Origin of the sequence: Bacillus cereus group sp. BfR-BA-01524 (assembly GCF_022662595.1) — a bacterium.
GTDB lineage: Bacteria > Bacillota > Bacilli > Bacillales > Bacillaceae_G > Bacillus_A > Bacillus_A thuringiensis_S.
In genome coordinates, this window is the sequence record NZ_JAKUDW010000006.1 from 1 (window position 1) to 57,671 (window position 57,671).

Sequence of the window (57,671 nt, forward strand, 5' to 3'; positions counted from 1 at the left end):
TAGAAGAGAAACAAAAAGCAGAAAAATCGGTAAAAGCGAACGGAAATGAAAATAAAGAGGGAGAAAAAACGGTATCTCAAGAAAAGGGTTCTCAAACTAATCCTTCTTGGAAGCCAATTGGTACAGAGCAAGGAGCAAAGCCTGAAATGAAATTTAAAGAAGGAACAGTAGATTGGAGTGAGATGAAAAAAGCAATTTCTTATGCTGTTGATGTTCCAGAGAGCCAATTGATTTTCGATTTTATTGGGAATAATGGTAATAATAAAGCCTACGGTAATGTACGAGATAAGCAAAATAATAAAAAATATAAGGTTAATATTGATTGGGTAGAAAATCAGGGGTGGAAACCAGCATCTGTTCAAGTGGTAAAATAAATAATAGAAATGTAATTATGTGTTTAAAAGTTTACTCTTGTAAAAACTCAAAAAAGAGTCCGTATCAATTAGGGCTTTTTTTTATGAAAATTCTATTGCTTTTTTCGCCGAGATACGTGTAATAATTAGGTTATAGCAATACCATTTTTTATTAAGCTTTGTTTTTTATTGATATTTGTAACATAAACATCCGTTTTTATTACGTTTTATATTTGAAGATATGAAATATATTAACGGTTTAACTAGCAGTAACAAAATACTGTCTCAAAAATGATTTATCAAAATATAAATTTTCACCCTTTTTGTTACGTTGATTGTTTATTAATTAGTATTTCCTATGTTATTCCTATTTTTTAGGTGATGCGTAAATAAATCTTATATCGGAATTCTAATCAGCATTCTATATAATTTCAGTTATATATTTTAACAAAATAGGCGCTCTTTTGGTGGGTCCCTTTTTTCATGATTATTTTTTTAACTATTATTGTACCAGTCATATCCTAAATTTATAATATTTGCTGTTAGATACGGACAAGCATCTTCTTCTAGCGGCTATAGACTAATCGCAACAACAGAATCCCATTTATTTAGTACCTTTTTATTGAATATGAATGAAAAATTTTAAAATGTGTTTTATAAAACATACAATAAACTCAAAAAAAACAGCGATATTATACACATGTGCTGATATCACTGCTTTTTTATATGGATATTTGATGGTCAATTTTACAAATTATAAAAAATTACAAGCTCATTTTTACATTTTCGTAACAATATTTTTGTAAGATTATCTTTCTTTTCCCTCTGTTTGATTGGCTTGGAACTCCATTTTTAACGCAATACTATCCCCTTGAAACACGTTTTGATCCGTTCCGCTATCTTCAAATATAAACTTCATCCAAAACCAATCCATTTTCCCAGATTTTAATCCACCTGTTTCAGCCCACTTGGAATGAAATACTTTCTTGGAAGCAATCTCTGGACTTTGTGATTTTAGTTCTGCAAGAGTTGTTTCGTATACAGGGCTTTTTGCTGGATCCCAATCCAAAAGAAATTGTATTTTAATGTGTTCACCAAAATCTTCTGTATTATTATTTTGTTTTAAATCGTTAACAGTATAATCTATTTTCATCATGATGTCTTTAATATCTAGTGTACCACTATTTGTTAAGTTGAATTTCTTTAATATTTTGTCCCCAGGTTTCAAATTTCCTAAGTTAAGTGAAGTAGTTGGTTGCATAGCTAAATCTAATGTACCTGCAGCAAATGTGTTATTTGTTACAACTTGATCGCTAAAATATGCATATGTACCCCCACCAATTAAAGATAAACCAAGAGCGGCTGAAACCACTCCAACACCTAACTTCTTTTTCAATGACATTTTTTATTCCTCCCATATCATTTTTACAATTTTTCTCCCTAATCAACTAAAACGGTCCCCTTAATACAGGTATAGCATTAATTGTAAGAATTTTGTATTGAAATAAGAATATTACTTATTGAGAAAATTATGTTACTATCTATCTTCTATAAATTTAACGCACCAAGTAAAGAAAATTTGGTTCATAATTTTCTTTTTATATAGTAGTTAAAGGGGGACCGCCACATCGCTATCAAGGTAAGAAAATACAACATCAATTATAGTAGAGGTTATTTCTTTTTTTAGGCTACATGTAGGGAATTTAAAGTTTTGCATATGAAATAAACCTAACGGGTTTATATTTTTGAAGTATGTTGATACAGGTATGATTCTGAAAGATCTTGCAGATGCTACCCTTCGATAAAGTGATAATACTGCACAAAATCTTATTCTTAAACAATTAGGTGGACCTAATGAATTCCAAAAATCAATGAGAGAAATAGGAGATACCGTTAAAAATACTGAACGTTTTGAACCAGAGTTAAACGAAGTGTATTCAGGAGACACCCATGATACTAGTACCCAAAAGACATTAGCTGCTAGTCTTCAGGTTTTTACGCTAGGAGATGTGCTTTCATCTGAGAAACGGGATTTATTAATAGATTGGATGAAAAGGAATACTACGGGAGACAACTTAATTCGTGCTGGAGTTCCAGGAGGGTGGGAAGTATCTGATAAGACTTGTTCGGAATCTTATGGAACCCGAAATGATATCACAATTGTTTGGTCACCAAATAATTGTGATACTTTCTAAACATGATAAAGTGGATGCTAAATACGATGATAAGCTTATTGCAGAAGCAACAAAGATAGTGTTAGAAGCTTTAAAAGTGACAAATAAATAATAATAGTAATTAGTTATTAATATTTTCCCGTTTATCCGTCACAATACTGTGATGGTCTTTTTGTGTATTTTAAAAAGAATCTACTTAAGTAAAGAAAAAAGATAGAAACAATCCCTATTGAAATTATTAATTAAGTAACAACAAATATACGCTTTATTGGATACTTATTGCATTTAAGGGGGGAGGTAAGATATCATCTTTTTTACATAAGTAAAATATTAAATAACAAATGGACTTTAGAAATTGCGCCTAAATTAAAGGAGAGTATGTTATGAATACAATCATGATTGTAGAAGATGATATGAAAATTGCTGAATTATTGGGAACTCATATTAAAAAATATGGATACCAAAGTGTTATTATAGCGGATTTCGAAAATGTCTTAGATATATTTCAAGAGGTAAAACCAGATGTAGTGCTATTAGATGTAAATTTACCTAATTTTGATGGTTATTATTGGTGTCGTCAAATACGAGCTATTTCTACTTGTCCAATTATATTTTTGTCTGCAAGGAGTGGAGAGATGGATCAAGTTATGGCTTTAGAAAATGGTGGCGATGATTACATTACAAAACCTTTTTATTATGAGGTTGTAATGTCTAAAATCCGTAGTCAACTCAGAAGAGCATACGGTGAATATGCTCCTAAAGTAAAAGAACGAATAGTTGAGCAATCGGGATTATTCCTGTTCCCAGAAAGAATGGAACTTCAATTAAATGATAAGACAACTTTACTTACTAGAAAAGAAACAACTTTATTAGAAATATTAATAACAAAGTCTCCGCTCCTTGTAAAACGTGAAGTGATTTTAGAACAACTATGGGATAGTTCATATATAGACGAAAATACATTGAGTGTAAATATAGGTAGAATTAGAAGGAAATTGCAAGATTTAGGTATTGAAAATGCACTGGAGACAGTTCGTGGTGCTGGATATCGTTTACATGCTACTTGGGAGAAGGAAGGAAAGGAATAATGAGATTATTTTTACAAGAACATATTCCACTCATTTGCTATACATTTGCCCAATTGCTTATCATTCTTTTTATATATTGGTTCGATGGTTATCCACATATTTTGACAGCATTATATTCTGTATTTTTGGGTATTTTTTTATTAATGGGTTATTTAATATATCGTTATTATAGTCATCGTTCATTCTACAAGCGTCTATCAACACCAATGGAAGCTTTAAATGAATCAATAAAAGATAGTGATTTGACGCCCTTATCAATGGCCTTAGAAACATTACTACAAACTCAATATCAATATTATCAAAACCAATTAAAAAAATGGGAACGAAAACAACAAGAACAAATGACTTTTATGAATCAATGGGTTCATCAAATGAAAACACCTCTTTCTGTTATTGAGTTAATTACACAAGATGCAGATGACTCTCGATTTGACAGTATTAATGAAGAAACGGAAAGAATCAAAAAAGGATTAGAAATGGTCTTATATGTTGCTCGTTTAGAAACATTTGAACAGGATTTTCATGTGGACAGATTGCAGTTATTAGGAATGATTGATTCTGCTATTCATGAAAATAAACGTCTATTTATACGTAGTTATGTGTATCCAGAGGTAAAAGTAGATCCGAATCTTATTGTAGAAACAGATAAGAAATGGTTTCGATTTATACTCAATCAAGTACTGTCAAATGCAATTAAATATTCATCCAGTAAGAAAGAAAAAGTAATAGTATCGGCATGTTCAAAAGGGCGAGCAATTATTTTGGAAGTAAAAGATTATGGGGTTGGTATTCCTGCTGCTGATTTACCACGTGTTTTCAATCCATTTTATACTGGAGAAAATGGTAGGAAATTTAAAGAGTCTACGGGAATGGGATTATATCTTGTTAAAGAAGTATGTGAAAAATTAAATCATGAGATTGAGCTAGAATCTGAGGTGGGTAAGGGAACAAAAGTTAGAATCATATTCCCGTATGCATCTCGTTAACCGATGAAAGGTATACTTTTCATCGGTTTTTCTTTTGAATCTTACAAACTTGTTAGATAAATGTTAGGGAAATCGATATGAGGCATACTATATATAGGTTACACTTCATGTATCGAAAAGAGAAATGGAAGGTGAAATACTTGTGGAGATACTACATGTTTCAGATTTAGGGAAGGTTTATCCTGGGAAAATTTCTTATACAGCATTATCCCATATTGATTTAAAAATAAACAAAGGTGAATTTGTAGGAATTATGGGACCATCTGGGAGTGGTAAAACAACGCTATTAAATATGGTGTCTACTATAGATGCTCCAACATCAGGAGAAGTATTAATTCATGGAGAAAATCCATATCTGTTATCTCCAAATCAGCTGTCTTTATTTCGAAGACGAGAATTAGGGTTTGTTTTTCAATCATTTAATCTCCTTAATACATTGACAGTGAAAGAAAATATTGTTCTTCCACTTACGCTTGATGGTGTCAGTCCTAGAGAAATGGAGGGTAAAGTAGAAGCTATTGCTAAAAAACTAGGGATAACTGAAATATTAGATAAACGTACGTATGAAATTTCTGGTGGGCAGGCACAAAGAACTGCAATCGCACGTGCTACTATTCATAATCCGAAATTATTACTTGCGGATGAGCCTACAGGAAATCTGGATTCAAAATCTGCTAGTGATGTGATGGAATTATTGACAAAGCTTAATAAAGAAAATAGCACAACGATGATGTTAGTGACACATGATGCAATGGCTGCAAGTTATTGTGATCGAATTGTGTTTATCAAAGATGGACAGTTATACAATGAGATTTATTGTGGAGATAATCGCAAAGTATTCTATCAAAAAATTCTAGAGGTTTTAGCATTATTAGGAGGAAATGCAAATGACTTTTCGACAGTTCGCATTTAATAACGTTATTCGTAGTAAAAGAACATATTTGGCTCATTTTTTAAGTAGTACGTTTGCTATTATGATTTTCTTTACTTATGCATTACTTGCATTTCATCCTAATTTACAAGGCGATCTTGCTGCCAGCAGTGTAACAATAAATACATTCGCAAAGTCAGGATTACAGATATCGCAGGGGTTAATATTTTTCTTCTCATTCTTTTTTATCCTATATTCTGTAAGTGCATTTTTAAAAACAAGAAAAAAAGATTTTGGAATTCTAATGCTACATGGGATGTCACGTTCACAATTGAACAAATTAGTATTTATTGAAAATATAATAATTGGTATCGCTTCGATTTTAACAGGAATTACAATTGGAATGGCGTTCTCTAAGTTTATCTTAATTATGAGCAACCATCTGTTAATGATTGATAAAGGACTCCCATTTTACATGCCCTTTAAAGCAATTGGAATAACATTTGGAGCTTTCTTCTTATTATTTTTATTTATTTCACTTTTCACTTCTCGACTAGTAAATGTAGAGCAATTAGTAGAATTAATAAAAGCAGAAGAAAAGCCAAAACCTGAACCCAAAGCATCCCTTTGGCTATCTTTGTTCGCACTAATTTGTATGGGATTAGGATATACGGCTGTTTTCCATAGTGTTAACGCAATTCATTACAAGGATGTGAAATATGTATTATTCATGATGGCGACAGGGGTGAGCTTTGTTGTACTTGGAACGTACTTCTTATTTACACAGCTTAGTGTGTATGTATTACGTGCATTAAAGAAAAGGGAAAATATTTTCTTTAAGAAAACAAACATACTCACCATTTCAGATTTAGTGTATCAATTAAAAGATAATGCAAAAATGTTTTTTATGGTTACTATTATATCTGCCGTTGCCTTCACAGCAGTGGGGACTTGTATGGGATTAGGTAACTCATCTATGGCTGAATCGAATAGTCCCTTTGCATTTTCTTATAAGTCTTATAATAATAATCCTTTAGAAAAAGAGCATCTAAAAAAAATAGAAAGCGAACTCAATAATGGTAGGTTTAAATTCAAGCAAGTAGCTTATTCAACAAAACAAAGTCGAGATACTCTCTATGATAATAATATATTATCAACCGTTATAAAATTAAGTGATTATAATAAGTTAGCTAAGGCATTTGGTTTTGAAAAAGAAAGCTTAAAAAATGAAAATGATAGTCTTGTCATACCTTCAAGAAAAGTTGCTAATACAAAATCGAATCAAAATAACTTTCAATTGTTGTATAGAGATATGAAAAAAGATATGCATGTAAATAAAATACTTACTCCGAAAGAATTACAAGATACAATGGTAACGATAATTATTGTACCAGACGCTGTATATAATCAAATGATAGCAGATCCAGAGAATCACTATTTTGAAACCACTATCAATGGTTTTATTGTGAAAGATTGGGAGAAAACAAAAAAAGTTGCGGAAAATCTTTTAGCTGCTTTTCAGAAAGATAATACAAGTAAAATTGAGGATATAGTAGACAACGGAAAATATACATTTTCGACTTTAATTCTTAAATGGATAGTGATGAAGCAAAGTTTTGGACTTGCATCTATCATGAGTGTATTAATAGGCATTGTTTTCTTTACGTTTGCTGCAAGCTTTTTATATTTCCGATTATACACAGACTTAGAACGAAATCAGCAGCAATATAAAATGATAGCAAAAGTTGGTTTAAGTAAACTCGAATTAAAGAAAATTGTGTCACGTCAACTTGTATTACTATTCTTTTTACCCATTGTAATAGCAATTACACATAGTGTCGTTGCTTTTATGGCCTTGCAAAAGTTGGCTGATTTCTCAATCTTGGGTAGTTCCGTTATAGTATTGGTTTGTTTCTTAGTTTTACAAATTATATACTTTTACTTTGTTCGTGCTCAATATTTGAAGAAAATGTATAAAACAATCATTTAATGCAATTCAAAACAATAAAAATAAGGAGAATATAGAATGAAAAAAAGAATTGGGTTATTAATAGTAGCTGGTATTTCGATTACCGTGTTAGGAGCATGTTCATTATTTGGTACAAAAGACTCTCCAGCAAATGGAATTTCAATAGAAGTAGGAGCGATAAACGAACAAACAAGAAGCTCTATAATTGACTCATACAAAGATATAACAAGCTCACAAGACCTATATCAATTAAAAGAAGGGACGATAGATAATAACAAACTCGACATAAAGCTACCGACTAATTTGGGGGATTCTATGGATACTGCTACTAGTAATTTACTATTTATTAGTAGAACAACTGCTGAAAAAATGAATAAAAAGGGACTTATACGTGAAAGGGATAATAACGAGGGGCTCCTATCTTCAGACTCTCTTGATTCGTTACCAAAAATAGAAAAAGATGAAACTATCATATTTGCAAATAAAGAATATAAAGACTTGAAAGAACTAACATTTGATAAGAAAAAAATGAATGTTCAATATAAAGGGGATGCATGGCTATCTCCATATCGTGGTGGATCCAACGAAATCCTATTAATTGTAGATGATACATTATTTAAAGAAATAAATGGGAAAGAAAAAACTAGACAGATTCTATCTTTTAATAAATCTTTTGGGAATCTTAATTTAGTCAATCAAGGGAAAGCACCAGAATTAAGTAAGGAAATAGATAAATTGAATACGGCTTTAGGTACTGAGGAAAAAAGAACTGTCAATTTTGTGAATATTAAAGAAAAGTAAAAAATTCCGTCTATATGGTTAGAAATCGCCCACCATCAAGTTAAGAAAAATAAATACACCAAAACGAAAAAACTCACTTCTTATCCGAAAAAAGATGAAAAGTGAGCTTTTTTGCTTAGCATAGTAATGTTCAAAAATATTGATGGCATTACATGTCTATCAAGCTAAGAGTGGATTTTCTATGAAATTTCATTTTTCGTTGCTGTATCCCTATTAACGTTTCTGCTCCGTTACTATACAAACTCAAATTTCTTTCTCATTTTAAAGTGGAACAAATTTATTATTTAAATTGTCTATTAAATGTAATCCTATGATGCTCAAAAGCTAGGATAAAATTAGAGGTCGATTCTTTTTACATTCTATTCATGCTGATTATGTTAACATGAACCATTGTTCTAGACTGGTTATTAAACAAAGTAATATCTAATATTTAGGGTATATAACAAAAGATGATGAACAGCAAACAATATTCTTACTTTAAGGGCAGCATTATTATAAAAAATAGAGAGGAAATAGTTAGATCGAGAGTTAATCTAAGTTATTCTCATTTTAGCCAAGAAGACTCCTTCCTCAAGAAGCGTGAAGGGCCACAGCCCAGTGAGTAGGTGGGAAATGAATTGGCTTCGAACAAGGGATGGCAGTAAGCCATCTTAATTGTTCGACATACAGAAAGTGTTACGCCACTACCTAACGAATGTATGTTCGGTATATAATAGTCATATACCGAAATGGAGGTGAATCAAATAATGATTAATAAAGCCTATAAGTTTCGTATCTATCCAAATCAAGCACAAGCAATTCTAATCAACAAAACGATTGGGTGTTCTCGCTTTGTATTCAATCATTTCCTATCCTTATGGGATCACGCATACACAGAGACAGGAAAAGGCTTGACCTATGGTACATGCTCTGCCAAACTACCTGCCATGAAGAAAGAGTTTGTTTGGCTAAAAGAAGTGGATAGTATTGCGATTCAGTCGTCTGTTCGCAACCTTGCGGATGTCTATATGCGCTTTTTCAAAAAACAAAACAGCGCACCGCGCTTTAAATCTAAGAAGAACAACGTACAATCTTATACCACAAAACAAACAAATGAAAACATTGCCGTTGTAGGGAACAAAATAAAGTTGCCGAAACTAGGCCTTGTTCGATTTGCCAAAAGTCGTGAAGTAGAGGGGCGTATTGTAAATGCTACAGTTAGACGGAACCCTTCTGGTAGATATTTTGTGTCACTATTAGTTGAAACAGAAGTACAAGAACTTCCGAAAATCCATTCTTACATTGGAATAGATGTAGGACTAAAAGATTTCGCTATTTTGTCAGATGGAACGCACTATGAAAATCCGAAGTTTTTCCGATCATTAGAAGATAAGTTGGCGAAAGCACAGCGTGTTCTTTCTAGAAGAATGAAAGAATCTTCTTGCTGGAATAAACAACGAGTAAAGGTATCTAGAATTCATGAATACATATCAAATGCTAGAAAAGATTACTTGGACAAAATTTCAACTGAAATCATCAAAAACCACGATGTTATCGGTATAGAGGATTTGCAAGTATCGAATATGTTAAAGAATCATAAGTTAGCAAAAGCAATTAGTGAGGTATCTTGGTCGCAATTTCGATCCAAGTTAGAATACAAAGCAAAATGGTATGGCAAACAAGTCATTGTCGTATCGAAAACATTTGCTTCCAGCCAATTATGTTCTTGTTGTGGATATCAAAATAAAGACGTTAAAAATCTAAACCTACGTGAATGGGACTGTCTTTCTTGTCGTACACACCATGATAGGGATATTAACGCAAGTATCAATCTAAAGAATGAAGCGATAAGGCTTCTAACCGCAAGGGCTGCGGGGTTAGCCTAATCAATTAGAGTTCGATAGAACTCTTTACTTAGGAATCCCTCACTTCTAAACGAAGTGAAAGTGGGGGTAGTTCAAAATCTATACATTAGGGGAAACTTACTGTTTCTGGTTAGCACACTTTTAAAATATAAGTATATTTCTGAAGGTGACCTCTATAATTTTAAGTGAATCAACAAGAGAATTGAAAGGCAGGAGAAAGTAGCATGTCAGAAAATTATCGTTCTCGAGAGGATCGACGACGAGTTAAAAAGAAAAAACAGCCAGCTGCTAAAAAACAAAAACCAAAAGGCAAAACATCATTTTTTCGTAAGTTTTTAATTAGTTGTTTATTACTTGGTATTGTGGGGTTAGTCGCAGGAGTTGCTACTTTTTTCGTTATGATCAAAGATGCGCCAAAACTTGAGAAAACAAAGCTTGTTAATCCGTTATCCTCAAAAATTTATGATAAAGATGGGAAATTAATATATGAATATGGGAAAGAAAAACGAACGAATATTATGTATGGTCAAATTCCTAAATTAGTAGAAAATGCGTTTTTAGCGACAGAAGATGCACGTTTTTACGAGCACAGTGGCGTAGACTTTAAAGGTACTGCACGTGCAGTTTTAGTCAGCCTAAAAGGGGATTACGGCTCTCAAGGTGGAAGTACGATTACGCAGCAAGTTATTAAAAATTATTTCTTATCGATGGAAAAAACGTCAAAGAGAAAGGCGCAAGAAATATATTTAGCGTATAAGCTGGAACAACAGTATTCGAAACATGAAATTTTAGAAATGTATTTAAATAAAGTTTACTTAGGAAATCGTTCATACGGAATCGCAACAGCAGTACAAAATTATTATGGTAAGGAATTAAAAGATTTAACACTACCAGAAGTTGCGATGCTTGCCGGCTTAATGAAAGCGCCTAATAACTATGATCCAACGAAAGAACAAAATATTCAAAAGGCAACAGAAAGAAGAAATGTTGTACTTAAATTAATGAATCGACATGGTTATATTACAAAAAAAGAAATGGAAGAAGCATCAAAAGTTCCAGTAACAGAAGGACTTAAGAAAGCAACTGAACAAAAAGAAATGCCATATCCTGCGTTTATGGACGCCGTTGTGAAAGAAGTTGAAAAAGAATTGCCCGATGCTAATATTGGATCTGAAGGTTTAGAAATTTATACAACATTAGACCAAAAGGCACAGGATTTTGCGGACAAGCTTTTAAATAAAGATATTATTAATTATCCAAATGAGAAATTCCAAGGGGCATTCACATTTATGGATACGAAAACAGGAGAGGTCCGTGCAATTGGTAGCGGACGTGGTGAAAATAAAGCTGTTTTTAAAGGACATAATATTGCAATTGAATTAAATCGCTCAGCAGGTTCAACGATGAAACCAATTTTTGATTACGCTCCTGCAATTGAATATTTAAAATGGGCTACTTACCATCAAATTGATGACTCTCCATTTAAGTATTCAACAGGACAAGAAGTTAGAAATGCAGATAGAAAGCATTTAGGACCAATTACAATGCGTGATGCATTGAAGACGTCCCGAAATATCCCGGCAATAAAAACTGCAAAAGAAGTAGGAATTAATAAATCAAAGAGTTTCTCTGAAAAGCTAGGTATTACATTTAATGTTGCACCGACCGAATCAACAGCGATTGGTACAAATGAAGCGTCCCCAATTGAAATTGCAGGTGCTTATGCGGCATTTGGTAATGAGGGTAAGTATACGAAGCCGTATTTTGTTAAGAAAGTTGTTTATCCAGATGGAAAGTCAAAAAGCTTTGAACAAAAAACTAAACGGGTTATGAAAGATTCTACAGCATATATGATTACTGATATGCTTCGTACTTTTATTTCATCCGGTTTGGGTACAACAGCTAATATAGGTTATTTAGATATAGCGGGTAAAACAGGTACAACAAACTATTCTTTAGAACAAATAGCACAATATAATTTACCAGAAAGTGCAACCCGTGATAGTTGGTTTGCTGGTTATACACCACAATATACGATGGCTGTATGGACCGGATATACAAAGGATAGTAAAGATGATTATATTAGTAGTAAAAATACGAAAATTGCTCAATTGATTTTTAAAGAAATGATGAGTAAGTTTGCTACAGATAAGTCGCGATTTAAAATGCCGAACAGTGTAGTTCAAGAAGGTAGCGAATTACGTATTAAAGGTGAGAAGCGTGATTCTTCTCCAAATACAATAATAGCAAATACGACTGAACAGCCGAGTGAAAATAAGCAAAAAGAAAAGCAAAAGAAACCTGAAGAATTAAAGAAACCAGAAGAGCAAAAGCAAAGTGAGCTAACTAATGGAAGTGATCGTGGAAATAAAACGCCAGTAACTAATGGAAGTGACCGTGGAAATACAGTACCACCAACCAATGGAAGTGACCGTGGAAATACAGTACCACCAACCAATGGAAGTGACCGTGGAAATACAGTGCCACCAACCAATGGAAGTGACCGTGGAAATACAGCGCCAGCAACTAATGGGAGTGACCGTGGAAATAAAACGCCAGCAACTAATGGGAGTGACCAAGGAAATAAAACGCCACCAACCAATGGGGATGGTCATGGAACGCTAACGCCACCAAGTAATGATAGGAATACAGAAGAGACTCCAGCCAATAATGGATAATAAGTAATAGGAAGAAATTTTTAGTTCTGTTGCAAATTTTTAAAAAAGCATAAACAGGTGGTTAATGAAGAATAATGTTCAGGAAGTAGCTGGTAATTGCTGAAGTTCATTGTACGTTGAAAAGGCAAAGCCTCTTTGTATAGTGATTCCAAATTTGTAAATCTTATTTAAAATAAGAATTATTATAGAAAAGGAGTGTCTGATGAGAAAGTTTTTAAGAGTAATTCTAATCTTATTGGTGATATTTGTAGGAATTATGTTGGGAAGCATAATTGTAAATAAAACATATCATACAGAGTTTAAGTCTTTAAATGAAACGGATCAAAACATGTTAAAAGAACTATCTACTATTTATAAGAGTTTCGAAGAATCGAATGATAAACTTTGGAATAAAGATTATCATTTCGAAAAAAAGCCATTAGTACTGATACATAGTAATAAAGATGGGGGATTCTTTAGACAAGAAGCTTATGCAGTTAATGTAAAAGGTGTAGAAAATAGTATTTTTGCAAAAGAAATAAAAGTCCCAAATTCTTTGCATTTACCTAAAGTCTATCGCTTAACTCGTTTTGATTTTAGATCTGTTTCTACCTGGATGCCTTGGAACTTTGGGACAATAAATATTAACGATATGGATGTATTTTATTTTAAATATTATCCTAAAATGTTTGTTAATCCAGATTTATATTTTGATTTTTCGTCTTTCTTATTACATGAGGCTTTTCATGCTTATAAACAAAAAGATTGGACATATGATTCAAATGGTGGAGAGTATATTCACGAATATCCGATAAATAAAGAAAATTATGCATTAATGGGATTAGAATTTAAGTTATTAGATAAAGCAATGGTTGATACGAACCCAGAAAATATTAATCAAGCATTATATGACTGGACAGTTGTACGTAATTATCGCTATAAAAAATGGCCACAATTGATTGGAGAAACAAAAACGGAAGCAATAGAAGGTTCAGCACGATACTTAGAGTATCGTTATAGTAAGTTAACTGGTGGGAAACTTATGGTACTTGCAAAGAAAGAGAAGCCATATCATGTTACTTTTATGGAGGCGTTCAACTTTATTGCTAATGGACAGGCAGAATCTCCAAGGTTTTTAGAGCGGAATATGAGATATGAGACTGGCTCAGCTCTTGAATTAAGCATGGACAAAGCCAATATTCCATGGAAAGAAGCTATTGAAGATAGTGCAACCAAACAAGGGAAGACACCCTATCAAGTATTAAATGCGTACTTTAATATAAATAATACGTCTACAATTGAAAATAAGATTAAAGAAATTAAAGAAAACAATGACTATGACACGCTTTTAGAACAAGGAGAAAAATTGGTGAAAATAAGTAACGAGTAAAGAAAAAAATGAAAAAAATCTCCTTTAAAAGGGCTAATTGAAGGGGATTCTTTTTTATTATAGGCTATATACACTACTAAAAACTCGGTTTTAATAATTAATTTTGAAACTTAACGTACAAGTAACAAATTAATTTGCGTCCCAATGTTGTCGAAATGTACAATTTTCTTTTTTATATGATGACTCCATGCCAATTAAGCTAACATTTAAAATTTCACGTATCGCATTAATTTATAAAAAACACAACAGAATAAAAATTAGTATACATTTAAATCTTATATTGAATTAATCCACTAAACGGATAATGTATTGTTTGTTTTGGATAGACTTCTTGCGAAATATGTACCAAGGCAGTTTTTCAATTCTAATGTGGTAAGATATATATATTAACAATAAAAGGGGATGGGTAAAATGAGGGATTTACAAGAAGAAAACTATGAACAACTAAAAAGAGAAAAAAAGAACATTACTCTGGTTTTAAAAAGTGGAGTTAGAATACCAGGACAAATTATTGGATTAGACCGTTTTACTGTTCTAATGATTGTTAATGGAAAACAACAATTAATTTATAAACAAGCTATATCCACAATTGCTATGTAAAAAATAATATCCTTAGCTTTAAGAAAAGCGAATCTATATCTAGGAGGCGTTTAATTGAACTTAACTCAAGAAAAAAAACTAAAATTAATGATGCATACTATTACTTTAGTATCTTTCATGATTCTTACTTTTTTAGGCATTACAATTTTCTTTGTCCCATTCATTTTTTATTTTATATTCAAATCTAAAGAACTTCGTATAGTAGCTATTGAAACAGGTATTTATCAGCTATTCACATGGATTATTGTATTGATCTGGAATACTTTTATAATAAGGATTTTAATGTTTTCTATGTTCCATTTCGATATGAATGAGAGTAGTTTGTCAATGATATTGTGGACAGCACCATTATATATAATCATAGTTATTTTATTAGTTTTTGGGCCTTTTAAAGGGATTATATATGTATTGCAAGGGAAAGAGTTTCATTATCCAATTATATCCAAATGGGCTGGCAAGTAAAAATAAATAAAGAAGAATCCAGCTAATTATCAATCCGTTTTTATTTTATTTGAATTGTATATTTACGGAATATAAATATATACTTTGCGCTTAAAATTTCCACTTCAATCTAAAGTGTTGTAATTTTCTGTTTTATTGTGAATTTATATAAAAAGATTTGCAAAGGAACTTACTATAAAGAGCATGTATAACAAGTTTCTTCCTATTATATAGAAGATGTTAGATGATATGAATTAAAACAGAGATACAATTAGCTCAAGAAGATAAAATGTAAGGTATGAAGTATAAGGATGTAGCTGAGAAATATGATGTAAGTGTTAATACTATAAAATCATAGAAGAACAGATACCAATAAGACAGAAAAGGTGTACACAGAAAAGAAGACAGGTGCACCCATTGGGAATAAAATGCGTGGGCAATTTGGATAATAAGAACCAAAATGAGGAAACAAGAATGTCGCGGACCATGACGCTCCCACAGAATAGAATGATTAAATTGAATAATTTAAGAAGCGTAGAAATTAAACCTTTCTACGCTTCTTCTAATTGATAAGAAATCTAATGTTTTTCTAAATTTTTTATATAAGATTTTACAGCTTGCAATAAGAATTCTTCCTGTCCCATACCAGCACCGGCTGCCAACTGAACTACTTTTTGCTTGAATTGATGATCCACATGAAAAGTTAATGGCTCTACATTACTTTTAAAGTAAATTCCTTCTACATGTGGAAGGATCGTGCCGGATTTCATATGAGAATGTAAGTATTTAATTTCCTCTTGAAACTGCAATGGATCTACTTGTAATACAAAAGGTTTAATTTCTAATCTGATAGTATCTGATGAATTACTTAATCGCATATTTGTGACACCTAGCTCTTTATAAAATAAATTTATTAGATTATAAGTGATAGAATTAAATAGCTGAGGTTTTTTAAATGAAAAAGATAAATACCCTCGTTTTGTAATTACCGCTTTTTTATTGAAAGGTTCAAAGAAGTAATCATGTTCCTTATAAGTGGATAGAGGGAAAATTTCTTCGTCCTCTGTAAGAATCTTGCCGTCTCCGCCATTAATCTCTATTACCCTAGCGGTTTTTCCGGTATGTAGATGCTTTAATAATTGATATAAATATATATCTTCATCTTGAATCTTAGTAATAAATGTTTTTCGCTCTTTTGTTTTAGTTTTTTCATAATCAAGCATAAAAATCTCTAGATCTTCCTCATCAATAATATATACTTGTTTTCCTCGTTTTTCTACCATTGTTGCGGGTAATTTTCCAGATTTAATGTACGTAAAGATAGTAGATGGTGCAACATTAAGAATTTCAGCTACTTCTTTCGTGCTAAGGCCTTTAACCTCATTTTTATTTTTTAAACGTTCAATATCCTCCAAATAGAAAATCTTACTACCGAATTGCTTCCAATTATCTTTATATACACATTCTATTAATCCATCTTTTTCTTTTTTTAAAATTGTTTGTACCGTTACTCCTAATAAGTCGGCTGCTTCTTTTGTCGTTACAGTAGGTTTTGTAATGAACAATAAATCTTGTGTCATGAAAGGACACCTCCATAACTATCGTTTACTAATATTTTAGGTATGTATATATCATATCAGAATCTGATTTATATTTAAAATAAGAAATAGATTTTATTAAATATCTTATTCATTTTTATAGTTTGAAAATATTTTTAATCCATTTTATATATTAATGAATTTTTATAGCTGTTTTTATTATAAAATCACTATGAAAGTTAAGAAGTTAACTAGTAAATAATATGTATTTACTAATAAATTATAAAAAAATATAAGTATAAGTAAATAGAGAAGAATATAGCGTTCTTACAGAAATAAAATGAATTATCATTTGTATAATTAATAGAAGTAAAATAAAATAATAATTATAGGTAATAAAGATAATTATATTTATAATCTTCAATAGGAGAGGTTAATTCGAAATATGAATAATAAATATATAAAAGAAAATTTATCAATTATAAACAATCAAAATGAGTATATAGATACATATGTAGAGAATATAAGAGATATCGTTCCATTTCTGCATAACAATAGTTATGTAGATAAGGTGGAAGAGAAGATGGAGGTTGCAGAAAAAGAGGGGAAGAATAAATATACGTATTTAAGTGATATAGAAGTCATTTATCATTTCGTACATTTACAAAAAGATATGGATGAGAAGAAGAATAGAAAAGAGGATACAAAAAAGAGTTATATCTCAGAAATCGTATCATTTTGTCAGTGCATGGTGCAGCGTGCAGAAGAATTTGAATTGAATGGGGAAGAGGTACAGAAAAAGGAATCTTTATTGAAAACATTGCAACCTTGGCATATTCGTAAATACAATTCTTGGTTGAAACGGGTAGAGAACGGTAGGAATGGTGACACATATGCAGTCGCAACACTTGCAAAGAAAACAGTGCTCATTCGTTCTTTTCTAAAACATCTTCATGTATTTTCTTATATTGAAAAACCTCTTCATGAAGAACTGCAGCGCGCAAATGTAAATGAACAAGATCGGCCAAATCGGGATCTATCCTATGATGAGGTTATGAAAATTTTAGGGTTTTATAAAGAAAGAGGACATTTAGTAAACTATACAATTTTACTTGCCCTGGCAAGTACTGGTGCAAGAATTCAAGAATTGTGCAACGCGAGAGTGAAGGATTTACATTATGACGGAAAGTACTGGTTAAAAGTTACTGGAAAAGGGGATAAAGTGCGTGAACTTTTCATTTCGGAACATTTATACCAGTGTATTTGTGAAATGAGGCGGAGAAGAGGATGCCAAACCGTATTGGAAAAAGGGGATGAGAGTCCGTTATTTATAAATCAAAGAGGAAATACTTATAACTCTAAAACACTATCTAATCAAGTAACAGATATGGTAAAAAAGACAAACTTAGAGTTTCTACTGTATCGTGAAAATCCAGTAACAGCGCATACATTTCGTCATGCTTTTGCCATTATGGCAGTAGAACAGGGAAATGCAGATTTATATCATTTAATGCAAACACTTGGTCATGAAAATATACAAACCACTAAAATATATTTAGAAAAGCATATGAAGCGTAAAAATAATGTTGGATCTTCTTTCGCTGATATGTTGGTTTAAAATTTATAACGCAAATAACCCCATTTAATTATATATTTTTTATATAATTAAATGGGGTTTCTATTTATTCATTCATTGTTAAGACAACCTCTTATAATTGAAATACGAAAAAATTTCTAAAATATATAAGTTGATCTACAGTGAAAAACAAATTAAAAATACTTAGAGTCAATTAGGTTTCACTTTTTAATCTTATTCTCTCCAAATTTGATGGACAAGATTTCTTTATAAATATAACTAGATACCACGTTAATTCTGAATTTTAGGTTTATCATAATAACTTAAATTAATTGGATTTAAAAAAAGACAGTGTAAGTTTACACTGTCTCTTAATTTTTGATGGGGAAAATTCAAAGTTAATCTTTTTTTGTTAACGCCAAGATAGGCATTAGCAATAACTTAATATTTTAATGTGTATCAAAAATGGTTTTATAAGATCGTTACTACCTATATACTTTATTCTTAACAATCGCTTTTGTAATTACATTCTTCTACAGGCTTGGTTGCGTGTCTTTCATCATCTGTACACCATGATTGTGATTGGAAAGCTAAAAATACAGCTTCCCATTTATCAGTGTCTTTATAATGGAAAAGTACCCACCGTCTTGCCAAATACCATCATCCACTCTGAATTTTTCTACATTTCCTTGGTTCATATGAACAACATGAATTCCAGGTGATCTCTTCACCGTAAGTATACATATCGACTTTGGGATTATTTGCAGATGTTTTCATGTAATTTAAAAATTTGTCTTGTAAGTCGTTATCTTCTCCAGGCGCAGTTACTGGAAGAGGGACTAATTTACAGCCATCAAGTAAATTGCCACGAATATAATCTAGTGCAATTTCTCTGTTGTTACGAGTGATTTTTGTGAAACCATAATTTAAGTTAGGTAGATTTGTAATTTGTTCGGAATGGAAATTTTCACCTTCATAATATAATAAATCGGATGGGCGTTTTTTTGATTTTACATTAATAATAATTTCGTATTCACGGTTATTATTATCTGAGACATTAACTGTAAAATGGGGTGTCCTATCATTATTATCAGGAGGGGTATACCCTACAACTTTCCCTTTTAAAACTCCATAGTTTTTTAACGGCAATTCTATTAGCTCCTAAAAATTTGTTTAATCAGAATGTACTATTATCCGTATCTTATTTTTTATCCTAAAAATACTTTAGTAAAAATGTGAAATAGTATTTTTTATTAAGAATTTATAATGAAAAATTTATGAATAAAATATTCAAATATCAGCTCATAATATATATGGATTGAAAATATGTACATATAACTAATGTAAAAGTAGTAATTAAAATAATATTTGTAATTCTATCAAGGGGTCTATTATTACGGCGTGTAAGGAATTAAATAAAGAAATTATTATTTGAAAATATAATGTTTGTAAAAGTGTTAATGAAATAAGTTATGTTTTTTATCTGTGGAGAACGGTAGATGGAAGGAAATATAAAAGGAAAATACTTTTAAAGAGGCAATTTTGACCAAATAAAAAAATTGTAAAAGGGTTAAGAAATAAATGCATGGCCCTAATTTTTATAATCATAAAGGAAATTTATAATCTAGTTTATATATTAATCGATAAAAACTTGAGTAACGTTTCCTTATAATCAGGAGGTTCTGTGTTATGGTACAAGAATTATATACTTATCGTGCAGGAAAAAAGGTTTTACTTCAAAAACGAGAAAATCAATTTGTAATTAGAACAAGTCCTGATAATTTAAAGGAAGTACATAAAAAATCAGAGGTTGAACAAGTATCTCCAGCATCTTTTCGTATTACAACAGATGAAAGTAACCTTGAGGATTTGATGAATGCTGCACGAGAAATAGCGCCTGCACATCATGCATATTATCGTATGGAAACAAACGATGAATTTCTTATTACAGATCGTATATTTGTAAAGTTTCGTAAAATATATTCTGAAGAAGAGGTTATTCTTTTCACTACACGTTATAAATTAGTATTACTACAGAAATATGATGATTATAATTATCTGTTTCAACTTACTAATGCTACTGGTATGAATCCAATCAAATTAATTGTTAAACTTATGGAAGAAGAAGTAAATGTAGAAGCAGCAGATCATGATTTAAATCATCGGATGCATACATATGATTTGGAAATACCGCATGATGAATCGTATTCTAAGCAATGGCATTTACATACGCACTTTCGAAATGCAGAATATGATTTGCGTTCTGCCACAAGATGTGAAGATGCTTGGAAATTGCTTGGTCATTTTGGCAGTGAAGAAGTTGTTATAGGTTTTTCAGATGATGGATGTAAAGTAGACCATCCAGATTTTAATTCAACTAACAAATTTGCTAGCTATGGATACTTTAAAAATGAACGACTATTTGTAAATACGGATAGTGACTTTCAAAAACAACAAATGTATATAACTTGTAAAAATCATGGTACTTCTTGCGCTGGAGTAATTGCAGCAGAAGTTGATGCACAGTTTACAGTAGGTGCAGCACCAGGTTGTAGGCTTTTACCTGTAAAATGGGAATCAAACGAAGAAGGATTATTTATAACTGATTCAAAATTAATGACTGTTTTAAACTATATTGCTGATAAGGTAGATGTTTTTTCAAATTCATGGGGAAGGAGTCCTGAAAGAACATGGCCTATTCAAGTCTTGGAGAAAATCACTGAATTAACAAAAACTGGTGGAAGAAGACGTAAAGGCATTGTTTTTTTGTGGGCAGCAGGGAATGAGAATTGTCCAATTGAGCATAATGCATTGGTTGATGTACCGTATACTGATGGATGGGAAAATGGTTCATGGGTAGGTGTAATAAAAGCTAAAAATTTTCATCACTCTTTAGTTAGTATTCCTGGTGTTATGTTTGTAGGAGCACTCAGTAGTCTAGCGCAAAGAAGTCATTATTCAAATTATGGTTTTGGACTTTCAATAACTGCACCTAGTAGCAATCTGCACGAATATTTTCGAATGCCTGTTAAAGGAGTACCAATTACGACAACAACTGGTTCTATCCCAGTCTTACATGGGAATTGTATACCAGAAAATGTAACAAGTCGTTTTGGTGGTACTTCCAGTGCAACTCCCTTAGTAGCGGGGATTGCGGCTTTAACTATTTCAGCGAATCCACATTTATCAGCTTTAGAAGTGATTTCTATTTTAAAAAGCACAGCATCTAAAAATTTGAACTTTGAGGGTTATTCAAAGACACCACCAAGTTCATTTGATATGGATACATCGTGGGACATTTCACCAATTCAACCATTTGATAAAGGTACATTTATTAATATTGGAAGCAGTGATGGGACATGGAGTCCATGGTTTGGACATGGTAGAGTGGACGCATTTGATGCAGTGAAAGAAGCTTTGAAACGTAATTAATGTGCATAAGATAATCCTTTTATTAAGTAGTTGAATTCGCAGTGAAAGAGGCAATAAAAAGATTTGATGCTGTAAGTTAAAAGAAGATAATTTTAATTAATTAGGGGAAAGTAGATCAATTACATAGAGCGAATGATTTGCAAATTCACCTTTCGTGTGTAATAGATGATTTACATGTAAAAGCCATTGACATTTGATTATGTTTGGAAATTTAATAAGAAAATAAGTTTTAATAATCTAAAGCTTTTTAAGGTAAAATGATAAAAAATAGTAAAATAAGTAACCGGTTCCTTAACGTATAAGGAGCCGGACATATAATATCTAAACTTATAATTTTACAATATGGTTATCCTATCATAATTAAGTTAGGGTCTGAAAATATTCTTTAAATGAAAACTCTAATTTCTTTACAGTTCAAATGGTAGAACTGGGAATATTAAAATACTCAATTGATCTACTAACCTGTTTTGGATAATTTAAAATTTGTGAATGCTTGTATAAAGAAATACGGTTGCTTCATACTAATTTTGAGTGACTTTAATTTATTAAATCCTGTTCAAGGAGGAAAGTACATGGACAAGAAACAGCTTCATAGTGGAGGTTTTGTACCAAAATATCAGCTTGAAAAATTAGCGGAAAAGGGGAATGAAGAAGCAAAGAAAACACTTTTACAAATGCAGCAAATTGAAGATAAAAACAAATGCCATAAAAAGTGAAAATATTGAGGATACACCTGCTTTAACACATTTTTAAACTAAACGAGGGGTTATAGGATAGCTAGATTTTATACAGGAATTGTTTCATCAGGGAGGGGAGCCCCCAGTTAGTGATGTAAACGTAAAAATTTTATAAAAAGATATTGAAACTTCATAATTAATTAGAAATCATTGGGCAAACATAACTAGGGGAATTTTGCAGAAAAAGCTTTTTTGGATTTTAGTTAGAAATTATAACTATAAATTAATATATTAGAATTTTCATTTAATGTAGATATGAAAAACGGTTATTACAGTGAAGAATACCTACTAGTTTACTTATTTTTAATAAGATAATATTTTTTTATCGATAAATTTTTGTATCTACTTTGGAGATTAAATAAATTATTTAGTTTGATTAGATTCAAACTTTTCTCTCTCTTTAATAAAGTATTAGAAATGCACGGAAATTAGTAATGTTCACGGTGGATTATTGGTAAGTTTTAATTTAAGTCTTAAGGATTTTTGGGAAGTTAAACTGACATACATTTAATTTTTAAACTAAGAGAATTTCTTTTGAAGATTATCGTTTTCTAGATTTTTAGAGCAATCTAAAAATAAGTTACATATTTAGTGAGATACGTGTAGAGAATAAATTTTGATTGTGTAAAAACAATCAAAATTTATTACATGAGGTGAAGATATGAGTCAAAATAATTCAAATGAAGTAAAGAAAAACGAGGTAGGATTAATTCCTTTTGATGTGTTGGAGGTTGTTAGTGAAGTTCGTGAAATACCTGAAGGTGTAAAACTAATAAATGCTCCGGCAGCATGGGAAAAAAGTGAAAAAGGAAAAGATGTTGTGGTTGCAGTTCTAGATACAGGCTGTCAAATTGACCATGTAGATTTAAAGGACCGCATTATTGGAGGAAGAAATTTTACTACTGATAACAATAGTGATCCAAATAATTATACTGATATGAATGGTCATGGAACACATGTAGCAGGAACGATTGCTGCTACAGAAAATAATAAAGGTGTTTTAGGAGTTGCCCCACAAGCTAAGCTACTTATTGTTAAAGTGCTAGGCGGTCCAAATGGATCGGGTGCTTATGAATGGATAATAAATGGGATTAATTACGCAGTAAACTGGAGAGGCCCTAATGGAGAAAAAGTAAGAGTTATTTCTATGTCATTATCAGGACCAGAGGATAATCCAGAACTACATCAGGCTGTGAAAAATGCAGTCAATAATGATGTATTAGTTGTTTGTGCAGCTGGTAATGGTGGGGATAATAACCAAAATACTGATGAGTTAAGTTACCCAGGAGCATATCAGGAGGTTGTAGAAGTCGGTGCTGTTGATTTAAATAAAAAAATAGCTGTTTTCAGTGAATCAAATAAAAATGTAGATTTAGTTGGACCTGGAGTAGGGATTTTATCAACTTACAAAGGTGGAGGCTATGCAACTTTAAGTGGAACTTCAATGGCAACTCCGCATATTTCAGGTGGTGCAGCATTAATTATTAAACATTGTGAAAGTAATAAGGAATTTGATAGAACGTTATCAGAGGATGAAATTTATGCACAATTGATTAAACGAACAACAGCTCTTGTTGATTCTAAGCGTTTAGTAGGTAATGGATTGTTAGATTTAGCAAAAGAATAAAACAGAAGGTATTGGCTTGCTTGATTTAATAGGTGTGTACATTAAAAAATTCTAAAAGTTAAGTTTGAAGTTTTATAAAAAAGTGGGTGTCAGGTACATCTGAAAATATCGTGTATTACAAATGCGATAAATATATATAGGTTTTATATAGGGATGAAAAATCGTTGCATCATAATGTTAAATTCAAATAATGTAAAATCAAAAAGCAGTTCTTTTTGATAGAGAAATTCCCAGAAACCCAAATGAGTTTTGGTTTGATAATCAAGGAAGAAGGTTTAAACCACTTGAAAGTTACCAAGTTCCTTTGAATACGGTTAGTCAACTGACTGGTTTAGAGTTTAATGATTTATTATATAAAACCAATCCTCTTTTCTTTCGTCCAAATAGTTTAACTGAAAGTGCAGAAATCAATACACCTGAGTATCATTTAATTCAAGGTGTAGGTGATTTAATTTTGGATCGCGATTTAAGTTGACCAATATATAAAAATTGAAGGTCGTAAAGGATATTGGAGTAATGTTTAAAAAAATCAACAAGGTCCAAATTTAATAAAGCATCATTCGAACACAAAAAAACAAAGGTGTAAGTAGCAGTTAGGAGGATAAATTATGATTGAAAGTTTAATTTTGGTTGAAGGACAGAACATCAGTACAGAAGCATTAAGAAGTATGTCTTTAGGAAATGCTAAACAATTGGTAATTGGAGTTACAACATCAGCTAAGGGAGTAATCCTTCAGGTTAATGCAACGTCTTCTTCTTATTTAGGGAGTGCACTCCTTGAAATTTCGCAAGTTCCAGGTGTTACGAACGTTTTAACATTGAAACTTGAGAATACCCAATGAGTTTGAAATTTATGTAATTTTGCTGGTTGGATTAGTTATAACAGAGTTTTCTGCAAATCTGGTAGTTTTTTTCTTAAGAAATTGAATACAAACTCTTCAAATATAGAAATTGTATTTTTTACCGAATGTAATTTTTGTTTAAAGACTTACAATATGTAGGTAAATAAAAAATACTAAGGAGAATTTTTTATGTCTAGACAATTGATTATAATAGCTAAATCAAATGTAAATTTAAGTCACTTAGGAACCTCCTCTTCTGACAGTCAGGAAAAAGATGATTTTATAGGTTTATTAGCTACTCAGGATATTCAAATTCAGCCACTTTTCGAGAAGGAGCAAATACAACCAATTAAAACAGTATCTCTTGAAAGTGATATAGAACCTCCTGATTTTTCTAAGTACTATAAAGTGATTGCTCCTGATGAGAAATTGGAAGAACTTGTAGCGCAATTTCGCAATTCAAGTGTAGTTGAAGATGCTTACATTAAACCTGCTCCGGAACTTGCAAAATTAGCTGTAGAACCTAAAACGGATGTTACAATCCAAGCTACTCCAGACTTGAGTTTTAGACAAGGTTATCTAAATGCAGCTCCAGCCGGAATTGATGCGCGACATGCTTGGAATTTCCCTGGAGGAAAAGGTAATGGAATAAATATAGTAGATATTGAAGGTGCGTGGAGATTTTCCCATGAAGATTTACGAGAAAATCAAGGTGGAGTTATTGCAGGAACACCATCTTCTGATTTAGGTTGGAGGAATCACGGCACTGCTGTAATAGGTGAAATTAGTGGTGATGAAAATGGCGTAGGTGTGACCGGAATTAGTCCAAACGCAAAAATACATGCAATTTCGGTTTTTGGGCAAAATCAAACTTCTTCAAATGCAATTTTACAAGCTGCTAATGCTCTCGGTGCTGGAGATATTATTCTTATTGAACTACATGCACCTGGACCACGGTTTAATTTTCAAGATAGACCTGATCAAAAAGGATACATTGCTATGGAGTGGTGGAAAGACGATTTTGAAGCAATTCGCTTTGCTACTGCTAAAGGAATTATTGTAGTAGGGGCTGCGGGCAATGGAGCTGAAGATTTAGATGATCCAATTTATGAAAACAGATTTAACCGTAGTCAAAGGGATTCGGGTGCTATCTTAGTAGGAGCTGGAGCGCCTCCACCAGGTACTCATGGTAGCGATCATGGCCCTGATCGATCTAGACTTCCCTTCTCAAATTATGGGTCTATCGTTGATACACAAGCCTGGGGAAGAGAAGTAACGACTACTGGATACAGTGATTTACAAAGTGGAGTAAATGAGGATTCATGGTATACAGATAGATTTAGTGGAACGTCTAGTGCTTCGCCAATTGTTGTAGGAACAATCGCTTGCCTTCAGGGAATTGTAAAAGCTCGCGGGCAAAGTCCGTTGACTCCTATACGTGTAAGAAACATGCTTAGAAATTCGGGCTCTCCACAGCAAGATGCACAGACAAGACCTAAAACACAACGTATTGGGAATCGACCAGATTTAAAACAGCTTATTAATATGATTCAGTAGAATTAATAATTGAAATCGCACTATTGAATTGATTATTAGTTTATTTTGATAGAGACGAACGTACATGTTTATTGATTTAAAATTTTTTAATCTCCCCAAACACTAAATACGTTATTCTTTCTAAACAAGCTAGATTAGAAAGAATAACGTATTCTTATAAATTTTTCGATTTAAGATGAATTACTACTATTTGTGGAGGAGTTGCCGACTTCTAGATGAAGTAAAAATCGGGGGAATTCAAGGAGGTATTTAAGTGATGGATAAAAAACATAGAAAGTTTAGTAAATCTAGTCCCTGTTATCAAAAGGTTTACAAAAGTGAGACGCTTATACTAGGTGAAAACTCAAATATTAAAAATATTCTTTCTACTCCTGAATTTATTTGTCCAGATGAACAATTTGAAATAGACGTAAATACTATACTTCAAGTAAGTTGTGTCTCTGATTCTTCGGGGTTAATTGTTATAGATTCATTAGATATTGTGGTACATGGAGCAGCTAAGTTTACAGAATTTGAATTAATTGAAAAAAACGGATGTCCAAATGGATGTCCAGCAGGTACTTTCTCAGGGCTTATAAGCCCTGATGAAAAAGCAATCACTTTAATTTATGATAATTTTTCTGTGGATTGTGAAGGAACGGGTGTTAATTTAAAGTGTTGTATGAATTTTTTTCAATTAGTTGCAGATGAATCAAATGAAATGCAAAAAATCAACTTTGATGTAACCCTAAGGGGATTTGCTTCATTAGATGAAGGATGCGGTGGGCAATTCAACGATAATTTTGAATCAGAAATTAATATAGGAACCACACTCATAGTAAAGGGAGATAAATAGAATTCACTTTAGATTTAGGAATAGGACGACATGGCCATCTAGATAATCAATTAATCGCTGAATTTATTTATATTATCATTCCGTTCGTACATATTCTGCTTTAAATGGGATGAAGCCTTATCAGTACTCAAGATCAATCGTGTAATCTAAATTTTGTTCTAGTTTTACTTGAACAGGTCATAATCTGATAATAGAAATAAAATACAGACTTTTCCTGAAAAAATGTATATCTGCAAAACCTGGAAAAAGTGACTTGAAAGGAGGCTCAAAATCATGGGTTTTGAATCATTAAATAGAAAAATGCTAACTAAGTCACATGGATTTACTGCAGGAATAGAAGGTCCTTCATGTGATAAAGAAGGGAATATTTATGCTGTTAATTTTAAAAGAAAAGGTACGATTGGCAAAGTAAGTCCAAATGGAGATAGTAAAGTCTTTATTGAGTTACCTAAAAATAGTATAGGTAGTGGGACACGTATTGATCGTTACGGAACATTGTATATTGCTGATTATTGTAACCATAATATATTCGCAGTTAATATTGAAACAAAAGCAATAAGGGTGTTTGCTTTTAATCCTGCTATGAATCAGCCTAACGATTTAGCCATAACTGATGAAGGTGTTTTATTTGCTAGTGATCCTAACTGGAGAAAATCAACAGGACAATTATGGCGTATTGATAAAAATGGGAGCACTCATTTATTAGAAACGAATATGGGAACTACTAATGGAATTGAAGTGAGTCCTGATGAAAAAAAACTATATGTAAATGAAACTGTACAAAGAAAAATATGGGTATATGATTTATCAAGTAATTATAAGTTAAGTAATAAACGCGTATTAATAGAGTTTACTGATTTTGGACTTGATGGAATGCGTTGTGATTTGGCCGGAAATTTGTTTGTAACGCGCATTGGCAAAGGTGTGGTAGCAAAAATTTCACCTGAGGGTAATCTTATAAGTGAAATCCAACTTAATGGAAAAAATTGCAACAATCTTACGTTTGGAGGTCCTGCTGGGAAAACCTGTTATGTTACTGTAGCTGATACAGGAAACATTCAAACGTTTGAAACAGATGTACCAGGAAGATGTTGGAGTTTACTACATAATAGATAAGAAAATTCTAGTACAAAAAATAAGAGTAAAAAGCTGAGAAACAATAGAAATTAGATGAGGAATAGGAAAGTTAATCAAAGGTGGAAATTTAATAACAAGTTAATAGTGTGGACCAGTAGATTATGAAAGGGGTACACTAGCGGTTATATTTCACATGTAATTAATATAGTTATAGGGAATTTTGGTGACCTTGAAAAACAAGGAATGGAACTAGAGGCCGCTGCAAAGTACAAAAATGCTTTTGGTAGAATTATGATCCAAAAGGAAATCTTAGAAAGGACCCCAGTGTAATAGGCATATACTGAGAATAAAGAATTTGGTTATGTTTGAGATGCCAATAATACAATAAGACTGCGACTAAATATATTGGATAAAGTAACAAAATACGAACATGTATATTTTTATGTTGAGAGTATAGATAAGAATCACTTGTCTGACCATAGCCCTGTTTTATTGTGCTACAGCGAAAAAGTTTTATAACCAAATTTAAGCAGTCAGGATTCTGACTGCTTAAATTTGGTATATCTGAGCTTGAAAGGTTAGTTCTAAACTGTTTTCTGTATTAGAATCAAATTATTATTCTCTATTACTATAAGAGGATAAGAGTGACGATATAGAGTATGTCTGAAATCTAATAAAGTACAGGACGAAAAAAATTGGACAAATTGCCAAGTTACCTTTGAAACAACAGAGCAAACGCGAAAATCGAAAATCTATTTTCAGGTAGAAAATGGTGGAGTTTCGACAAGTGGTATAGCTTGAAAAAGGAGAAACATCTTCTAGTTTTAATCCAATTATAAACAGTAGTCTAGAGAATATGATGGAAAACGGTTGTATTCCAGGATGGATTAGAGGAGATGGTATTAGTTGTAGTTCTAACGGGTTATGAATGAAGGGTTTACGGGCTATTCTTCGCTTGTATTAGAACATAGTCAATAATGGTGGTACAGAAGTTGGATGTTACACTTTAATTTGTAAATGAAAATAAAATATAGACTATGCCCCGAAATTACATGTATCTCGGCTGAACTTTATTGAAGGGGTGAGAGATTTATCTGTAAAAAATCTACAAAACAGAAACCTCTCAAAAATGAGAGGTTTCTGTTTGTTAATTTTAATATCACGCCCTAATCTTTTACATCTTCTCTAAATCCTCTCGAGTTATAAAGCTACCAATACTTACTTTCTTTTCTGTAGTAATGTCTGTATTGAATGCGTGCATCAAAATTTCAGACAGAGGTGTTGAATCTGTATCATACGCATAGCCAAGACTATGATGGTTAAGTACACTATTGGGAGTAACACTGTTCCCCCAAGGTTTCATTGGATCATTTAAATTATGACCTGTTGGCCCTACTTCACTACCAGTTCCAGTAGGATGATACCCTTCATTTGGATTAGCAACCTGCCATTGAGCCCATAGACGATCAACATTTGCATGATGTAAGAAAAAGACAGGATCATTCGGTGAGCTCATCCAATACATAGACCCTTGTATAGCACCAGCTACCCATAAATGTACTTGATTATGAATTCTTCCATCTCCATACCAACCTTCAAGTCGGTTACAAAAACTTGGTTTCGCTACCGTCATACTTGAAGGATTGTTTAAATCCTGGAATGCACGCCAAGGAGAAACATAGTATGGTGTTTCTAATAAGCAATTTTGTACCTCTGAATTTGTTGGAAGATTAATCAATATAGTAGCTCCCGAGCTATTTTTTAAAGTACCCAACTGACGGCGTAATCGAATCTCTTGAGGCTCGTCGGAATGGTGGTCGTCAAAAAGAGTTAGTTTCCAATTATCACCTGTGAATGGGCCTGTTGTGACAGCATAACCTTGATTAGGATCACCATCACCTCCCATAAAATCATTAGTCCATGGACTCCCTGGAACTGACGGATCAGTAGAGCTATTAACTGTCCAATCCCAATAGGGAAGTGTGACAGTAGAATCGATTTGTTGCAAATCTAATTCCAATTGATTTATAAAATATCGATGCCAAGGTAAAAATGCAGGACCTCCATGAGCAGATCCTGGTTTAGTTGATGTTTGATCCATCATTGACATCAAATGCCAATAAACATAATCATCATAGCGACTTGTACTCCCCAAAGAGCTTGGTAAACGACTTGGTCTACGCTTTAATTCTAATAATGCATTAGTAAATGTTAACCTTTCATTATGTGTTAGATTAGCTTGATTTTTTCGGATTCTCATAAATATACCTCTTTTAATTATAATATTTTATAATTTTAGAGTTTCCATTGTACAATTGTTTATCCTCAATTGTTTATTATCAATAACAATATTTAATTTCCCTTTCTTTAAAATAGATTTTAATGTTTGTTTGAAACAAAGTTTAATCAAAGTCAAAATAGTGTTTTATATGAATATTATTAAAAAATCTATTAACATATTTCTACGCATCTTTTTTATAAACATCGTAGCATTATTTTCAAAACACCCCCCATATTGCCATCAATTTGAGAAATGTATTCTTCTCAAAAATGAAAATCGACCTAAGATCCTATGGACAACTATAAAAGGATGAAACTTTCGTTTTGGGGATATTTCAGAAGTTTAGCTTGATGGCTATGTGTCTCTAGCCCAAATTGTTCAATGTAATTAAAACAAATTTTTCTTTTATCACAATTATTGAATTTAAGGAGAGTGGATGCAGATGCATGCTGAAATCAAATTCATTCATCACGTCGGCCATGTAGTCTCCGATATGGAAGCTACACTCGAGCTGTACAGAAAACTGGGATTTGTCTGTTCACCGCCGTCCTATCCGGCGTTGGCCGAAAATGAAGAAGAACTTCCAAAGCCATTCGGAGCAGCCAATTCGCATGTCGATTTTTTAAGCAGCTTCATCGAAATCGTAACGGTTGCCGAGAAAGGCGCGAGGATTCCGATCAATGCCAAACTCGTTCCGTTGCAGGCATCGCCGGATGTGCTCCAAGTAATAATCGGAAAAATTAAACGCACTGTCGATACTATCTCCAGATGTCTATCCCGTTATGAAGGAGCGCATATTCTTTGTTTCGGTACAGAGGATGCCGACCAGACAGCGGACCGTTTCCAACGGAGTGGAATCAGTCATAGCGGCGTTAACACCGTGCAGCGGCCTCTTGAGATGTCCGGGGGAATTCAACTTATTCCCGTGTGCTATTTGGAAATTGACGGGGACAACGTGCGCGAAGGTCGTTTGGCTGCAGCGGAAAGCCCAACCTCAGCCATAATGGAGGAGAAAATATCTCCGAACCATCCGAATGGGGCGACGGATCTAGTCGAATCAATCTTATGCGTAGACGATTCCGAGCTGGACGAAATCACTAGGCGATACGGCCGATACTTGGATTGTGAGGCCCGGACGGATGGAGTAACACACATCTTCGACTTGGAAGGGGCTAGCATCACAATCGTTCCCAGATCGCGGTTGTCAGAGTTGCTACCAGGAGAGATGGCACCCCCGGTGCCGGGATTCGCCGGGTACGCAGTAGCAGTGAGCGACATCTCCCACACCCGAAGTTATCTCGAAGAAAACGGTTTACCGATAGCGAAGACGAACTCGGGCGACATCTTCGTACCAGCGGCCTCAGCGCTTGGCGCTGCTATCGTGTTCAGAAAAGCGTAGCCGCGAAAAGCAAACAATCCGTGTTAAATTGAAACAAAGGTAGATTAAGACTTAAAAAATACTAATTGCCTGTAAGCGTTTTAAAAGATACAAAACAACTGTTTACGGTATAAAAATAGTGCTATCAACAAGAGGGATTTTTCACTTCCCCTTAGGATAGCACTACACTATATTAATATAGCTTAACCATAATAACATGAAGTGTTTAATAGTGGATGCTTTTTATTTAGCAATATAACTGTTGTGTACTTTATATTGTGTTGAACCATTCACTCATACTTTATCGTCAATCGTAAATCCAAGCTCTTCATCTACCGTTCCTGCTATATCTTTATCAGACCAAGAAGCAAACAGCTTCATAGAAACGAAGGTTGTCCACTTTAGAAACAACGCGTTTTCCAATTACAGAACTTGCAGCATAAGTTTGTTCTCCTTGATATTAAATATAAGATGGTTTGTTATAAATCCAATGATTACCACCAAGATTTAACCATTCGCCTTGTTTCCCCCACACTTGATATGATTCACTTTTACTTAATTGACGGATAAATACTGTAATTTGTTGATGACCCATCCAAAACAATCCCAAAAGTGTGTTTGTTGGATGATTTTATGTTTAATGGGGTTCTGCCACACATCCCTTAAGTTGATGGATGTGTGGTGCTATCCCTATTAGTAGTTTATTCAAACTTAAATGTATTATTTATTTAATATTTCAGCTTTTATACAAATAATCTTGGATTTGAGATATTTTTTAAAATGTTGGTAATGATGAGGTTTTATCTTGAAAATCGTTTAAATCTTATGTTTAACCGATTGAATTGAGAACAAGGTCTTCCTATATACAGCAGGAAATACACGGTTCTCTACAGAAAAAGAAATACAAGGTAACATCAAAAAGAGACACTATGCACATTTATCCATACTTTCTGCTATTAACCTCCTAGTCTTGGAGGTAAAAAACAAGCATATCGAGTCTGCATTGATAGTAGTAGGTGGAAAGATTGTCTATGGGACAGATAAAATTCAAAAATTATCACCTTCAGCTCCTAAAGCTAGAACTGGTAGGATACCAATAATTACTTTTGGGGGTATGATAATAAATCGAAAATTAAGCATCAATTAAGTTATATTATGAAGATTATGGTATAGGAAATCCAGGTGTATTAATTCATGTTTAGCCGTGAAGTGGTCGATCTTGGGAATATCAAGTTCCAGCTCTTGTTGAGGCTGGATCAAGCTAAGTTTAATATACCTATTCTTGTTATTCATGGTAATTCAGATGCAACTGTTCCATTTGAATATAGTGGGAAACTAACACCTGAAGCAATTCCTAATTCTAAGGTTGCTTTAATAAAGAGTGGTCTACATGGGTTTAATGCAACGCAGCTATCTTTCTTAATGGACTAATTACAAATGAATAATTGTTAGCTGATAAATTATAAACAATTGATAATTCCATCATGAATTTTCTAATAAATGGAAATAAATAAAGGTGACTAATTTTGAGGAGGTTTTCAATTATGGCAGAAAACCAAGATATGAATTCTTTAGATGAACAAGACGTGAAACGTGAGACATTGACAACACGCCAGGGGCACCCTGTGAAGGATAATCAAAACATCCGAACAATTGGGAATCGTGGTCCAGCAACACTTGAAAATTATCATTTCATCGAAAAAATTTCTCATTTTGATCGAGAAGAAGTTCCAGAGCGTGTAGTACATGCACGAGGAGCTGGAGCATTTGGGTATTTTGAAACCTATGGAAAAGTTGAAGATGAGCCCGTAGAAAAGTACACTCGTGCAAAAGTATTTTCAGGTGCTGGAAAAAAAACACCCTTAATGGTTCGTTTTTCTACAGTAGCTGGAGCAAAGGACTCGCCAGAAACAGCACGGGATCCACGAGGTTTTGCGGTGAAAATGTATACGGAAGATGGTAATTGGGATTTAGTAGGGAATAACTTGAAAATTTTCTTTATTCGTGATGCGATGAAATTCCCTGATATGATTCACGCATTTAAGGTTGATCCGGTTTCGAATGTGCCAAATCCTCAGCGGATGTTTGACTTTGTTTCTCGTACCCCAGAGGCAACACATATGATTACATTTTTGTTTTCTCCATGGGGTATTCCAGCAACATATCGCCATATGCAGGGATCTGGTGTGAACACTTATAAATGGGTAAATGAAAAAGGCGAAGCTGTATTGGTAAAATATCACTGGGAGCCGAAGCAGGGAATTCGAAATTTAACACAAGAAGATGCAAACAGTATTCAAGCAATGAATGTTAGTCATGCAACACAAGATTTATATGAAGCAATTGAACGCAAAGATTATCCAGAGTGGGAGCTATTTGTACAAATTATGGAGGATGGTTATCATCCAGAACTTGATTTTGATCCTCTTGATGATACGAAGCTTTGGCCAGAGGAGCAGTTCCCCTGGTTACCAGTAGGACGTATGGTTCTTGATCGTAATCCAGTTGATTACCATTCAGAGATTGAACAAGCTGCTTTTGGTACAGGAGTACTTGTTGATGGCATGGACTTCTCAGATGATAAAATGCTACAAGGTCGTACTTTCTCTTATTCAGATACTCAACGTTATCGCGTTGGTGCAAACTACCTGCAATTACCTGTAAATGCACCTAAAGCACCTGTTCGTACAAATCAACACCGTGGTCAAATGGATATGCGTAATCCGAAAGAGTCTGGAGAAAATCCGCATATTAACTATGAGCCATCTATGCTGGGTGGTTATAAAGATGCAACACAAGAAAAGCATCATCCACACCAACCAACTTACAATGCGGCTGCTATGAGCGCACCAATTGATCGTCCTAATAATTATGGTCAAGCAGGTCACACATATCGTAGTTTTGAGGAGTGGGAACGAAATGAGTTGGTTAAAAATCTATCCGAAGCACTTGCGGTATGTGACAAAAGAATTCAGCATGCGATGATTGAACACTTCACACAAGCTGATGAGGATTATGGCCGTCGTGTTAAAGAAGGTATTGAAAAGAAAATGAAAGAAGCTAAAAAGGAAAATAAACTTCCAGGCCGCGAAGTAAGTAAATCAAAATATGGCCAAGGTTCATTAGCTGCAAATGAAGCAACAAAAGATGCAGTAAAGAAAAGCCATGAATCCGATCCTTATTAATTGAATTAAGCACAATAGGATGACCTAGAGGTGCTGTAAAAATATTTAGGAAGCCTTTCATACGATTAGTAAAATAGTTGTGTTTAAAAATATGAGGGATATACCGAATATGATATAGAGGATTTATAAATAAAAAAGGGCTAAAATAGCCCTTTTTTATTTGTGTTTTGAAGAGGATTTTTTATATAAAAACAGCATAAAAAGGATTCTACTAGGAATCTCCCTTGTTATTTGGAACATATTCTTTATATTAAGATCCATAAAAAAAGTTCACCTTTTCTGATAATTAATATTAATACATTTTAGGTAATTAATATACGAAAGTGGATTTATATTTCATTAATGGATTCCTTTCCATTTGCATAAATTATTTATTGCAACAGCTTTCGTGTCCGAAATAAGATGTTCCAACAAAGGACAATATAAGTATCTTTATAATGATTTTCCAATATAATCAATATGTTTATGAAAGGAACTCTGTGTTATTTTTGCTTTTCTACTAACTAATACAGCTTCAAACAAAGGACACAATTGCTACATACTAAGTGTGATTTATTACCTATTCAAAATTCTGTCTATTCGATCTTTCTAAAAATAAAAAAAGATTAAACTTATAAATATACAAGCTATAATGAGGGCGTCGAGAAATAATATATTACCTCTAGAGAAAAAATCAAACCTCGATTTGGTTCGAAAATTCTACAAACCTTGTCAGTAATTTTCTAAAATTAGACATACTGATATGATTGCTATACGGAGGGTTGTGGATCAGAAGGGAAGTTTATTCAACTCAAGAAAGAAAGCGCTATCAAACGGATCTTATTTTGAATTGAGCATTCTAATAACTTAGATACAACTGCAATTAAAACTAATAAATTATGGGGTTGCTTATATGAATATAAATGTAGCATCTATTAAAGAAAAAAAGGTTATTAAATACAAAAGTTGTTTTGATGTGATTGGACCCATTATGATAGGTCCTTCAAGTTCACATACTGCAGGTGCATTGGCTATTGGAACAGTTGCTAATAAATTATTTCAAGGTCTTCCAAAAAAAGTTGTAGTAAAGTATTATGAATCATTCGCTGAAACCCATAAAGGTCACGGAACTGATTTTGCAATTATTGCTGGTATATTAGGCTTTGCTGCCGATGACAGTAAAGTGCCAGATGCTATTAAAATTGCAGAATCTAAAGGAATTGACATTACCTTTATTGAAAAATCGGGTGATAGTCCTGCCGGTCATCCAAATACGGCAGATGTATATGTAGAGGATGAAAGTCGCAGTATTAGAACGATGGGTATTTCGGTCGGTGGTGGATTGATTGAAGTCAAACATGTTGAAATTGATGGATTTAGCTTAGATCTGCAGGGCCCATTACCAGTTGTTATTGCGATTTCAGAAAGAGCTGACTTTGAATTTGTCTTACGCAGGATCTTTAAACAATATGATGTGGAAATTAACAACTTTCATAGTTTGGAAGATAAAACAAAATATTTATATTCATTCGCTTTAGATTCGCTATTGCCTGGTAATGCTCAGAAGGAATTAGGAAATTTCAGTAATATAGCTAATCTTATTATTCTTTAATTACATTAAGGAGTGAAAAATATGTATATGGCCATAAAAGAAATTGTGGTTGCAGCTAATAAAAGCCAAAAGCCAATTTATGAATTAGCAATCGAACAGGAAATCGAACAAACTAAAACTTCTTATGAAGAAGTTTGGAGTAAAATGGAACGAAATTTAACGACTATGCAAAATGCTATAAATAAAAGTATTGAGGGTGACGGTGTATTTTCTCCAACCGGTTTAACCGGAGGTGATGCTGTTAAAATTAAAAACTATCGAGAAAATAGGAAAGCTCTTTCTGGAAATTTGATGGTGTTAGCGATCCAAAGTGCTATCGGTGTTAATGAAGTAAATGCTGCATTAGGAGCTATTTGTGCAACTCCAACAGCAGGTGCGAGTGGGACAATTCCAGGGGTCTTATTTAGTATTAAAGATACGTTGCAGTTAAGTCATGAAGATATGATTCATTTTCTATTCACTTCAGCGTTATTTGGAACTATAGTCGCAAACAACGCTTGTATTTCAGGAGCGTACGGAGGATGTCAAGCTGAAGTAGGAAGTGCCTCAGCGATGGCGGCTGCAGCTGCGGTAGAAGCTGCGGGTGGAACGCCACAGCAATCTTCTGAAGCTTTTTCGACTGCATTACAAAATTTACTCGGTTTAGTTTGTGATCCGGTCGCTGGTTTGGTAGAAATTCCTTGTGTAAAGAGAAACGCCATTGGAGCGACAAATGCTTTAGCAGCAGCGGACATCGCATTAGCTGGCGTAAACAATATCATCAATGCTGACGAAGTTATTGAAGCGATGTATAGAGTTGGAAGACAGATGCCTCGCGAATTAAGAGAGACAGGTTTAGGTGGAATTGCGGCTACACCTACAGGGATTGCCATTAAAAATAAAATCTTTGGGGAGAAACAATCCAATTAATAAACAGCTATCGATTATATTGTGAAACATTTAACATTTTATACTCTATTGTTCGCTTAAGGATGCCTGTATGTTGGGGGAATTATCAATAAAATATACTACTATATAATTAAAATGTTTTGTAAGTGGTAACAAACCCTTCAGGTTGATGCTACGCTAATTTTTTAATTTTGATTAATTTAGAAGAGGGATATTCGTTGTGGTGCACTATATAAGCAATTTATTTTTCAAGAACGGTCTTTATTCCTATTCCTTAAATAGAGAATTGAGAATAGGACACAAGGAGGAATTATTATATGAATGGGAATACTGCAAAAAACATAGAATTTCAAGCTGATAATACTGCAGTAAAAAATGAGAATTATCTAGACCCTAAAAAGTGGCATAAACAGGATACTACCTGGGCATTGAGCCTTTTTGGAACAGCAATTGGAGCAGGGGTACTTTTTTTACCGATTAATGCAGGTTCAGGTGGTTTATTATCATTGCTGTTAATTACCATACTTGCCTATCCTGTTATGTATTATTCACATAGAGCGCTTGCTAAAATGATTTACGCTTCAAACTCTGCTGATGAGGGGATTACAGGTACTATAAGAGAGTATTTTGGAAATAAGGCAAGTATCATTTTTAACATTGTATATTTTGTCTCCATTTATACGATCGTGCTGATGTACTCGGTCGCACTTACAAATACCGCTAGTAGTTTTATCGTGCATCAATTGCACATGCCGGAGCCTCCAAGGGCCATTTTATCGCTTGTCTTAGTACTCGGTCTTATCGCTATACTAAATTTTGGTCAAGATATAACTGTAAAGATCATGAGCATGCTAGTGTATCCATTCATAGTTTCTCTACTTTTTATCGCAATATCTTTGATTCCACAGTGGAATACGTCAATGCTTAGTTTTACAAGTGTTCCTACTGCCTCAGCAGGAACAGGATATTTAGGAATGATATGGATGATACTTCCAATTATCGTATTCTCGTTTAATCATTCACCTATGATTTCGTCATTTGTTATGAAACAGAGAGCTACGTATGGAATAGAAGCTACTGATGCTAAGTGTGCTCAAATACAAAAAGTTTGTTATATCATGACATTTGCTGTTGTTATGTTCTTTGTTTGGAGCAGTACCTTAAGTTTGACTCCAGATGATCTTAAGGTAGCAAAAGAACAGAACTTGTCAATCCTATCATATCTTGCTAATGAGCTTAATTCGCCAGTAATCACTATTGCAGCTCCTATCATTGCCTTTGTGGCTATTACAAAGTCTTTCCTTGGCCATTATATAGGAGCGTATGAGGTAATGCGTGACATGATTATCAAGTCCGGTAAAAAACGTGGGAAAGATATAGGAGAAAAAACAGTTAAGACAATGATTCTTACTTTTGTCGTATTAACATGCTGGTATGTTGCTTATACAAATCCAAGTATTCTTGGAATCATTGATGCCCTTAGTGGTCCGCTAGTTGCTGCTATCTTATGTCTATTACCAATGTATGCAATTCGTAAAGTGCCTGTACTAGCTAAATATAGAGGTAAGATGAGCAATGTATTTGTCATTATAATAGGTATACTTACTGTACTAGCAAGTATTAAGTCACTATTCTAATCCACTATTGTTAGTATTAATGCAAAAATCGTGGGATATGAGAAAAGAAAGATTCTTGTCGGAACTGAGTTTTATAGTGTTGAACCAAAGTGGTCACGGTTTTGGGCAAACTTTTCATCTTGGAGAGTTTGTCTTTTTTTTGATTATGTGCATAACTTTTTTACTAGCTATATGAAGTTCTTTGATAACTTGATATAGGAGGTGGGGGGGAGAAAATAGAGTGCGAAAACCGTGCCATTCGGTTCCTGCGTAAAATATCAATCGTACCAAGAGAGCGTCCAAGCGTCGGACATTTAGGAGGATACACCCCGAAGTTACGCTCAAAGTGTTGAAAGGCTACCTTTGTCACGGAATTAAGAGGCTTCTACTTTAAGCTTTATGAAGTGGCGAGTAGATTACTTTAAAAGTGGTCACCTTAATAATTAATTTCTCCAAAAGAGCATTCACACTTAAATAGAAAATAGTAAATAAAAACTTCATACGAACCACACATTAACTCCATTAATAGCACAAACTAAAGTTGTATAATTCAATTAATATATTTAATGGTAAACATTCAAACATACTAATATTATGTAATAAGGAAGTTACACTACAACAGAAAAAAACAAATAAGGGAGAGAATATACTATGACGAGATTTGTAAATCACAACGTAGAGAACACAATTTTAGAAGAGGATGTAGAGCTTTTAAAAGTTATGGCACACCCAATGCGTTTAAAACTGATCAGTGAGCTTTCTAAACATAAAACACTAAATGTAACCCAAATGACCGAAATTTTAAACATTCCACAATCAACAGTATCCCAACATTTATCTAAAATGAGAGGGAAGGTTTTAAAGGGAAATCGTCAGGGGTTAGAAATTTACTACAGCATTAAAAATCCAAAAGCTGAAGAAATTATGGGGTTATTAGGACCAATTCAATAGTTTTTATATTTCTATTCATTACCAATGTCACATAATACAAGTAAGATAACCATGAAACAGATATCAAAAAGATAGAAAATGATTATTGTGCTATTTTCTTGCTGTTTAATAAATTGAAAGACACCTTAAATTAAGGTGTCTTTTTAATTACACATAAAACGAAGGATTAGATTAGCCAAACGCTATAAAATCTATGGGAGTATTAATTAGATAGTATATAGATATAGAGTCAATAGAATATAATTCTTGAAAAATTCGATATTTATTATTTTTAAGAATTATACATTTTTATATATTTTAAAAATAAATATCGTATATTTCAAATTAATATTATACAATATATCAATTGAATTATATATAAGAATGGAGAGTTTTAATTGGAATTATTAAGAAACAGTAGGGTTGGTACAAAACTAAACATATTAATAGCTATATCAAGTATCGCTTGTATAGTATTATCCCTAATAGGTTTTTCGGGACTAGAAAAAGGAAAGAATGCTTCCTCTAATATGTATGAGGACAGCTTATTGCCTATTGAATGGATAGGAATTGTAGAATCTAACTTTTATCATGTTAATATGAATTTTATGGAAATAATGGTGTCCAAAGATGAAAAAAGAATGAACGATTTAATAAAAGAAATGGATGGAATTCGAAAGGAAAACGATCAGTTATTAAAGCAGTTTGAAACTAAAGTGATTTCTAATAAAGAAAAAGAACTATATAGCAAATTTCATGAAGCGTTTAATGAATTAAGAACTCTGATGAAAAAAGCGCAAGAATTAGGGAAATCCAATAATGAGGAAGCATATGCCTATTATCTAAAAGAAATTGAACCTAATATGCAAAAAACAATTCAGTCAATTCGTGAACTAATTATATATAACAGCAACAATGCAAACCAGTTACAGAAAGTTAATAATAATAGTGCTCAAAATACAATGATAATGTTTGTGGTTATATCAATTTTAGCAATTGTCATAGTTATATTTATTGGATATATTATTAGATTTACTATACGAAAACCGCTTATTTTATTACAAAATGATATGGAAAAAGTAGCTGCAGGTGATTTAACAATACGTACGTCTTATAAAGCAAATAATGAGTTAGGAATTATTGTACAGTCTTTCAATAGTATGTTAGATAACCTACAACAATTAATTGCGAATGTTAAGGTGACAACACAAGAAGTGATTTCTTCTACGGAGGGGGTTTTACAAGACACAAAGCGAGCATCTAATATTTCAAATGAGATTGTTCAGACCATTTCTGAAGTAAAAGAAAAAATAGCAGGACAGGTAACTAGCATTCAAGAGAGTTCATCCTCAATGGAAGAAATAACAATTGGTGTGCAAACAGTAGCTGAATCTTCAGCAGTAGTTGCTGAAGTAGCAGTAACAACCACAGAACAAATACATACCGGTAGTGAAGTGATAAAGCACTCTATTCTTCAAATGAACAGTGTGCATGATGTTGTCGAGGAAACATCAAAAGTAATAGATAGACTTGTTACACGTACACAACAGATTGATACAGCTCTGGATGCAATCACTAATATTGCTGAGCAAACGAATCTTCTTGCTCTAAATGCTGCTATTGAAGCGGCACGTGCTGGAGAGAATGGGAAAGGATTTGCAGTGGTTGCAGCAGAAGTGAGAGATTTAGCTGAAAAGTCTAAAGAGTCCGCAAATGAAATTAACCATTTAATTAAATCTATTCAACAAGATACTCAAGATACAGTTCAAGTCATGCAAAAAGGAGAACAAAAGGCAGCAGAAGGAAAAGAAGCGGCCCACAAAGCGGATCAAACATTCTCATCTATTATGAGAGATATTGATAAAATTACAAGTCAAATTCAAGAAGTCTCTGCAGCAACAGAAGAGATGTCTGCCGGCACAGAAGAAGTAAATGCGTCTCTTTCACTAGTATCTGATACTGCAACACAAGTAGAAAGAGAAACAATTCAAACAGTACAATCAATTCAATCACAAGCAGTTTCAATCAAAGAAATTTCAATTCAATCCAACAGGATGAAAGAAAAGGTAGAAGCATTAACTGAATTGCTTTCAAGATTTATTATTACGGAACAAGAAAAAAATTAATAAATGTGGATACAGTAACAATAATATATTCTTATTTTTATCAAAGTGAAAATTTTTGTAGAATAGATGGGATGGAAGGGAATTAAATGAATAACGAACTAAAGTATAATATTTACGAATTACAGCAATTCATTCAAAAAACTTATTCTGATATTAAAACAGCATGTGATATTGCTATTTATCAAGAAAACAATTCTAAATATCTAATTTCATTAGGATTTTTAAATAAATCATATATAACTTATTTAGAAGCTAAAAGATTTTATCGTGAAAATGAAGAACTTGCAAGTGTAGAATTTGATAATTTCTTTGATGTGTATGATAAATTAGAACACGAATTAAAACGAGTTATTTCAAGAGAAGATAAAAATCCTTCATTACTACATAGTAGACTTAGTCAGTTTCAGCAGAAAGTTGAAAATATAAATGACCTAATAAAAGTAATACAAAATGCTCGTTAATGAATGTTTTTTCTTTGTTATATAGAAAGTAAACATCAAAAACATTTTAGAAAGAATCCGTTTTGTAAATCCATTTTAAAAACGGTGTGCAAATTGGCTAAAAATCCATTTACCGATACTTTTTATGAGAGAGCACTTACAGGGAGTGCTCTCTTTTTATGGATTATGTTGGAAAGTAAAAAATACTTAAACTAATAATTAATATAAATCCATATTATTAAGTTAAAGTGGTTATCAAATCTGAGGAAGACTCCCTAAGGTGCCTTAAATTAGTAAAGCGCAGTATCCCCCTTTTTTATTTATTCATTTAAATCTTAATATATTAATGATAAGATTGAAAATGTTATAATTAGTAAAGATTTCTAATAATTAGATTGGGGGGGATACAATATTATGGGTTATAAGTTTCGTAGAATTATCCAAGTTTCTCCGGGTGTGAAAATTAACTTTACATACACTGATTCGGGAGGAAGAACCGTTCCGCCTGAATCAAGAGTAACAACTTATGTACCTGGCACTGGAATCTCGTATACACCACGAATAGCAGAGTCAAATAACTATTATAAACAACGAGGATTTCAAAGACCAAACACTTCCTATCCCACTATGAATGAACAAGATTACAATACGATAAAAGTATTTGAGCCGGTAAGAGAAACCAATACTTACCTTGTTACTGCTTTTCGTAAGAAGGATAATCAAGTAAACTCCGTGGGTAGAAAACTAATGAAACCACTTTCCATGATTACAGGCGTTTTTGCAGGACTATTCTTACTGATGATGCTTGTTATACCTGCTCTATTCCTGGCAGTCATATCTTTCCTATGCTATAAAAATATAAAAACACCATTTGCAGTTGTATGCCCAGAATGTGATGCTGAGAATCTATTCATTTTTGAAGAAGAGAAAATTACTTGTCGTAAATGTGAGAGCAATCTTATTATACAAAAATAAAAGACGTTCATTTGAGCGTCTTTTATTTTTGTTTGGACTTTTATTTTCAAAATTATAAAATTAGCATCAATTCTTTTGTGAATATAATTATCTCAATCTCGCTTAAAATGTCCATATTCTTAAATTCTTTGAGTTGATAGTTTTTAGCTATGCACATCTATAATGTAGTCTTAGAAATTTCAGAAAATCAAATTCATATATACTTTTTGTGCACGCTGACGATGTGCATAATTCCCTAAAATTTGTTATTCTAGTTGCATAATATATAATTTATATTCTTAATATATTATTATAATGATGTTTTTCTATGAATGGAAGGGGATATATTATGTTAACTGAGTTACAAAAGAAGTTTTTCTCAAAATTGAGAATTCAACCAAAAGAAAATGTGGAATTTGAAGATTTGCATACAATTCTTTTACAGATGGGGCACTTATTACCGTATGAAAACATAGATGTCATGGAAGGAAACATGCAAGATTTTTCTAGAAATAATATTGAAGAAAAACTGCTTTTAAAGAATCGTGGTGGATTATGCTATGAGATTAATTCTTTATTATATTATTTTTTATGTGATTGTGGATTTAATGTGTATCGAGTAGCTGGAACTCTATATGATCCGAAAATAAGAAAATGGAATCCTGATGATGGCCATGTACTCATCGTTTTACAGCACAAAAATGAAAACTATATAATAGATGCTGGTTTTGCATCGTATCTTCCTTTACAACCTGTTCCTTTTCATGGTGACAGTGTAACTTCTGTGACGGGAGAATATCGTGTTCGTAAAAAAAACACAGAGAAAGGGACTCACGTATTTGAAATGAAGAAAGGAAAAAATGGAGAAACTTCCCATTTTCTGGATTCTGATCTTACTGATACCTGGTCTATTGGTTATGCTTTTTATTTAAATGCAATTAATGAAAAAAAAGTGAATGCTATACAAAATATGGTTATAGAGCATCCGGAATCGCCAGTAAATAAGGGGAATATTATTTGTAAATTGATTGATCATGGTCATATTGCACTTACTAAACAAAGCTTTACAGAAACCCAACATGGAAATAAATCTAAAAAAGAAATAACAGAGAAACAATATTATCAAATACTTAAAGATAAGTTTAATATTTTTTAGACAAATTTTATTTCTCTCCATCTCTATTCATTAATGGAGAGAAAAGGTTCTTATAAAAAGAACTTAATATCTGATCAGTTGTTAAATCATCATTTTAAATATATAATTGAATTTCAAAAATATGTGATTTAAATCACATATTTTTTTTGAAATCATTTATTATTTGAGGTGTATAGAATGGGGAAATCTCGCGAACAAACAATTGAAAATATTTTAGAAGCAGCTAAGAAAAAATTTGGAGAGAGTGGATATGATGGTACAAGTATCCAAGAAATTGCGAAAGAAGCAAAGGTGAATGTTGCTATGGCTTCGTATTACTTTAACGGAAAAGAGAACCTTTACTTAGAGGTATTTAAAAAATATGGTTTTGCAAAAAAACTACCAAATTTTCTTGAAGAAACGCAACATAATCCTAAAACTGCTCTAAGACAATATTTGAATTTCTTTATTACACATATAAAACAACATCCTGAAATTGGAACGCTTGCATATGAGGCAATTATCAAAGAAAGTTCACAATTGGAAAAAATAAAACCATATATTATTGGGAATTTTGGATAATTAAAAGAAATCTTATTGGAAGGGAAAGAGCAAGGGGTTTTTCATTTCTTTTCAACAAACCATGCGATTTATTGGATTACCTCCATAGTCTTATTTCCGAAATTTAAAAAGTTTATTGATTCGATGAATCAAAGTGATTCCGACGATATGCAAACAGAGTGGATAACAGATGATCTTGTAAACAGAATTATTTCTTCATTAATACATAATCCTACATTATAAAATATCCCTTATTTAAAAATGAATCTACAACTGATTCAATTTCCCGATTCATGAAATTACTAAAAAATATTTGCAGTTATACCCATCGGTATTTCACATCCTTAAATAATTGTAAGTGTCATTATTTAGAATGTATCGGTATAAAAGTACATAATTCTTTTTTTAGATGATAAAAAATTTAAAACTGCTAATACCCTATGTATGTGTTGAATAGGATTAGTTACGTTATAATTTGTAAGTTTATAAATTACATAGGTAGAATTTTTAAACATTTTACATTTCTAAATAAAGTTAAAAATCAACACTCACCCACACCTACAGAGGTATTGGTAAGTGTTGATTTTTTAATTTTTTTGAGTAAGTGACTAAGACTTTTATGTCATAGGTTGACTCTTAATGTAGTATTTATATTGTAAAATTGTGTATACAAACATGTGGTATTATCTCGCTATATAGATATTTAATTAGGTATATTTATATTTGATGAATTATAACTATTATCTTCAAATATCTAGCGAGATCTTACTAGAGATATTAGTTTCGTATAACGAATATGTAAATCCCAAACAAAAAAATTTAATTAATTCATATGAAAGGATGGGGAAAAGAAAGTAATTCAATAATGTTACTTTCTGAATTATATTATTTATAAATACATTTAATATAATATAAAATATTACATATTTAAATAATTGATGTATGCGAAATGTTATATTATGTGATGGAATATATAATTGGAGGAAACATCATGAACAAGAATTTAAAATTTACTCAAATGATGATTGGGATTAGTACGGTGGCATTATCATTTGGAAGTATTCAAACACAGGTATCAGCAGAAGAAAAAGTACCCTATAATATCTTACAGATGAAACCCATTGGGACAGAAACTTCAAAAGATGAAATGGTACATGCTACAAAAACTGACGAAACATTGACTTTTGAAGAGCGTTTAAAAGTAGGCGATTTTTCACAACATCCTACTCTGGTTATGAAACGTGATGAAATTCAATTAAAGCAAAGCTACTCTCTGGCAGAACTGAATAAAATGCCTGATAACGAACTCATTGATACACTCTCAAAAATTTCTTGGAATCAAATTACTGATTTATTTCAATTAAATCAAGATACGAAAGCTTTTTATCAGAATAAAGAACGTATGAACGTTATCATTGATGAATTAGGAAAGCGAGGAAAGGTGTTCACGAAAGAGGACTCAAAGGGAATTGAAACATTTGTTGAAGTATTACGTTCTGCTTTTTATGTGGGATATTATAATAATGAGTTAAATTACTTAAAAGATCGAAGCTTTCATGACAAGTGTTTACCAGCATTAAAAGCACTTGCAAAAAATCCAAACTTTACATTAGGTACATCCGAGCAAGATAGAGTAGTTGCTGCGTATGGAAAATTAATTGGTAATGCTTCTAGTGATACTGAAACAGTACAGTATGCGGTAAATATTTTAAAACAGTATAATGATAACCTTTCTACGTATGTAAGTGATTATGCGAAAGGACAAGCTGTATATGAAATTGTAAAAGGAATTGATTATGATATACAGTCTTATTTACAGGATACGAATAAGAAACCTAATGAAACAATGTGGTATGGAAAGATTGATAACTTTATAAATGAGGTTAGTAGAATTGCTCTCGTGGGGAATATAACAAATGAAAATAGTTGGTTAATTAATAATGGCATTTATTATGCAGGGCGTTTAGGGAAATTTCATAGTAATCCAAACAAAGGATTGGAAGTTATTACACAAGCGATGAACTTGTATCCTCGTTTAAGTGGAGCTTATTTTGTAGCAGTAGAACAAATGAAAACAAACTATGGAGGAAAAGATTATAGTGGAAATACAGTAGATTTACAGAAAATACGTGAAGAAGGGAAACAACAATACTTACCTAAAACATACACATTTGATGACGGATCTATTGTCTTTAAGACGGGAGATAAAGTAACAGAAGAAAAAATTAAGAGATTATATTGGGCAGCCAAGGAAGTAAAAGCACAATATCACCGTGTAATTGGAAATGATAAAGCACTAGAACCGGGTAATGCTGATGATGTACTAACAATAGTAATTTATAATAATCCAGATGAATATCAATTAAATAGACAATTATATGGATATGAAACAAACAACGGTGGAATTTATATTGAAGAGAAGGGGACTTTCTTTACATATGAGCGTACGCCAAAGCAGAGTATTTATAGTTTAGAAGAGTTGTTCCGTCATGAATTCACTCACTATTTACAAGGAAGGTATGAGGTTCCTGGTTTATTTGGAAGCGGAGAAATGTATCAAAATGAACGATTAACTTGGTTCCAAGAAGGGAATGCAGAATTTTTTGCAGGATCTACACGTACAAATAATGTTGTTCCCCGTAAAAGTATGATAAGTGGCTTATCATCTGATCCAGCAAGCCGTTATACAGCAAAGCAAACTTTGTTCTCAAAATATGGATCATGGGACTTTTATAAGTATTCCTTTGCACTACAGTCATATTTGTATAATCATCAATTTGAAACATTTGATAAGCTTCAAGATTTAATCCGTGCAAACGATGTGAAAAATTATGACTCGTATCGTGAATCATTAAGCAACAATACACAATTGAATGCAGAATATCAAGCGTATATGCAGCAGTTGATTGATAATCAAGATAAATATAATGTACCGCAAGTAACAAATGATTATTTAATTCAACACGCACCGAAGCCGTTAGCTGAAGTGAAAAACGAAATTGTGGATGTAGCAAATATAAAAGATGCACAAATTACAAAATATGAGTCGCAATTCTTTAATACATTTATTGTGGAAGGCAAGTACACAGGTGGTACATCAAAAGGTGAGTCTGAAGATTGGAAAGCGATGAGTAAACAAGTAAACCAAACTTTAGAGCAGTTATCCCAAAAAGGGTGGAGCGGCTATAAAACAGTTACAGCCTATTTTGTAAACTATCGTGTGAATGCAGCTAATCAGTTTGAATATGATATTGTTTTCCATGGTGTTGCGACAGAGGAAAAAGAAAAAACGACTACTATTGTAAATATGAATGGACCATACAGCGGGATAGTAAATGAAGAAATTCAATTCCATAGCGATGGTACAACAAGTGAAAATGGAAAAGTTATTTCTTATCTATGGAACTTTGGGGATGGTTCAACAAGTACAAAAGCGAATCCTATCCACGTATATGGAGAAAAAGGAACATATACTGTGGAACTAACTGTGAAAGATAGTAGAGGAAAAGAAAGTAAAGAACAGACAAAAGTTACTGTAAAACAAGATCCGCAAACAGGCGGGTCCCTTGAAGAAGAGAAGGTACTCCCATTTAATACGCTTGTAAAAGGAAATCTGGTTACTCCTGATCAAACAGATGTTTATACGTTTAATGTTACAGATCCAAAAGAAGTAGATATTTCTGTGGTAAATGAACAAAATATTGGGATGACATGGGTACTTTATCATGAATCAGACATGCAAAATTACGTAGCTTGTGGTGAAGATGAAGGAAATACTATAAAGGGGAAATTCGTAGCGAAACCAGGGAAATATTATTTAAATGTATATAAATTCGATGATAAAAACGGTGAATATTCATTATTAGTAAAATAAAATTTTTTTCCGATATGTATACGAGAGTTGTATTTTAGGAGGAGTCTGTCACGATAGGCTCCTCCTACTTTTTATTTACATATTAGAACCATTAAGAATAGAAAAAACCCGTGTTTGAAAAAAGTTTAATTATTTCCTATCTGCATTACTATAATATCAGACTCTTTTCTTTAATAAGTCTAAAAGATTCAAGTGCTTACAGGGAATACTTAGCTAACTGTTCACCCCAAGATGATAATTCAGTTTCAATAAATCCTGCTTTTTTATATACAAATTTAGCTGTATGGTTTTCAGGAGCATATCCAATCATTATTATAGAAATGTTTGCGTTATTATTTCTTCTTATCTCATCAATTACCAGATATATAGCTTGTTTACCTATACCTTTTCCTTGAAAATTTTCATCAATCATAAGTCTATAAATCCAATAATTATTATCATCAGGATCTATCCCAAACATAGTAAATCCTATCATTTTTTCATCAAGATAAATACCGTTGGCATAGAAATTATCTAGAAATTGAACTTCTGCTATAGAATAAAGGTTGGATGTAATAAATGTTTGTTGTTCTTCTTTAACAGATAGTCTTATTGCTTCTTCCCAATTACTTTTGTCAATAGCCTTTAAATAAATTTTCTTCAATCTACTACTCTCCTTCCAATATTGAAGAGGAAGCACGTAGTTTATGGGCTAATGATACGTTATCCTCTTGTTTTTTTGCCCAATCAAATAGAAATATTTTCTTATCGACAACGCCTCATTAAAGGTACAATTCTAAACACATTATTATAATCTATATAATTATATTTTTTCCGCTATAAAATATTTTCCTGTTGAAAAAATCCTATTTCTCCAGGGGATATAATACCAAATATCGGGAGAATCTCTTTGCAAACAATTGTATTTCACCTTGAATAAAGAATGACTTTTTTCATTTCAGGGAAGATTATGATTTTTAATTTGATAGCGATGGGGTACCGCCACATCGCCAGCAAGCTAAAATTTTATAGTACCCCCAGAACAAGATTTTATTCTAATTTAAAACAAAAAAGATCGTTTTTTGTTTTTTTAGTTTTTCTGAATTGTTAGGTTGATAGGCATACTTCAATACCCGATATTGTAAAAGTAAAGACTCAAAAACAGCTTTTGTCGATTTAAAAGCTGAACGGAATTGTTTAATTTTAAGAAAGTAAGAATCACCAATATAATTGGCGGTTCTTACTTTTTTTTACATACATATTATTAACATGATAACATTAAAAATTCTTGTACAGAGAGTGAGGTTTCTATATGCAATATGATGAAGATATAAATTTAACAGGACGTATTGTGTCACCTGGTGAGGCACAATATGATTCAGCACGTCAATCGTTTAACTCATTTTTTAATAGATTCCCTTTTGTTGTTGTCTTTGCACAAAATACTCAAGACGTTGTGAATGCAGTACGATGGTCATTACATAATAACGTACCTATCCGAGTACGTTCAGGAGGTCACAACTATGAAGGATTGTCAGTTTTAGATGGTGGTATTGTAATTGATGTCAGTGAGATAAATCAAATAAAAATAGATCCAACATTAAAAACTGTTACAGTAGGAGCTGGTTGTAAAAATCTCCATTTAGCTGAACTTCTTGGGAAAGAAGGATTAGCTATTCCTAATGGGGTTTGTCCTAAACCAGCTATCGCAGGAATAGCTTTAGGTGGCGGACAAGGTATTCTTTCTCGACCATTAGGACTACTACTTGATCATGTAGTAGAAATAGAAATGGTTGATGCTAATGGCTGTGTATTGCAGATTAATGATCAGGAGCATCCTGATTTATTTTGGGCTTTACGTGGTGGAGGTGGAAGTTTCGGTATTTGTACATCTTTTCGCTTTCGTACTCAGGAAATTAAGACAGTTGGTTTTGCTGAAATTAGTTGGGGACACCAGGATTTAAAAGCTGTTATACAGGAATGGCAAAGGTATACTCTACCTACTTCTGATAAACGCTTTACTCCTACATTATTATTGTCGTCAGAAAAGACATCTTCCTTGTTGATGCATGGGATTTTTCATGGTTCAGTTATAGACTTACAAAAATTGATACAACCACTTCTCCAAATTGGATCACCTATAAAGGTAGACATAAAAGAACTGTCTTATTTAGAAGCTATAACGTTAATATCTAATCACCAGCCTGCAACTCCTTTTCCATTTAAAAGCGTAGGGCCTTTTATGGACGCTTTATTACCTGAAGAAGGCATTGCTACGATTCAACATTTTATAAGTCAAGCTCCACCTAACTCTACTGTTTCTATATTTTTCCAGGGTTTAGGTGGGACTGTTTCTGAAGTATCTGAGGAAGCTACTGCTTATTTTTATCGGAAAGCTATAATGAATATGGTGTTATTTTCCACTTGGGACAAACCTGAGGGAGCTGCACAAGGGATTCGCTGGGTAGAAGATTTTCGTCACGCATTGATTCCTTTTACGAAAGGTGTCTACGTTAACACACCTGATCTTTTAATGAAAGATTGGTCAAATTTATATTATGGTGAAAACTTCAAACGATTGACTCAAGTGAAAGCTAAATACGATCCAGAAGATGTTTTCAATTTTCCACAAAGCATTCCACCTGCTTTTAATAATTAGAATACCTTTGCCGGCCTTTAATTTTGCAATTTATAAAGAATAATAGGTGAAAAATTGCACGATGTTGAATAAATATGAATCAACTATATAGGGGGCACGTCACATCGCCGTCAAGCTAAGATTTTACAATATCCATAAAGCAAAAAATACGTTATCCCTTCCTCTGATTCTGCAGAAAGAATAGCGTATTTTTTCATTTTAAGAGGAATTTTATTTTCTTAGCTTGATAGAGATATGGTGCTACTCCATTGGTAAAACAAAGAATTTTCTTAGCTCACTAAAAAAGTGACTTTAAGTAAGAGGTATATATGGAATACCACCAGCATTTCTCTCATTTTCCACTTTAATTTATGGAATGAAGTATTTGACGCAAATAACTTCTTCTAATAATAAGGTAGTAAATTATTTGTACACTAATAAAGTTCGTGAATATGAGAATAGAGTTTCCTGCAATAGGTAAGTCTATGTGCCTGCTCTGTGCTAAAAACCTTATTGCCAAGAAAGCCACGCTACTGTGAAGAACAGAAATCACAATAGGTATAAAAAATAATATGCTAATTTGTTGGTTTCAATTTTTTTATTTCTCTTTTAGTTAACCCTAATTTAGAAAGCATTTGAAATTGGCTTTTATCTCGAATTGAATATGTAAATAAATGGAATTAAAAGAAACTAATACTAAATAGATTCAAGCTCTCTATAAAGAGAAGAATTTAGAAACTAAAGAAATCAGTGTGTCGGTGCTTGATTGTAGTCAAATATAAAATATGTTGTTTTGAGTTGAAGTAAGATGTGTAATTGAAAAAGATAACAGGATAATATATTTCTAATCATTTAAAGGGAAGGGGATGTGATTGAGGTGAATAATACATATAATGAAAAGACGCATACATCGATTAAACAATTATTAAAAAAGTTTTCACCAAAAGCTCCTGGCTTTGCATATATTGCTAGTTTTGATAGCGGAGTAACGTATAAAGGTGCAGTTGGCTTAGCTTCTATAGAGGAAAATCTGCCGATAACCACAAAGAGCGTTTTTAATATTGCCTCAGTTTCTAAACAATTTACAGCGTTTTCTATATTGCTCTTAGAACAAGAGGGAAGATTGGATTTAGATGATTCAATTGTAAAGTTTGTCCCTTTTATAGGAACATATGCTGAACCTGTAACATTGAGACATCTAATTCATCATACTGGTGGGCTAGTTGATTATATGGCATTGGCTGAAGCAGCAAATATTAAATTTACTGATACATTAACTGTGGAAGAATCACTAAAACACCTTAATGGTCATCAAATTGCAAGGTTCCCTGTTGGCACAAAATTTGATTATAGCAATACAGGATATTTCTTATTATCACAAGTGGTAGAGAAGGTAAGTGGCAAGTCTCTACGTCAGTTTACAAAGGAGCGTATTTTTGACCCTTTAAACATGAGAGATACAACAATTATAGATCACTATCCAACTACTATACCAATTACTAGTGGGTATTCGAAGAATGAGCAAGGAACATATAAAATCTATGAAAGCCCTTGGGAACATACAGGTGATGGGGCAGTTCATGCAACAGTTGAAGACCTGGTAAAGTGGGGAGAAAATTTAACTACAGGTACCGTTGGCGGAAAAGAACTTGTTAAAAGAATGAGCGAAATAGGTCCGGAAATTTCTCCAACTGGGGAGACGATTATTGACAATGAAGATTATGCTTTTGGGCTAAGGCATGCAGAAGGTTTTAACTATCGGTACTTGGAACATTCAGGTAGCTGGGCAGGTTATCGTTCATACTTCATGCGGTTTCCAAAAGAATATTTGTCTGTTGTAGTACTAAGTAACTATGATGGATTTGAATCTAAAAAATATGCTAATGCAATAGCAGGAATTGTTTTAGAAAAGTAAAAAATAGGGCGTAGAAGACAGTATCTAGATTAGGTTAACCTCACGTTGTTTTAGGTTTAATTGATTTTGAGAACGGAAGGCAAGCATAAGTTTATGCTTGCCTTTTTTCGTATTAAAATGAACATAAATATTTATATTCATACATTTAAAAAATTTTAAATTAAAATATAAAAATTATATATTAAGATTATCAAACTTAATTTTATTAAAAATTGAAATGTTAATTAATATTCCTATTGCTATTAAATTGACCATTAAAGAACTTCCACCAAAACTTACAAATGGAAATGGAGTACCTGTAAGAGGAAATAGTCCTGTAATACCACCTAAATTTACAACAGATTGCATACCGATCATACATCCTATACCAATTGCTATAAAACTGCCGAATGGATCTACACATAATTGTGCAATTTTTAAGGAGCGAAGTACTATAGTCAAAACTCCAGCCAATATAATAAATACACCAATAAATCCTAGTTCTTCAGATACTATCGCCATTATAAAATCAGTGTGTGGTTCTGGCAGATAACCTGTTTTTTGTATACTATTTCCAAACCCACGACCAGTGATTCCTCCAGAGCCAATGGCAATAAAAGAATTTACAAGCTGGTATCCATTTCCTTGCGCATCAACAAAGGGATTGAAAATCGTAGTAATACGTGTCTTTTGAACTTCTGATAAACTATATTGAATCAAATAATATAAAATAGGTAACCATAAAATAGAACCGATGGTAGTTCTTTTGATTAGTAGATTAATATTTATTCCTGAGCAAAGAAATATGCTAAAACCTATACCTAATATTAAAAGTGCAGATCCTAAATTTGGTTGTTTAAAGATAAGAAAAAAAATTGTAGCTAAAAAAAATAAAAGTTTTCCGATACCACTCCAGTTATTTTTAGCTTGTTCTTGTCGTAATGCAAAAAAACGGGCTGTTACAAGTATTGTTCCTAGTTTAAGGAATTCAGCTGGCTGTATTCCAAAGATCCATGATTGAGCATTATTTACCACTTTTCCTTTCCATAAAACCATAATTAATAAAAAAATCCCTCCAACCATAATACAGAGTGAGACTATTCGTTTTTTCCATATTTCATATGGGAGTAAAGCACAAATTATTAACCCTATTGTTCCTAAAAGTAGCTTTGTTAATTGAGAATCAACAAAATGTCTACTGTTATAACCGTAATGTTGGACAGCGACAATGGAGCTTGCACTATACATCATGATAATACCTAAAGTACATGTTATGAATAGAGGAAGGAGCAATAGATAATCGAGTTTTAATATTTTTTTCATTTTAATATCCTCCTGATTTAAAACAAAACATAATATTACATTTGCTAATGAATAGAATCTTGTTCTCGTCAATTGCTAAATATGACTTTTGTTTAGTAAGACTCTATCGCTTACTCCCTGATTTTTACGAAAAAATCCCCCTAGTATGTAACTAGAGGGATTGAAAATGGCATAACTAAATAAGGCTTTTCTCCCCCTAGTAGAGCTTTGGCACTATACAACGTAAAGTAATGAAAAATCATTACTTAGCTATCTTATGAAGAGCCTTAATCCGACAATTCCTGTTCTACCCATTGGCGTCTTTCGACATTTTTGGGCAATAGCCTGTGTTTGCATAGGAGCCTCACCTAACAGGTTAAGCAATATAAATTTTATGTGTTTGTTTTGTGTAGCAAGCATAAATATATTTTTTTTGCTTGTCAAGTAACCATATTGCTAATTTTATCTGTTTTATTGCTTTATAGTCTTTTGAGAAATGATATGAGAAAATGTATGTAATCATTCTGTATAAGTATATATTTTCAACTTGTAGTGTATAGTTTGATTAAGTAGTTTAACCATATAAATTTGATAAACAGTAAAGAAGATTTTAATCATAAAAGAAGATTTTTTTCTGAATGTTCTTTTGATATACAGAATGACTAATTATTCATCTTCTGTTATAAAGTTGGAATTTGTTTAAAAACAATAAGTTTCATATGTTTTATAACGTTTCTTCGAATTAAATCTATTTGAATTCTATGTTTTTTTAGGGGGATTTTAAATTTATAATAAAATATAATTTCATTTTCCATAAAAGATTTTTTTATGAATGGAATTGAAAGTCAGTTGACAAATATTAAATTCTGGTTTAAATTTTGAAGTAATTCAATAAACTTTGTTAGGTGAGGCTCCTGTATAGAGAAACGCTGCTGCCCAAAAATGTCGAGAGACGCCAATGGGTCAACAGGAACGGTCGGATTAAGGCCCTTCTTAATGTAGCTGGTTATAAAAACCTATGCTATACAGTGCTAAAACTCAACGAGGGAGTGGTATACGATTTGATAGAAAGGCACCTCTGTGATTTTGGCAGAGCTGTCTTAATAATCATTTATTTGTATTGTAAAAAACCTTTACTCCTTTTTGAGTAAAGGTTTTTCTGTTTAATGTTATTTGTTTTATCTTGTCTATATTCAAAAAGGAGGTAATTCTAAATAATGAATTGATTGCAATGTAACTATTATTGCTCTAATAAAAAAATTTAGACAGATAAAATAAAACAAAACCACTCATGAAACTCTAGAGTCTCCCTTAGCAATATGAGGAGGAGTTAACATGAAGAAATTATTAAAAGAATTACTTGTAACCAAAAATAATTTGGATGCAGAGAAAGTTTTACGTCTTCCGTCGTATGATGTTGCGCAAGAAGTAAAAAGATTTTCAATTGAAGATCAAATCATATTGCTAAATACGATTCCCGTATTAAAAAGCTCTAAAATTCTTCAATATATGAGTGCAGAAGAAAAATATAATATCTTAATTCACTTATCTGAAAACAAAGCTAAAAAGTTACTAAATTTACAACCGATTGATGAATTAGTAGATTTACTTCTAGCGGTTCATCCTGAAAAACAAGCTAAATTAATGGCGTATCTAGACAAAATTACAAAACATAACGTAAAAAAATTGATGAATTTCAAACCTGAAACGGCAGGAAGTCTTGTCACAAGTGATTTTGTTGCAGTTAGAGGAAATTGGTCAGTAAAAATGACATTGAAGTACATTAGGGAACATTCTGAAAATGTAGAATCAATATCTTATAGTTATGTTCTTGATAGTCATGGTTATCTTGAGGGAATCGTTTCCATACATGAGTTATTACTAGCAGCAGATGAAGAGATATTATCTACTATTATGATTCAAGAGGTAATTTCAGTACAAGCTGAAGTTGACCAGCAAGAAGTTGTAAAAAAGCTACTGAATTATAATTTAGCAGCAATACCTGTGACAACAGCAAATAATAAAATGATTGGTATTATCACTTTTGATGACGTAATGAATGTTATGGAAGCAGAAGCTACAGAAGATATTCAAAAGTTAGGCGGAAGTGAGCCATTGAATCAATCTTACTTTGAAGCTAGCATTTGGAGCATTTTCTTAAAACGCCTACCATGGTTATTACTTCTTTTTGTTGCTGAGGCATATACAGGTACAGTATTAAAGTATTTTGAAGATGAAATTGAAACTGTAGTTGCCCTTGCTTTCTTTGTTCCGTTATTAGTAGGTACTGGTGGGAATACAGGAACACAGGTTGTAGCAACAATTACTCGTGCAATTGGTATCGGAGAGGTGAAATTTAAAGACATTTTCCGTGTAATAAAAAAAGAATTTGCAATAGGTATGCTTCTCGGACTTGCACTTGGGGTAGCTGGGCTCACTCGTGCTTATATGTTAGGAGTTGGAACAGAAGTTGCACAAGTTGTAGCAATTACTTTATTATTTAT

General features: G+C 32.5%; 38 protein-coding genes, 8 pseudogenes and 2 riboswitches (1 of these 48 running past the window's edge). Of the genes and pseudogenes, 38 read left to right on the forward strand and 8 right to left on the reverse strand.

Annotation, left to right across the window (positions count from 1 at the left end; genetic code table 11):
- Positions 1-374: DUF1510 family protein (locus tag MR170_RS03135; protein ID WP_242307157.1), on the forward strand; the 374-nt coding region annotated here is incomplete at its 5' end.
- 787 nt (positions 375-1,161) lie between these two features.
- Here the strand turns inward: MR170_RS03135 and MR170_RS03140 are convergent.
- Positions 1,162-1,755: a TasA family protein gene (locus tag MR170_RS03140; protein WP_016082832.1), complete on the reverse strand. Its 594-nt coding sequence runs from the start codon at positions 1,753-1,755 to the stop codon at positions 1,162-1,164.
- Between the two features lie 346 nt (positions 1,756-2,101).
- Here MR170_RS03140 and MR170_RS03145 point away from each other — a divergent pair.
- The 12 genes and pseudogenes from MR170_RS03145 to MR170_RS32655 all read left to right on the forward strand — a co-directional run.
- A pseudogene (locus tag MR170_RS03145) lies at positions 2,102-2,639 on the forward strand (serine hydrolase); the annotation flags it as partial.
- Positions 2,640-2,910: 271 nt separating this feature from the next.
- Positions 2,911-3,615, forward strand: coding sequence for a response regulator transcription factor (locus MR170_RS03150; protein WP_016082835.1), 705 nt, complete (start codon positions 2,911-2,913; stop codon positions 3,613-3,615).
- The gene (locus tag MR170_RS03155; RefSeq protein WP_242307158.1) at positions 3,615-4,601 is read left to right on the forward strand and encodes a sensor histidine kinase; all 987 of its coding nucleotides are present in this window, start codon (positions 3,615-3,617) and stop codon (positions 4,599-4,601) included. The genes MR170_RS03150 and MR170_RS03155 overlap by 1 nt, the downstream gene beginning before the upstream one ends.
- Positions 4,602-4,743: 142 nt before the next feature.
- Complete coding sequence (locus tag MR170_RS03160; RefSeq protein ID WP_002108271.1) at positions 4,744-5,514, forward strand: ABC transporter ATP-binding protein; 771 nt, start codon at positions 4,744-4,746, stop codon at positions 5,512-5,514.
- On the forward strand, positions 5,489-7,462 hold the full coding sequence (locus tag MR170_RS03165; RefSeq protein ID WP_242307159.1) for an FtsX-like permease family protein: 1,974 nt from the start codon (positions 5,489-5,491) through the stop codon (positions 7,460-7,462). The genes MR170_RS03160 and MR170_RS03165 overlap by 26 nt, the downstream gene beginning before the upstream one ends.
- A 36-nt stretch (positions 7,463-7,498) precedes the next feature.
- Positions 7,499-8,242 carry a lipoprotein BA_5634 family protein gene (locus MR170_RS03170; RefSeq protein WP_242307163.1) on the forward strand — a complete coding sequence of 248 codons (744 nt, stop codon included), beginning with the start codon at positions 7,499-7,501 and terminating at the stop codon, positions 8,240-8,242.
- Positions 8,243-8,988: 746 nt separating this feature from the next.
- Positions 8,989-10,107: an IS200/IS605 family element RNA-guided endonuclease TnpB gene (gene tnpB / locus MR170_RS03175; RefSeq protein ID WP_242307166.1), complete on the forward strand. Its 1,119-nt coding sequence runs from the start codon at positions 8,989-8,991 to the stop codon at positions 10,105-10,107.
- Between the two features lie 203 nt (positions 10,108-10,310).
- Positions 10,311-12,764 carry a transglycosylase domain-containing protein gene (locus MR170_RS03180; RefSeq protein ID WP_242307168.1) on the forward strand — a complete coding sequence of 818 codons (2,454 nt, stop codon included), beginning with the start codon at positions 10,311-10,313 and terminating at the stop codon, positions 12,762-12,764.
- A 202-nt stretch (positions 12,765-12,966) separates the two neighbouring features.
- A complete protein-coding gene (locus tag MR170_RS03185; protein WP_242307170.1) occupies positions 12,967-14,133 on the forward strand; it encodes a hypothetical protein in 1,167 nt (388 codons plus the stop codon).
- Positions 14,134-14,544: 411 nt separating this feature from the next.
- Entirely contained in the window at positions 14,545-14,733 is a 189-nt protein-coding gene (gene hfq, locus MR170_RS03190; RefSeq protein ID WP_242307171.1) for an RNA chaperone Hfq, read from the forward strand.
- Between the two features lie 54 nt (positions 14,734-14,787).
- Entirely contained in the window at positions 14,788-15,195 is a 408-nt protein-coding gene (locus MR170_RS03195) for a hypothetical protein (protein WP_153602983.1), read from the forward strand.
- Positions 15,196-15,472: 277 nt separating this feature from the next.
- Positions 15,473-15,602: pseudogene (locus tag MR170_RS32655) on the forward strand (hypothetical protein); the annotation flags it as partial.
- Positions 15,603-15,752: 150 nt separating this feature from the next.
- Here the strand turns inward: MR170_RS32655 and MR170_RS03205 are convergent.
- Complete coding sequence (locus MR170_RS03205) at positions 15,753-16,754, reverse strand: helix-turn-helix domain-containing protein (protein ID WP_197241993.1); 1,002 nt, start codon at positions 16,752-16,754, stop codon at positions 15,753-15,755.
- A gap of 403 nt (positions 16,755-17,157) precedes the next feature.
- On the opposite strand from MR170_RS03205, the gene MR170_RS03210 reads away from it, so the two are divergent.
- Complete coding sequence (locus MR170_RS03210; RefSeq protein WP_097920200.1) at positions 17,158-18,330, forward strand: tyrosine-type recombinase/integrase; 1,173 nt, start codon at positions 17,158-17,160, stop codon at positions 18,328-18,330.
- Positions 18,331-18,792: 462 nt separating this feature from the next.
- On the opposite strand, the pseudogene MR170_RS03215 reads toward MR170_RS03210, so the two are convergent.
- Positions 18,793-19,437: pseudogene (locus MR170_RS03215) on the reverse strand (YukJ family protein).
- A gap of 540 nt (positions 19,438-19,977) precedes the next feature.
- Here MR170_RS03215 and MR170_RS03220 point away from each other — a divergent pair.
- From MR170_RS03220 to MR170_RS32660, 8 genes and pseudogenes are all read left to right on the forward strand, one after another.
- Positions 19,978-21,720: a S8 family serine peptidase gene (locus tag MR170_RS03220; RefSeq protein ID WP_242307173.1), complete on the forward strand. Its 1,743-nt coding sequence runs from the start codon at positions 19,978-19,980 to the stop codon at positions 21,718-21,720.
- Between the two features lie 572 nt (positions 21,721-22,292).
- Positions 22,293-22,436, forward strand: a complete 144-nt coding sequence (locus tag MR170_RS03225) for a hypothetical protein (RefSeq protein WP_000358797.1) — start codon at positions 22,293-22,295, stop codon at positions 22,434-22,436.
- Between the two features lie 682 nt (positions 22,437-23,118).
- Positions 23,119-24,084 carry a S8 family peptidase gene (locus MR170_RS03230; RefSeq protein ID WP_242307175.1) on the forward strand — a complete coding sequence of 322 codons (966 nt, stop codon included), beginning with the start codon at positions 23,119-23,121 and terminating at the stop codon, positions 24,082-24,084.
- A 608-nt stretch (positions 24,085-24,692) separates the two neighbouring features.
- Positions 24,693-24,926 (forward strand): hypothetical protein, encoded by a 234-nt coding sequence (locus tag MR170_RS03235; RefSeq protein WP_000573035.1) that lies wholly within the window; start codon positions 24,693-24,695, stop codon positions 24,924-24,926.
- Positions 24,927-25,115: 189 nt separating this feature from the next.
- Positions 25,116-26,483: a S8 family peptidase gene (locus MR170_RS03240; protein WP_000089897.1), complete on the forward strand. Its 1,368-nt coding sequence runs from the start codon at positions 25,116-25,118 to the stop codon at positions 26,481-26,483.
- A gap of 256 nt (positions 26,484-26,739) precedes the next feature.
- A complete protein-coding gene (locus MR170_RS03245; protein WP_242307233.1) occupies positions 26,740-27,318 on the forward strand; it encodes a DUF4360 domain-containing protein in 579 nt (192 codons plus the stop codon).
- A gap of 273 nt (positions 27,319-27,591) precedes the next feature.
- Complete coding sequence (locus MR170_RS03250; protein WP_242307176.1) at positions 27,592-28,434, forward strand: SMP-30/gluconolactonase/LRE family protein; 843 nt, start codon at positions 27,592-27,594, stop codon at positions 28,432-28,434.
- Between the two features lie 633 nt (positions 28,435-29,067).
- A pseudogene (locus tag MR170_RS32660) lies at positions 29,068-29,370 on the forward strand (hypothetical protein); the annotation flags it as partial.
- 199 nt (positions 29,371-29,569) lie between these two features.
- Here MR170_RS32660 and MR170_RS03255 read toward each other — a convergent pair.
- Positions 29,570-30,655, reverse strand: a complete 1,086-nt coding sequence (locus MR170_RS03255; protein ID WP_242307178.1) for a tyrosinase family protein — start codon at positions 30,653-30,655, stop codon at positions 29,570-29,572.
- Between the two features lie 463 nt (positions 30,656-31,118).
- Here MR170_RS03255 and MR170_RS03260 point away from each other — a divergent pair, with 463 nt between their 5' ends.
- On the forward strand, positions 31,119-32,075 hold the full coding sequence (locus MR170_RS03260; RefSeq protein ID WP_242307179.1) for a VOC family protein: 957 nt from the start codon (positions 31,119-31,121) through the stop codon (positions 32,073-32,075).
- Positions 32,076-32,351: 276 nt separating this feature from the next.
- Here the strand turns inward: MR170_RS03260 and MR170_RS03265 are convergent.
- A pseudogene (locus MR170_RS03265) lies at positions 32,352-32,647 on the reverse strand (N-acetylmuramoyl-L-alanine amidase); the annotation flags it as partial.
- A gap of 655 nt (positions 32,648-33,302) precedes the next feature.
- Here MR170_RS03265 and MR170_RS03270 point away from each other — a divergent pair.
- From MR170_RS03270 to colA, 12 genes and pseudogenes are all read left to right on the forward strand, one after another.
- A pseudogene (locus tag MR170_RS03270) lies at positions 33,303-33,485 on the forward strand (alpha/beta hydrolase); the annotation flags it as partial.
- Positions 33,486-33,598: 113 nt separating this feature from the next.
- Positions 33,599-35,239: a catalase gene (locus MR170_RS03275; RefSeq protein ID WP_242307181.1), complete on the forward strand. Its 1,641-nt coding sequence runs from the start codon at positions 33,599-33,601 to the stop codon at positions 35,237-35,239.
- Positions 35,240-36,131: 892 nt separating this feature from the next.
- Complete coding sequence (gene sdaAB, locus MR170_RS03280; RefSeq protein WP_242307182.1) at positions 36,132-36,830, forward strand: L-serine ammonia-lyase, iron-sulfur-dependent subunit beta; 699 nt, start codon at positions 36,132-36,134, stop codon at positions 36,828-36,830.
- A 21-nt stretch (positions 36,831-36,851) separates the two neighbouring features.
- Positions 36,852-37,739, forward strand: a complete 888-nt coding sequence (gene sdaAA, locus MR170_RS03285; RefSeq protein WP_000281790.1) for an L-serine ammonia-lyase, iron-sulfur-dependent, subunit alpha — start codon at positions 36,852-36,854, stop codon at positions 37,737-37,739.
- 296 nt (positions 37,740-38,035) lie between these two features.
- Positions 38,036-39,355: an aromatic amino acid transport family protein gene (locus MR170_RS03290; protein ID WP_242307183.1), complete on the forward strand. Its 1,320-nt coding sequence runs from the start codon at positions 38,036-38,038 to the stop codon at positions 39,353-39,355.
- Between the two features lie 630 nt (positions 39,356-39,985).
- A complete protein-coding gene (gene pagR, locus MR170_RS03295) occupies positions 39,986-40,285 on the forward strand; it encodes a transcriptional repressor PagR (protein WP_000196664.1) in 300 nt (99 codons plus the stop codon).
- Positions 40,286-40,662: 377 nt separating this feature from the next.
- The gene (locus MR170_RS03300) at positions 40,663-42,390 is read left to right on the forward strand and encodes a methyl-accepting chemotaxis protein (RefSeq protein ID WP_088021389.1); all 1,728 of its coding nucleotides are present in this window, start codon (positions 40,663-40,665) and stop codon (positions 42,388-42,390) included.
- 86 nt (positions 42,391-42,476) lie between these two features.
- Complete coding sequence (locus MR170_RS03305; RefSeq protein ID WP_063550048.1) at positions 42,477-42,851, forward strand: hypothetical protein; 375 nt, start codon at positions 42,477-42,479, stop codon at positions 42,849-42,851.
- A gap of 393 nt (positions 42,852-43,244) precedes the next feature.
- Positions 43,245-43,805 carry a DUF4236 domain-containing protein gene (locus tag MR170_RS03310; protein ID WP_242307185.1) on the forward strand — a complete coding sequence of 187 codons (561 nt, stop codon included), beginning with the start codon at positions 43,245-43,247 and terminating at the stop codon, positions 43,803-43,805.
- A gap of 328 nt (positions 43,806-44,133) precedes the next feature.
- Entirely contained in the window at positions 44,134-44,940 is an 807-nt protein-coding gene (locus tag MR170_RS03315; RefSeq protein ID WP_098639979.1) for an arylamine N-acetyltransferase family protein, read from the forward strand.
- Positions 44,941-45,117: 177 nt separating this feature from the next.
- Positions 45,118-45,723: pseudogene (locus MR170_RS03320) on the forward strand (TetR/AcrR family transcriptional regulator).
- A gap of 748 nt (positions 45,724-46,471) precedes the next feature.
- Complete coding sequence (gene colA / locus MR170_RS03325; protein ID WP_242307187.1) at positions 46,472-49,354, forward strand: collagenase ColA; 2,883 nt, start codon at positions 46,472-46,474, stop codon at positions 49,352-49,354.
- A gap of 196 nt (positions 49,355-49,550) precedes the next feature.
- Here the strand turns inward: colA and MR170_RS03330 are convergent, their stop codons facing one another.
- Positions 49,551-49,997 (reverse strand): GNAT family N-acetyltransferase, encoded by a 447-nt coding sequence (locus MR170_RS03330; protein ID WP_242307188.1) that lies wholly within the window; start codon positions 49,995-49,997, stop codon positions 49,551-49,553.
- A gap of 648 nt (positions 49,998-50,645) precedes the next feature.
- Here MR170_RS03330 and MR170_RS03335 point away from each other — a divergent pair.
- Complete coding sequence (locus tag MR170_RS03335) at positions 50,646-51,992, forward strand: FAD-binding oxidoreductase (protein ID WP_242307190.1); 1,347 nt, start codon at positions 50,646-50,648, stop codon at positions 51,990-51,992.
- Between the two features lie 343 nt (positions 51,993-52,335).
- Here the strand turns inward: MR170_RS03335 and MR170_RS03340 are convergent.
- Positions 52,336-52,651 (reverse strand): annotated as a pseudogene (locus tag MR170_RS03340) (ABC transporter permease); the annotation flags it as partial.
- Between the two features lie 197 nt (positions 52,652-52,848).
- On the opposite strand from MR170_RS03340, the gene MR170_RS03345 reads away from it, so the two are divergent.
- Complete coding sequence (locus MR170_RS03345) at positions 52,849-53,886, forward strand: serine hydrolase domain-containing protein (protein ID WP_242307191.1); 1,038 nt, start codon at positions 52,849-52,851, stop codon at positions 53,884-53,886.
- 174 nt (positions 53,887-54,060) lie between these two features.
- Here the strand turns inward: MR170_RS03345 and MR170_RS03350 are convergent, their stop codons facing one another.
- Positions 54,061-55,188: an FtsW/RodA/SpoVE family cell cycle protein gene (locus MR170_RS03350; protein ID WP_242307192.1), complete on the reverse strand. Its 1,128-nt coding sequence runs from the start codon at positions 55,186-55,188 to the stop codon at positions 54,061-54,063.
- 185 nt (positions 55,189-55,373) lie between these two features.
- Positions 55,374-55,550, reverse strand: a riboswitch (M-box (ykoK) riboswitch).
- Between the two features lie 507 nt (positions 55,551-56,057).
- Positions 56,058-56,223: riboswitch (M-box (ykoK) riboswitch) on the forward strand.
- Between the two features lie 279 nt (positions 56,224-56,502).
- On the opposite strand from MR170_RS03350, the gene mgtE reads away from it, so the two are divergent.
- Positions 56,503-57,671: the 5' portion of a magnesium transporter gene (mgtE, locus tag MR170_RS03355; protein ID WP_242307196.1), read on the forward strand. 160 nt of this gene lie beyond the right edge of the window; 1,169 of the gene's 1,329 nt are visible here — the first part of the coding sequence; the start codon lies at positions 56,503-56,505; its stop codon lies off the right edge, out of view.

Bases quoted from the DNA above. Each gene is read 5' to 3' on its own strand.
- MR170_RS03140 (WP_016082832.1), bottom strand. From the start codon at position 1,755: ATGTCATTGAAAAAGAAGTTAGGTGTTGGAGTGGTTTCAGCCGCTCTT.
- MR170_RS03150 (WP_016082835.1), top strand. From the start codon at position 2,911: ATGAATACAATCATGATTGTAGAAGATGATATGAAAATTGCTGAATTA.
- MR170_RS03155 (WP_242307158.1), top strand. From the start codon at position 3,615: ATGAGATTATTTTTACAAGAACATATTCCACTCATTTGCTATACATTT.
- MR170_RS03165 (WP_242307159.1), top strand. From the start codon at position 5,489: ATGACTTTTCGACAGTTCGCATTTAATAACGTTATTCGTAGTAAAAGA.
- MR170_RS03170 (WP_242307163.1), top strand. From the start codon at position 7,499: ATGAAAAAAAGAATTGGGTTATTAATAGTAGCTGGTATTTCGATTACC.
- tnpB (WP_242307166.1), top strand. From the start codon at position 8,989: ATGATTAATAAAGCCTATAAGTTTCGTATCTATCCAAATCAAGCACAA.
- MR170_RS03180 (WP_242307168.1), top strand. From the start codon at position 10,311: ATGTCAGAAAATTATCGTTCTCGAGAGGATCGACGACGAGTTAAAAAG.
- MR170_RS03185 (WP_242307170.1), top strand. From the start codon at position 12,967: ATGAGAAAGTTTTTAAGAGTAATTCTAATCTTATTGGTGATATTTGTA.
- hfq (WP_242307171.1), top strand. From the start codon at position 14,545: ATGAGGGATTTACAAGAAGAAAACTATGAACAACTAAAAAGAGAAAAA.
- MR170_RS03205 (WP_197241993.1), bottom strand. From the start codon at position 16,754: ATGACACAAGATTTATTGTTCATTACAAAACCTACTGTAACGACAAAA.
- MR170_RS03210 (WP_097920200.1), top strand. From the start codon at position 17,158: ATGAATAATAAATATATAAAAGAAAATTTATCAATTATAAACAATCAA.
- MR170_RS03220 (WP_242307173.1), top strand. From the start codon at position 19,978: ATGGTACAAGAATTATATACTTATCGTGCAGGAAAAAAGGTTTTACTT.
- MR170_RS03225 (WP_000358797.1), top strand. From the start codon at position 22,293: ATGGACAAGAAACAGCTTCATAGTGGAGGTTTTGTACCAAAATATCAG.
- MR170_RS03230 (WP_242307175.1), top strand. From the start codon at position 23,119: ATGAGTCAAAATAATTCAAATGAAGTAAAGAAAAACGAGGTAGGATTA.
- MR170_RS03235 (WP_000573035.1), top strand. From the start codon at position 24,693: ATGATTGAAAGTTTAATTTTGGTTGAAGGACAGAACATCAGTACAGAA.
- MR170_RS03240 (WP_000089897.1), top strand. From the start codon at position 25,116: ATGTCTAGACAATTGATTATAATAGCTAAATCAAATGTAAATTTAAGT.
- MR170_RS03245 (WP_242307233.1), top strand. From the start codon at position 26,740: ATGGATAAAAAACATAGAAAGTTTAGTAAATCTAGTCCCTGTTATCAA.
- MR170_RS03250 (WP_242307176.1), top strand. From the start codon at position 27,592: ATGGGTTTTGAATCATTAAATAGAAAAATGCTAACTAAGTCACATGGA.
- MR170_RS03255 (WP_242307178.1), bottom strand. From the start codon at position 30,655: ATGAGAATCCGAAAAAATCAAGCTAATCTAACACATAATGAAAGGTTA.
- MR170_RS03260 (WP_242307179.1), top strand. From the start codon at position 31,119: ATGCATGCTGAAATCAAATTCATTCATCACGTCGGCCATGTAGTCTCC.
- MR170_RS03275 (WP_242307181.1), top strand. From the start codon at position 33,599: ATGGCAGAAAACCAAGATATGAATTCTTTAGATGAACAAGACGTGAAA.
- sdaAB (WP_242307182.1), top strand. From the start codon at position 36,132: ATGAATATAAATGTAGCATCTATTAAAGAAAAAAAGGTTATTAAATAC.
- sdaAA (WP_000281790.1), top strand. From the start codon at position 36,852: ATGTATATGGCCATAAAAGAAATTGTGGTTGCAGCTAATAAAAGCCAA.
- MR170_RS03290 (WP_242307183.1), top strand. From the start codon at position 38,036: ATGAATGGGAATACTGCAAAAAACATAGAATTTCAAGCTGATAATACT.
- pagR (WP_000196664.1), top strand. From the start codon at position 39,986: ATGACGAGATTTGTAAATCACAACGTAGAGAACACAATTTTAGAAGAG.
- MR170_RS03305 (WP_063550048.1), top strand. From the start codon at position 42,477: ATGAATAACGAACTAAAGTATAATATTTACGAATTACAGCAATTCATT.
- MR170_RS03310 (WP_242307185.1), top strand. From the start codon at position 43,245: ATGGGTTATAAGTTTCGTAGAATTATCCAAGTTTCTCCGGGTGTGAAA.
- MR170_RS03315 (WP_098639979.1), top strand. From the start codon at position 44,134: ATGTTAACTGAGTTACAAAAGAAGTTTTTCTCAAAATTGAGAATTCAA.
- colA (WP_242307187.1), top strand. From the start codon at position 46,472: ATGAACAAGAATTTAAAATTTACTCAAATGATGATTGGGATTAGTACG.
- MR170_RS03335 (WP_242307190.1), top strand. From the start codon at position 50,646: ATGCAATATGATGAAGATATAAATTTAACAGGACGTATTGTGTCACCT.
- MR170_RS03350 (WP_242307192.1), bottom strand. From the start codon at position 55,188: ATGAAAAAAATATTAAAACTCGATTATCTATTGCTCCTTCCTCTATTC.